At 36.3% G+C, this 57,508-nt stretch carries 55 protein-coding genes, 1 pseudogene and 1 riboswitch (1 of these 57 running past the window's edge); of the genes and pseudogenes, 34 read left to right on the plus strand and 22 right to left on the minus strand.

Annotated features, from left to right (window positions below):
- Positions 1-77: 77 nt before the first annotated feature.
- The 4 genes from gltS to A9501_RS01940 all read right to left on the minus strand — a co-directional run bounded on the left by gltS (position 78) and on the right by A9501_RS01940 (position 6,552).
- Positions 78-1,292 carry a sodium/glutamate symporter gene (gene gltS, locus A9501_RS01925; RefSeq protein ID WP_065264718.1) on the minus strand — a complete coding sequence of 405 codons (1,215 nt, stop codon included), beginning with the start codon at positions 1,290-1,292 and terminating at the stop codon, positions 78-80.
- A 29-nt stretch (positions 1,293-1,321) separates the two neighbouring features.
- A complete protein-coding gene (parC, locus tag A9501_RS01930) occupies positions 1,322-3,577 on the minus strand; it encodes a DNA topoisomerase IV subunit A (RefSeq protein ID WP_065264719.1) in 2,256 nt (751 codons plus the stop codon).
- 67 nt (positions 3,578-3,644) lie between these two features.
- Positions 3,645-5,543: a DNA topoisomerase IV subunit B gene (parE, locus tag A9501_RS01935; RefSeq protein WP_065264720.1), complete on the minus strand. Its 1,899-nt coding sequence runs from the start codon at positions 5,541-5,543 to the stop codon at positions 3,645-3,647.
- Positions 5,544-5,616: 73 nt separating this feature from the next.
- A complete protein-coding gene (locus A9501_RS01940) occupies positions 5,617-6,552 on the minus strand; it encodes a Kdo(2)-lipid IV(A) acyltransferase (protein WP_065264721.1) in 936 nt (311 codons plus the stop codon).
- 96 nt (positions 6,553-6,648) lie between these two features.
- Here A9501_RS01940 and hldE point away from each other — a divergent pair, with 96 nt between their 5' ends.
- From hldE to rpsO, 4 genes and pseudogenes are all read left to right on the plus strand, one after another.
- Positions 6,649-8,079 (plus strand): bifunctional D-glycero-beta-D-manno-heptose-7-phosphate kinase/D-glycero-beta-D-manno-heptose 1-phosphate adenylyltransferase HldE, encoded by a 1,431-nt coding sequence (gene hldE, locus A9501_RS01945; RefSeq protein WP_065264722.1) that lies wholly within the window; start codon positions 6,649-6,651, stop codon positions 8,077-8,079.
- 73 nt (positions 8,080-8,152) lie between these two features.
- Positions 8,153-10,108 (plus strand): acyltransferase family protein, encoded by a 1,956-nt coding sequence (locus A9501_RS01950; protein WP_065264723.1) that lies wholly within the window; start codon positions 8,153-8,155, stop codon positions 10,106-10,108.
- A 30-nt stretch (positions 10,109-10,138) separates the two neighbouring features.
- A pseudogene (locus tag A9501_RS01955) lies at positions 10,139-10,417 on the plus strand (ModD protein); the annotation flags it as partial.
- Between the two features lie 135 nt (positions 10,418-10,552).
- Positions 10,553-10,822, plus strand: a complete 270-nt coding sequence (rpsO, locus tag A9501_RS01960) for a 30S ribosomal protein S15 (RefSeq protein ID WP_005628925.1) — start codon at positions 10,553-10,555, stop codon at positions 10,820-10,822.
- Between the two features lie 55 nt (positions 10,823-10,877).
- On the opposite strand, the gene A9501_RS01965 is transcribed toward rpsO, so the two are convergent.
- Positions 10,878-11,540 (minus strand): NAD(P)H-dependent oxidoreductase, encoded by a 663-nt coding sequence (locus A9501_RS01965; RefSeq protein WP_065264725.1) that lies wholly within the window; start codon positions 11,538-11,540, stop codon positions 10,878-10,880.
- Positions 11,541-11,649: 109 nt separating this feature from the next.
- Here A9501_RS01965 and A9501_RS01970 point away from each other — a divergent pair, with 109 nt between their 5' ends.
- Positions 11,650-12,324 carry an acylneuraminate cytidylyltransferase family protein gene (locus A9501_RS01970; protein WP_065264726.1) on the plus strand — a complete coding sequence of 225 codons (675 nt, stop codon included), beginning with the start codon at positions 11,650-11,652 and terminating at the stop codon, positions 12,322-12,324.
- A gap of 37 nt (positions 12,325-12,361) precedes the next feature.
- Here the strand turns inward: A9501_RS01970 and A9501_RS01975 are convergent, their stop codons facing one another.
- The gene (locus tag A9501_RS01975) at positions 12,362-13,096 is read right to left on the minus strand and encodes a YdcF family protein (protein ID WP_065264727.1); all 735 of its coding nucleotides are present in this window, start codon (positions 13,094-13,096) and stop codon (positions 12,362-12,364) included.
- Between the two features lie 133 nt (positions 13,097-13,229).
- Between A9501_RS01975 and lsgA the strand changes: the two genes are divergently transcribed.
- From lsgA to A9501_RS02010, 7 genes are read left to right on the plus strand one after another with little or no spacing between them, the layout of a single operon-like run.
- Positions 13,230-14,435 (plus strand): lipooligosaccharide flippase LsgA, encoded by a 1,206-nt coding sequence (lsgA, locus tag A9501_RS01980; protein WP_065264728.1) that lies wholly within the window; start codon positions 13,230-13,232, stop codon positions 14,433-14,435.
- Complete coding sequence (gene lsgB / locus A9501_RS01985) at positions 14,432-15,346, plus strand: lipooligosaccharide biosynthesis sialyltransferase LsgB (RefSeq protein WP_065264729.1); 915 nt, start codon at positions 14,432-14,434, stop codon at positions 15,344-15,346. The genes lsgA and lsgB overlap by 4 nt, the downstream gene beginning before the upstream one ends.
- 1 nt (position 15,347) lies before the next feature.
- Positions 15,348-16,409, plus strand: coding sequence for a lipooligosaccharide biosynthesis family 4 glycosyltransferase LsgC (lsgC, locus tag A9501_RS01990; protein ID WP_065264730.1), 1,062 nt, complete (start codon positions 15,348-15,350; stop codon positions 16,407-16,409).
- An 11-nt stretch (positions 16,410-16,420) separates the two neighbouring features.
- Positions 16,421-17,194, plus strand: a complete 774-nt coding sequence (gene lsgD, locus A9501_RS01995) for a lipooligosaccharide biosynthesis galactosyltransferase LsgD (RefSeq protein WP_065264731.1) — start codon at positions 16,421-16,423, stop codon at positions 17,192-17,194.
- 11 nt (positions 17,195-17,205) lie between these two features.
- Positions 17,206-18,087, plus strand: coding sequence for a lipooligosaccharide biosynthesis N-acetyl-glucosamine transferase LsgE (gene lsgE, locus A9501_RS02000; protein WP_065264732.1), 882 nt, complete (start codon positions 17,206-17,208; stop codon positions 18,085-18,087).
- Between the two features lie 9 nt (positions 18,088-18,096).
- Complete coding sequence (gene lsgF, locus A9501_RS02005) at positions 18,097-18,900, plus strand: lipooligosaccharide biosynthesis galactosyltransferase LsgF (protein WP_065264733.1); 804 nt, start codon at positions 18,097-18,099, stop codon at positions 18,898-18,900.
- A gap of 8 nt (positions 18,901-18,908) precedes the next feature.
- On the plus strand, positions 18,909-20,003 hold the full coding sequence (locus tag A9501_RS02010; RefSeq protein WP_065264734.1) for a lytic murein transglycosylase: 1,095 nt from the start codon (positions 18,909-18,911) through the stop codon (positions 20,001-20,003).
- A gap of 40 nt (positions 20,004-20,043) precedes the next feature.
- Here A9501_RS02010 and aroA read toward each other — a convergent pair whose 3' ends face one another.
- From aroA to A9501_RS02025, 3 genes are all read right to left on the minus strand, one after another.
- Complete coding sequence (aroA, locus tag A9501_RS02015) at positions 20,044-21,342, minus strand: 3-phosphoshikimate 1-carboxyvinyltransferase (RefSeq protein ID WP_065264735.1); 1,299 nt, start codon at positions 21,340-21,342, stop codon at positions 20,044-20,046.
- Complete coding sequence (gene purU, locus A9501_RS02020) at positions 21,342-22,178, minus strand: formyltetrahydrofolate deformylase (protein WP_065264736.1); 837 nt, start codon at positions 22,176-22,178, stop codon at positions 21,342-21,344. Before purU ends, aroA begins: the two co-directional genes overlap by 1 nt.
- 70 nt (positions 22,179-22,248) lie before the next feature.
- Positions 22,249-22,653, minus strand: coding sequence for an H-NS histone family protein (locus A9501_RS02025; RefSeq protein WP_065264737.1), 405 nt, complete (start codon positions 22,651-22,653; stop codon positions 22,249-22,251).
- Between the two features lie 224 nt (positions 22,654-22,877).
- Positions 22,878-23,054, plus strand: a riboswitch (Lysine riboswitch).
- Positions 23,055-23,111: 57 nt separating this feature from the next.
- Between A9501_RS02025 and A9501_RS02030 the strand changes: the two genes are divergently transcribed.
- The 3 genes from A9501_RS02030 (at position 23,112) to ilvN (ending at position 27,112) form a co-directional block, all read left to right on the plus strand.
- Complete coding sequence (locus A9501_RS02030) at positions 23,112-24,632, plus strand: Na+/H+ antiporter NhaC family protein (protein ID WP_065264738.1); 1,521 nt, start codon at positions 23,112-23,114, stop codon at positions 24,630-24,632.
- Positions 24,633-24,899: 267 nt separating this feature from the next.
- A complete protein-coding gene (locus A9501_RS02035; protein ID WP_065264739.1) occupies positions 24,900-26,621 on the plus strand; it encodes an acetolactate synthase 3 large subunit in 1,722 nt (573 codons plus the stop codon).
- On the plus strand, positions 26,621-27,112 hold the full coding sequence (ilvN, locus tag A9501_RS02040; protein WP_065264740.1) for an acetolactate synthase small subunit: 492 nt from the start codon (positions 26,621-26,623) through the stop codon (positions 27,110-27,112). Before A9501_RS02035 ends, ilvN begins: the two co-directional genes overlap by 1 nt.
- 51 nt (positions 27,113-27,163) lie before the next feature.
- On the opposite strand, the gene cmoB is transcribed toward ilvN, so the two are convergent.
- Positions 27,164-28,129 (minus strand): tRNA 5-methoxyuridine(34)/uridine 5-oxyacetic acid(34) synthase CmoB, encoded by a 966-nt coding sequence (gene cmoB / locus A9501_RS02045; RefSeq protein WP_065264741.1) that lies wholly within the window; start codon positions 28,127-28,129, stop codon positions 27,164-27,166.
- Positions 28,126-29,640, minus strand: a complete 1,515-nt coding sequence (gene putP, locus A9501_RS02050) for a sodium/proline symporter PutP (protein ID WP_065264742.1) — start codon at positions 29,638-29,640, stop codon at positions 28,126-28,128. Before putP ends, cmoB begins: the two co-directional genes overlap by 4 nt.
- Positions 29,641-29,755: 115 nt before the next feature.
- Here putP and rng point away from each other — a divergent pair, with 115 nt between their 5' ends.
- The gene (gene rng / locus A9501_RS02055) at positions 29,756-31,231 is read left to right on the plus strand and encodes a ribonuclease G (RefSeq protein ID WP_046950290.1); all 1,476 of its coding nucleotides are present in this window, start codon (positions 29,756-29,758) and stop codon (positions 31,229-31,231) included.
- A 67-nt stretch (positions 31,232-31,298) separates the two neighbouring features.
- Here rng and A9501_RS02060 read toward each other — a convergent pair whose 3' ends face one another.
- Entirely contained in the window at positions 31,299-31,580 is a 282-nt protein-coding gene (locus A9501_RS02060) for a hypothetical protein (protein ID WP_048952591.1), read from the minus strand.
- Between the two features lie 110 nt (positions 31,581-31,690).
- Here A9501_RS02060 and A9501_RS02065 point away from each other — a divergent pair, with 110 nt between their 5' ends.
- Positions 31,691-32,236: a sigma-70 family RNA polymerase sigma factor gene (locus tag A9501_RS02065; protein WP_065264743.1), complete on the plus strand. Its 546-nt coding sequence runs from the start codon at positions 31,691-31,693 to the stop codon at positions 32,234-32,236.
- 9 nt (positions 32,237-32,245) lie between these two features.
- Entirely contained in the window at positions 32,246-32,419 is a 174-nt protein-coding gene (locus A9501_RS02070) for a zf-HC2 domain-containing protein (protein WP_065264744.1), read from the plus strand.
- 100 nt (positions 32,420-32,519) lie between these two features.
- On the opposite strand, the gene A9501_RS02075 is transcribed toward A9501_RS02070, so the two are convergent.
- Positions 32,520-33,383, minus strand: coding sequence for a DMT family transporter (locus A9501_RS02075; RefSeq protein ID WP_065264745.1), 864 nt, complete (start codon positions 33,381-33,383; stop codon positions 32,520-32,522).
- A gap of 178 nt (positions 33,384-33,561) precedes the next feature.
- Here A9501_RS02075 and msrAB point away from each other — a divergent pair, with 178 nt between their 5' ends.
- From msrAB to A9501_RS09650, 4 genes are all read left to right on the plus strand, one after another.
- Positions 33,562-34,623 carry a bifunctional peptide-methionine (S)-S-oxide reductase MsrA/peptide-methionine (R)-S-oxide reductase MsrB gene (gene msrAB, locus A9501_RS02080; protein ID WP_065264746.1) on the plus strand — a complete coding sequence of 354 codons (1,062 nt, stop codon included), beginning with the start codon at positions 33,562-33,564 and terminating at the stop codon, positions 34,621-34,623.
- Positions 34,624-34,634: 11 nt separating this feature from the next.
- Positions 34,635-35,276: a cytochrome c biogenesis protein CcdA gene (locus A9501_RS02085; protein WP_005628783.1), complete on the plus strand. Its 642-nt coding sequence runs from the start codon at positions 34,635-34,637 to the stop codon at positions 35,274-35,276.
- A 41-nt stretch (positions 35,277-35,317) separates the two neighbouring features.
- Positions 35,318-35,788, plus strand: a complete 471-nt coding sequence (locus A9501_RS02090; protein ID WP_065264747.1) for a redoxin family protein — start codon at positions 35,318-35,320, stop codon at positions 35,786-35,788.
- 180 nt (positions 35,789-35,968) lie between these two features.
- Positions 35,969-36,886: a lysine exporter LysO family protein gene (locus A9501_RS09650; RefSeq protein ID WP_065264748.1), complete on the plus strand. Its 918-nt coding sequence runs from the start codon at positions 35,969-35,971 to the stop codon at positions 36,884-36,886.
- 235 nt (positions 36,887-37,121) lie between these two features.
- Here A9501_RS09650 and argS read toward each other — a convergent pair whose 3' ends face one another.
- Positions 37,122-38,855, minus strand: a complete 1,734-nt coding sequence (gene argS / locus A9501_RS02100) for an arginine--tRNA ligase (RefSeq protein ID WP_065264749.1) — start codon at positions 38,853-38,855, stop codon at positions 37,122-37,124.
- Positions 38,856-38,934: 79 nt separating this feature from the next.
- Here argS and A9501_RS02105 point away from each other — a divergent pair, with 79 nt between their 5' ends.
- Genes A9501_RS02105 through A9501_RS02115 form a run of 3 tightly spaced genes read left to right on the plus strand, consistent with a single transcriptional unit; the run spans position 38,935 to position 40,308 of the window.
- Complete coding sequence (locus A9501_RS02105; protein ID WP_048952583.1) at positions 38,935-39,504, plus strand: VOC family protein; 570 nt, start codon at positions 38,935-38,937, stop codon at positions 39,502-39,504.
- A 3-nt stretch (positions 39,505-39,507) separates the two neighbouring features.
- Positions 39,508-39,810 (plus strand): hypothetical protein, encoded by a 303-nt coding sequence (locus A9501_RS02110; RefSeq protein WP_048952582.1) that lies wholly within the window; start codon positions 39,508-39,510, stop codon positions 39,808-39,810.
- 33 nt (positions 39,811-39,843) lie between these two features.
- Positions 39,844-40,308 (plus strand): glycine zipper 2TM domain-containing protein, encoded by a 465-nt coding sequence (locus A9501_RS02115; RefSeq protein ID WP_048952581.1) that lies wholly within the window; start codon positions 39,844-39,846, stop codon positions 40,306-40,308.
- A 69-nt stretch (positions 40,309-40,377) separates the two neighbouring features.
- On the opposite strand, the gene A9501_RS02120 is transcribed toward A9501_RS02115, so the two are convergent.
- Together A9501_RS02120 and A9501_RS02125 are read right to left on the minus strand one after the other, a co-directional pair.
- Positions 40,378-42,144, minus strand: a complete 1,767-nt coding sequence (locus A9501_RS02120) for an ABC transporter ATP-binding protein/permease (protein ID WP_065264750.1) — start codon at positions 42,142-42,144, stop codon at positions 40,378-40,380.
- Positions 42,145-42,208: 64 nt separating this feature from the next.
- Positions 42,209-44,410: a TonB-dependent siderophore receptor gene (locus tag A9501_RS02125; protein ID WP_065264751.1), complete on the minus strand. Its 2,202-nt coding sequence runs from the start codon at positions 44,408-44,410 to the stop codon at positions 42,209-42,211.
- 182 nt (positions 44,411-44,592) lie between these two features.
- On the opposite strand from A9501_RS02125, the gene truA reads away from it, so the two are divergent.
- On the plus strand, positions 44,593-45,390 hold the full coding sequence (gene truA / locus A9501_RS02130; protein ID WP_065264752.1) for a tRNA pseudouridine(38-40) synthase TruA: 798 nt from the start codon (positions 44,593-44,595) through the stop codon (positions 45,388-45,390).
- 55 nt (positions 45,391-45,445) lie between these two features.
- Here the strand turns inward: truA and dacB are convergent, their stop codons facing one another.
- A complete protein-coding gene (gene dacB, locus A9501_RS02135) occupies positions 45,446-46,885 on the minus strand; it encodes a serine-type D-Ala-D-Ala carboxypeptidase (RefSeq protein ID WP_065264753.1) in 1,440 nt (479 codons plus the stop codon).
- A 163-nt stretch (positions 46,886-47,048) separates the two neighbouring features.
- On the opposite strand from dacB, the gene greA reads away from it, so the two are divergent.
- The gene (gene greA, locus A9501_RS02140) at positions 47,049-47,525 is read left to right on the plus strand and encodes a transcription elongation factor GreA (RefSeq protein ID WP_005637913.1); all 477 of its coding nucleotides are present in this window, start codon (positions 47,049-47,051) and stop codon (positions 47,523-47,525) included.
- 38 nt (positions 47,526-47,563) lie between these two features.
- On the opposite strand, the gene yhbY is transcribed toward greA, so the two are convergent.
- Positions 47,564-47,863 carry a ribosome assembly RNA-binding protein YhbY gene (yhbY, locus tag A9501_RS02145; protein WP_005628915.1) on the minus strand — a complete coding sequence of 100 codons (300 nt, stop codon included), beginning with the start codon at positions 47,861-47,863 and terminating at the stop codon, positions 47,564-47,566.
- Between the two features lie 126 nt (positions 47,864-47,989).
- Here yhbY and rlmE point away from each other — a divergent pair, with 126 nt between their 5' ends.
- The 6 genes from rlmE to A9501_RS02175 all read left to right on the plus strand — a co-directional run bounded on the left by rlmE (position 47,990) and on the right by A9501_RS02175 (position 54,118).
- On the plus strand, positions 47,990-48,619 hold the full coding sequence (rlmE, locus tag A9501_RS02150; protein WP_005637911.1) for a 23S rRNA (uridine(2552)-2'-O)-methyltransferase RlmE: 630 nt from the start codon (positions 47,990-47,992) through the stop codon (positions 48,617-48,619).
- 89 nt (positions 48,620-48,708) lie between these two features.
- Positions 48,709-50,601 (plus strand): ATP-dependent zinc metalloprotease FtsH, encoded by a 1,893-nt coding sequence (ftsH, locus tag A9501_RS02155; protein ID WP_065264754.1) that lies wholly within the window; start codon positions 48,709-48,711, stop codon positions 50,599-50,601.
- Between the two features lie 123 nt (positions 50,602-50,724).
- Positions 50,725-51,552, plus strand: a complete 828-nt coding sequence (gene folP / locus A9501_RS02160; RefSeq protein WP_065264755.1) for a dihydropteroate synthase — start codon at positions 50,725-50,727, stop codon at positions 51,550-51,552.
- A 32-nt stretch (positions 51,553-51,584) separates the two neighbouring features.
- Positions 51,585-52,919, plus strand: a complete 1,335-nt coding sequence (glmM, locus tag A9501_RS02165; RefSeq protein WP_065264756.1) for a phosphoglucosamine mutase — start codon at positions 51,585-51,587, stop codon at positions 52,917-52,919.
- Between the two features lie 58 nt (positions 52,920-52,977).
- Positions 52,978-53,457: a phosphohistidine phosphatase SixA gene (gene sixA, locus A9501_RS02170; protein WP_065264757.1), complete on the plus strand. Its 480-nt coding sequence runs from the start codon at positions 52,978-52,980 to the stop codon at positions 53,455-53,457.
- 235 nt (positions 53,458-53,692) lie between these two features.
- Positions 53,693-54,118: a hypothetical protein gene (locus A9501_RS02175; RefSeq protein WP_065264758.1), complete on the plus strand. Its 426-nt coding sequence runs from the start codon at positions 53,693-53,695 to the stop codon at positions 54,116-54,118.
- Positions 54,119-54,186: 68 nt separating this feature from the next.
- On the opposite strand, the gene A9501_RS02180 is transcribed toward A9501_RS02175, so the two are convergent.
- The 3 genes from A9501_RS02180 to moeA are packed head-to-tail and all read right to left on the minus strand — an operon-like array spanning position 54,187 to position 56,477.
- Positions 54,187-54,507, minus strand: a complete 321-nt coding sequence (locus A9501_RS02180) for an HI1450 family dsDNA-mimic protein (RefSeq protein ID WP_179222760.1) — start codon at positions 54,505-54,507, stop codon at positions 54,187-54,189.
- Positions 54,508-54,527: 20 nt separating this feature from the next.
- Positions 54,528-55,259 (minus strand): molybdopterin-synthase adenylyltransferase MoeB, encoded by a 732-nt coding sequence (gene moeB, locus A9501_RS02185; protein WP_065264759.1) that lies wholly within the window; start codon positions 55,257-55,259, stop codon positions 54,528-54,530.
- Positions 55,260-55,262: 3 nt separating this feature from the next.
- Positions 55,263-56,477 (minus strand): molybdopterin molybdotransferase MoeA, encoded by a 1,215-nt coding sequence (moeA, locus tag A9501_RS02190; protein WP_065264760.1) that lies wholly within the window; start codon positions 56,475-56,477, stop codon positions 55,263-55,265.
- Positions 56,478-56,627: 150 nt separating this feature from the next.
- Here moeA and folE point away from each other — a divergent pair, with 150 nt between their 5' ends.
- Entirely contained in the window at positions 56,628-57,284 is a 657-nt protein-coding gene (gene folE, locus A9501_RS02195; protein ID WP_065264761.1) for a GTP cyclohydrolase I FolE, read from the plus strand.
- Positions 57,285-57,332: 48 nt separating this feature from the next.
- Here the strand turns inward: folE and A9501_RS02200 are convergent, their stop codons facing one another.
- Positions 57,333-57,508, minus strand: the 3' end of a protein-coding gene (locus tag A9501_RS02200; RefSeq protein WP_048952566.1) for a chalcone isomerase family protein. Its footprint extends 433 nt past the window's final position; only the last 176 of its 609 coding nucleotides appear in the window; its start codon lies off the right edge, out of view; it ends in the stop codon at positions 57,333-57,335.

A 57,508-nucleotide genomic window follows, 5' to 3' on the forward strand; every position in this document is an offset into this window, starting at 1 on the left:
TTCTTCCTTAAAACAAATGCCTTTACCAATTCAAAATAAAGGCATTTCTCTAAAACATTGTCAATTTCAACCGCACTTTACACGAGCATATTTACAACTGCAAATGAAACTTTTAATAGCGCAGCGTTGATTAAGTCGATAAAGAATGCACCGACCATTGGAACGATTAAAAATGCTTTGTGTGATGGCCCAAAACGGCTGGTAATGGCTTGCATATTTGCAACGGCTGTTGGGGTTGCTCCTAAACCGAAACCACAGTGACCAGAGCTTAATACAACCGCATCATAATCTTTACCCATTGCGCGATAAGTAACATAGATTGCAAATACCGCCATAAAGACAACTTGTACTGCAAGGATGATTAATACATCTACCGCTAAGCCTGCAAGTTCCCAAAGTTTTAATGACATTAGGGCGATAGCTAAGAAGATAGATAAACCCACGCTACCTAATACATCAATAGCCGAATCAGCCACTTGGAAACGGAAGATATTGGTTAAAATATTACGGATAATTACACCGGTAAATAAACACCATACGAATGTTGGTAATTGGAATGCGGTACCTTTTGTTTGAGCATCTAAATATTGGCCGATAAGCAAACAGATAGACATCATTGCAATGGTTTCAATTAACGAACGTGAAGTAATTTTACGTTTGTAAGTTGGATGTTCAAAAGCCTCTTGAATATCATCTACTTCATCATTTTCAGGATTTTCACCTTGTTTTTGACGATTTAATAAGAAACGTGCAACAGGGCCACCGATGATACCACCAAAGACTAAACCAAAGGTTGCACATGCCATCGCAATTTCAGTTGCACCTTGTAAATTGAATTGGTGAGTAAATGTATCAGCCCATGCAGCACCAGTACCATGACCGCCAGTTAATGTGACAGAACCCGCTAATAAGCCGTATGCTGGGTGGATACCTAATGCTAATGAACCTATGACACCGATAACATTTTGGCAAATAATTAGCAAACCAGCGACGAATAAAAATACGATAAGTGGTTTTCCGCCTTTAATTAAACGGGAAAAGTTTGCACTTAAACCAATGGAAGTGAAGAACACTAACATCATGGTAGTTTGCAAATTCTTATCGAAGTTAAAGGATGTACCGTCTACTTTATTCCAAATTAAAAGAGCAATAGCAACAATAAATCCACCAACAACTGGCTCAGGAATGTTGAATGTTTTTAAGATGCTAATTCGTTTAACGAGAAAATAACCCAAGAGCAAGACTAAGCTTGCTAGTGCAAGGGTTTCATACGTGCTAAATGTATGACTCATAAATTGGATCTCCCTATGTTGTGTTTAAGTTATGTGTTGTGTTGCGGTTCGATTACCACTATTTCAACATTGGTATGTAATCCGCGTGGTAATGTCGAACCTTTTCTGCCTCGTTCAGCACGGAACTTCTGCAGATCTTCCGGTTTTAATACAATTTTTCGTTTTCCGGAATGAAATTCAAGACTTGCTTGATCTGAAATAAGCAATAATTTCACTAACAATTCACTGCGCTCCTTTGCATTTGCGGCAGGAATTGTCACAATTTTATTGCCTTTGCCTTTTGATAATGCCGGTAAATCTTTTACCGGGAAAATCAACATTCTGCCAGCGGATGTCATAGCGACAACAAGTGAGGTGGCATTCGCCAGCGTTTTAGGCTCCATCACTTTGGCATTTTCCGGTAAAGAAATCAAGGCTTTTCCTGCTTTATTGCGTGCAATTAAATCTTCAAATTTACAAATAAAACCATAACCCGCATCAGAAGCCATCAATAATTCTTGCTGTTCGCTGGCCATTACGACATATTCAATGGTCGCACCAGCGGGTAAATTTAGTTTACCTGTGAGGGGTTCACCTTGCGAACGCGCGGAAGGTAATGAAAGCGGATCGAGTGCATAACTTCGCCCCGTACTATCAATGAATACAACAGCTTGATTACTCTTGCCACAAGCGTGAGCTCGATAATTATCACCAGCTTTGTAGCTTAATGATTTAGGATCAATATCGTGTCCTTTAGCACAACGAACCCAGCCCATTTCGGATAAGATGACAGTGACAGGCTCTGCTGGTGTCATGTCACTTTCAGAGATCATTTTGGCTTCTTCTCGTTCGACCAGTTGAGACATTCGTGGACTAGCATATTTTTTCGCATCTTCTTGAATTTCTTTTTTGATAAGCGTATTCAAACGGCGTTCCGATCCTAAAATTGCTTCTAAATTTAACCGCTCTTTTTCAAGTTCATTTTGTTCAGCTTTGAGTTGGTTTTCTTCTAATTTCGCTAAATGACGTAAGCGTAAATTTAAAATTGCATCGGCTTGTTCATCGCTTAAATTAAAGCGTGCTATAAGCTCTGCTTTTGGATCATCTTCATGGCGTATAATTTCGATAACCTCATCAATATTTAAAAAGGCTATCATCAAACCTTCTAAAATATGCAAGCGAGAGAGCACTTTATCCAAACGATATTGAAGACGACGAGTCACGGTTATTCGGCGGAAAGTAAGCCATTCATTTAAGATTTCTAATAAGCCTTTTACCGCAGGTTTATGATCAAGCCCGATCATATTCATATTTACACGGTAGCTTTTTTCAAGATCTGTAGTCGCAAATAAGTGTGCCATTAATGCATCGGTATCGACGCGATTTGAGCGAGGAACTAGCACAATACGAATTGGATTTTCGTGATCCGCTTCATCACGAATATCTTCTAGCATTGGCAGTTTTTTTGCCGTCATTTGTTCGGCTATTTGGGCAATAATTTTGGATGGCGAAGATTGATGCGGAAGTGCTGAGATAATAATTTCACCGTCTTCTTTTTTCCAAGTTGCACGCATTTTTATTGAGCCACGACCTTGCTCATAAATTTTACGAATTTCTGATTTGGGCGAAATAATTTCCGCTTCTGTTGGAAAATCTGGACCTTGAACAATTTTAAGTACATCATCTAATCCCGCTTTCGGATTATCTAGCAACATTACTGCCGCATCAGCAATTTCGTTAATATTGTGTGGTGGAATATCTGTCGCCATACCCACTGCAATACCTGTTGTGCCGTTCAATAAAATATGAGGTAAACGAGCAGGTAAATATTGTGGTTCAGTCAAGGTTCCATCAAAGTTTGGTTGATAATCTACCGTTCCTTGTCCGAGTTCACTCAGCAATATTTCAGAGATTTTAGAGAGGCGTGATTCCGTATAACGCATGGCAGCGAAAGATTTTGGATCATCTGGCGCCCCCCAGTTACCTTGACCATCTACGAGCGGATAACGATAAGAGAACGGCTGTGCCATTAACACCATCGCTTCATAACAAGCACTGTCACCATGAGGATGGAATTTACCGAGTACATCACCAACGGTACGGGCAGATTTTTTGTATTTTGCCGTGGCATTTAAGCCAAGTTCAGACATTGCATATACAATGCGGCGTTGAACGGGTTTTAAACCATCTCCGATAAAAGGCAGCGCACGATCCATGATGACATACATGGAATAGTTGAGATAAGCCCTTTCAGTGAAGGTACGAAGAGGCATTTGCTCAATGCCTTCATAATTGATATTTGTCATTTTGGTTTCTGTTAATTGAATATATTCTTAATTTATTAAAATTCGGATTTGCTGAGATTAATTTAGTCTAAACAGATAAATCAACCTGATCGCCTTTCGCTTGTAACCAATTTTTACGGTCTTCGGAACGTTTTTTCGCTAATAACATATCCATGAGTTCTAATGTATTCGAGCCTTGGTCTTCCTCTAAATCATAAGTTAATTGAACAAGGCGACGAGTATTAGGATCCATAGTTGTTTCACGTAATTGTGATGGGTTCATTTCACCTAAACCTTTAAAGCGTTGAACATTCGGTTTGCCTTTTTTATTTTTCAACCGATCTAAAATTGCCTCTTTTTCACTTTCATCTAATGCGTAGAAGACTTCTTTATTCAAGTCAATGCGATAAAGTGGTGGCATTGCTACGTAAACGTGACCGTCTTGTACCAATTTCGGAAAATGACGTAAGAACAGGGCGCAGAGTAGGGTGGCAATATGCAGACCATCGGAGTCAGCATCCGCGAGAATGCATACTTTACCATAGCGAAGTTGTGATAAATCATTGCTATCAGGATCGATGCCTAGGGCCACGGCTATATCGTGAATTTCTGTTGAACCTAATACTTGATCAGGTGAAACTTCCCATGTATTTAAGATTTTTCCACGTAACGGCAAAATCGCTTGATATTCGCGATCACGCGCTTGTTTTGCCGAACCGCCAGCAGAGTCGCCCTCCACTAAAAATAATTCCGTTTTTTCTAAATCCTGTGAGCCACAATCTGCTAATTTTCCTGGTAATGCTGGCCCACTAACAAGTTTTTTACGTACGACTTTTTTGGCTGCTCGTAATCGGCGTTGTGCGGAACTAATGGCAATTTCTGCTAATTTTTCAGCGTCTTGTACGTTTTGGTTGAGCCATAGACTGAACGCATCTTTTAAAACACCGCTGACAAAGACCGCACTTTGGCGTGATGATAAGCGTTCTTTAGTCTGTCCCGCGAATTGCGCATCCTGCATTTTAAGGGAAAGAATGTAAGAACAACGATCCCAAATATCATCAGCGGTAAGTTTTACACCGCGTGGTAATAGATTTCTAAATTCGCAAAATTCTCGAATGGCATCTAATAAACCTTGGCGTAGGCCATTAACATGTGTTCCGCCTTGAATTGTTGGAATTAGGTTTACATAGCTTTCGCCAATCATTTCGCCACCTTCTGGTAACCAAAGTAATGCCCAGCTAACGGCTTCATTTGTTCCTTTAAATTCACCAACGAATGGTTTTTCCGGAAGCGTTTCAAAGCCGTCAACTGCTTCGATAAGGTAATCGGAAAGACCATCTTCATATAACCAAATATCTTGAGTATTGTTTACTTTATCAATGAATTTGATTTCAAGCCCTGAGCAGAGTACCGCTTTCGCTCTTAATAAATGGCGTAGGCGGCTAACGGAAAATTTCGCGCTGTCAAAGTATTTTGGATTCGGTTTGAAGTGAACGGTTGTTCCAGTAGTGCGTCTGCCACAAGTCCCAATAACTTCCAATTCTTCTACTTTATTGCCGTTTTCAAAGGCAATTTTATACACTTCACCATTACGTTTGACTTGAATATCCACACGTTCAGAAAGCGCATTCACCACAGAAATCCCCACACCGTGTAAACCACCCGCAAATTCATAATTTTTATTGGAGAATTTACCACCAGCATGTAATTTAGTCAGAATTACCTCTACGCCGGAAACGCCTTCTGTAGGATGAATATCCACAGGCATACCACGACCATTATCTGTGACTTCAATGGATTGATCTGGATGCAAAATTACTTCAATTTTTGTGGCAAAACCCGCAAGGGCTTCATCCACGCTGTTATCAATAACTTCTTGTGCAAGATGATTCGGACGAGTGGTGTCAGTATACATACCGGGGCGAATTTGTACCGGTTCGAGATCTTTAAGAACGGTAATTTCTTCAGCTGAATAATTGGTTGTCATGGTTAGATGAGTCGTTAATTTTTTAAATTTGAGAAAATTCTATCAAAAAGTGCGGTGATATTCGACCGCACTTTTAATCGTATAAACTAGGCGTATTTTCATCTGGACGCGTTTTAAAACGACGATGTAGCCACATATATTGTGATATGCCCTTCATGATTTCCTTTTCAACGATTTGATTCATTCGTGCAGCAATCGCCGTTTCATCTTGTAAATCCGTAAAATCAACAGGCGCTGAAATACTCACGGTATAGCCTGAACCATCTTTATTGCGCAATGGCGAAAATGGAATTACTTTGCTATTTGATGAGGATTTCAATAAATAATAACTACCCGTGGTTGTGCAAGCATCGGGCACCGCAAAAAATGGTACAAAAACGGCATTTTTTCTGCCGTAATCGTGATCAGGCGCATACCAAATAGTTTCTTCATTGCGTAAAGCTTTGATCATTCCGCGTAAATCTTTACGATTTAGTAAATTTTTATTTGATTTTAAACGTCCTTGAATTTGTAGCCAATCAAATGCTGGATCGTCATTTGGGCGGTAAACCCCAATGCCAGGATGATGCAAACCAAGAATGCGTGCGCCAAGTTCTAGTGTTAAGAAATGAACACCGACGAGAACAATTCCATCTTTTTGATTTTCTTTTAGATAATGTAAGCCTTCAACTTTCGACCATTTTTTGATACGTGAATCCGACCAAAACCAAGCCATGCCAGTTTCGATGATTGCCATTCCTACTGAGCGGAGATTTTCTTGCAAAATCGCTTCACGGTCGTTTTCCGGCATATCAGGGAAACAAAGTTCAAGATTACGGCGTGCAATGGTAGCGCGACGTTTACCTACTTTTAAATGTGAAAACAGCCAACCTAGACCATGACCAATATGGCGCAAAATAGGATAGGGAAGACATAAAATACTTCGCCAAATTGCCACGCCTAACCAAAACAGCCAGTATTTTGGGGCTAAAAAGTGCGGTTGAAATTGAGGGAGTTTTTCGTTTTTCATTGTTCTTTCCACATAAGTTAGGGGCGTAGTTTATCGTAAATTTGAGTTGTGGTAAAATCGCCACAATTTTGGTTATTCAAATAGAGAGATTTTAAAATGGCTCAATATTCAGCAGAATTTAAGCAAGCAAAAGTACTCGTATTAGGCGATGTGATGCTTGATCGTTATTGGTTTGGCGCAACCAACCGTATTTCACCAGAGGCACCGGTACCAGTGGTTCGTGTACAGGAAAATGAAGAGCGCGCGGGGGGGGCGGCAAATGTGGCGATGAATATTGCTTCACTTAATGTACCCGTTCAATTAATGGGATTGATTGGACAAGATGAAACAGGTTCTGCGCTTTCTCATTTATTAGAAAAACAAAAAATCGATTGTAATTTTGTTGCATTAGAGACCCATCCAACCATTACTAAATTACGTATTTTATCTCGTCACCAACAGTTACTTCGCCTTGATTTTGAAGAAGATTTCAATAATGTAGATTGCAAGGATTTATTAGCGAAATTAGAAAGTGCGGTAAAAAATTACGGTGCTTTGATTCTTTCTGATTATGGTAAAGGCACGCTTAAAGATGTTCAAAAAATGATTCAAATTGCACGCAAAACGAATGTTCCTGTGTTGATTGACCCAAAGGGAATTGATTTTGAACGCTATCGTGGTGCGACATTATTGACACCTAATATGTCTGAATTTGAAGCCGTTGTGGGCAAATGTAATACAGAAGAAGAGATTATTGAGAAAGGTTTAAAATTAATTTCTGATATTGAATTAACCGCACTTTTGGTGACGCGTTCTGAAAAAGGGATGACATTATTACGCCCAAATCAAGAACCCTATCATTTGCCAACCGTTGCAAAAGAAGTATTTGATGTGACGGGAGCCGGTGATACTGTCATTAGCGTATTAGCAACCGCATTAGCAGATGGACGTTCTTTCGAAGAATCTTGTTATTTAGCCAATGTTGCCGCAGGAATTGTGGTAGGTAAATTAGGGACTTCAACGGTTTCGACCGTGGAACTTGAAAATGCGATTCATGCTCGCCCTGAAACGGGATTTGGCATTATGAGTGAAGCAGAATTAAAAGATGCTGTCGCACAAGCTAAAGCGCGCGGTGAAAAAATTGTGATGACTAATGGTTGCTTCGATATTTTGCATCCAGGCCATGTTTCTTATTTAGAAAATGCACGCAAATTGGGCGATCGTTTAATTGTCGCGGTAAACAGCGATGATTCCGTTAAACGCTTAAAAGGTGAAAGTCGCCCAATTAACAATCTTGAAACTCGAATGGCTGTGCTTGCTGGTTTGGCATCAGTGGACTGGTTGGTGCCATTTACTGAAGATACACCACAGCGTTTAATCGGTGAAATTCTACCAGATCTTTTAGTCAAAGGCGGAGATTACAAACCCGAAGAGATTGCTGGCGCAAAAGAAGTTTGGGCAAATGGCGGCGATGTTAAAGTGCTAAACTTTGAAAATGGTTGTTCAACAACAAACGTGATTGAAAAAATTAAATTATTGAAAGATTAGAATATCTTTTGATATTAGGATGATTAGATTTTTTTATTTAATCATCCTTTATTTTTACTAATAAGGATACTTAATGAGTAAAAAATTATCTTTTCGTAAAGATATCAATGGATTAAGAGCTTGGGCTGCTTTAGCTGTATTGTTATTTCATTTTCAGTTATTACATTTTTCAGGCGGATTTGCCGGAGTTGATGTATTTTTTGTAATTTCTGGTTATTTAATGGCTGCAATTTTATATCCGCAAGTTTATCAAAATAATTTGAATTTATTTGCATTTTATAATAGCCGTATTCGTCGAGTCGCTCCTGCATTAATTGCATTGGTCTTCATTTTATTTGTATTTGGTTGTTTCTTTCTAATTCGACTGGATTTTAATGAGCTTTTAACAGAATCTAGATATGCTGCAACATTTAGATATAACCTAAAGTATTCTGACTTTGATTATTTTGGTCGTTCAGTAAATGAGCATTGGTTGATGCATACTTGGACATTAGGTATTGAGTTTCAATTTTATATCTTATTCCCAGTTATTTTGTTTGCTATTAATAAAATAACAAAAATAAAGAAACAGGTAGTTAATATTTTACTTGCTATTTCCATTGTTTCCTTTTTAGCAATGCTTTATAAATTATCAGTTTCTCCACAAAAAGCATTTTTCCTTTTACAATATCGTATTTGGGAATTTTTAGCTGGTTCAATATTATTTATTTATCAATATAAATTAGAAGAAAATAATTATAACTTGTTAATTAATAGATTTCTAAAAATTATACTATCTTTCTTTGGGTGGGGGATCCTTATCTTTTTTTTCTTATTTGTAAAGGAGAATAATTCATGGCCAGACTATCGATCTATTTTTCCTGTTTTGGCAACATTATTAATTATTGCTCCAGGTAAAGATACTTTTCTTACAAAAAATATTATTGCTCAGAAAATAGGCAAGGCATCCTATTCTATTTATTTATGGCATTGGCCTGTTTATGTAGGTTTTATTTTATTTGGGTTAGATAACATTTATCAATTATGTTGTGCAGCAATTCTATCTATCTTATTAGGTTTTTTTAGTTATTATTTTTTTGAAAGACCTAATTTTATTGGACGGTTATCTATAATAAAACAATTATTCCTAATGGTTCTGTTAATAATTTCAGTAGATAAGTTTTTACAGTTGGTTTCAAATGAAAAAATTAAACTTCCGATTGAAAATCAATCTATTCATATGGAAAAATATTTTGAATATTCTACCGAGAAAGGAAGGATGTGCTTGGATAATGCTGAACTTTGTTTATTTGGGGTGGATAATGAAAAACCTAGTTTCATTTTATTAGGAGATAGTCACGCAGGTAGTATAGTTTCTGGCTTAGAAAAAATAGCTTTTGATAAGAAAAAATCTTTTTTATTATTTGCTAGTCACGGTTGTGCTATTATTACTGGTATTAAATCAGATAATAAAAATTATGAAAAATGCTTAAGGTTAAATGAAAGTATTAATAAGATTATATCTAGTAATCCTAATGTTAAGATTGTGATTTTAAATAGATACAATGAATATCTTCTTAGACATAATGAAAAAGACGATTTTATTATATCTCCTTTGTATATAAATAAAAAACCAGATATTAATAACGCTGAATTAGTTAACCTGGTAAGAAGTGAGTTAGCTCAAGGTTTTTTTACTACAACTTGTAGATTATCTGAAAATAATTCAGTCTATTGGGTTAAGCCAATACCAGAAATGGGGGTTAATGTCCCGAATGAATTGATAAGAGCTAAGTTTTATCATAATTCAGATATATCGATTAGAGTTTCTAAAAAAGATTATCTTGATAGAAACAATAAGATTTTACAATTACAAGAAAAAAGTGAGAAAAATTGTAAGGTGAAACTTATCGATCCTACTACAATACTTTGTGATCAAGATTGGTGCTATAGTTCAGACAAAGATAATATTTTATACAAAGATGATGATCATTTAAATCCTTGGGGAGCAGCTAAAATAGCACCTTTGTTTGAAGAATTATTTAATTAATAACATATGATTATAAAAACATTACTTTATAATAAAATTAATTTAGAAGCAGATAATTATGCTCAATTTGAGCAAATGTATATGGCTGAACCAGACATTATTCAACTTGATAAATGGTCTTTGGAGGATGTGAAAAAGGCTTTAGATCTACTGCAATTAAAACAGAAAGATATTCTGCTTTCTGTCGCTGGAGGGGTAAATAAAGATAATGTATCAGATTATGCCAAATTGGGTATTCGTTTATTTATCACTTCTGCACCTTATTATGCACCGCCAGAGGATATAAAGGTGGTGATTGAAAAGATATAATGTTTTTCAATTTTATTTTTTAGCTTTAAACCTTGCATTTAAGCCGATTCATCGCTAGAATGCAAGCTCCTTGTCATCGCTGAGTTAGAGATCGGCGAATGATGTATTAACAACACTACCTTTTAGGAGTAAAAAATGTCTCTAAGTACTGAAAAAAAAGCAGCAATCGTTGCTGAATTTGGTCGTGATGCGAAAGATACTGGTTCTTCTGAAGTTCAAATCGCATTATTAACTGCACAAATCAACCACTTACAAGCTCACTTCGCTGAGCACAAAAAAGACCATCATGGTCGTCGTGGTTTATTACGTATGGTTTCTCGTCGTCGTAAACTTTTAGACTACTTAAAACGTACTGATCTTGCTTTATACCAAAGCACTATCGCTCGTTTAGGTTTACGTCGCTAATTTTAAATGCTAAAAATAAAGCTCCCAAGTTGGGAGCTTTTTACTTTATACAGGATTATTCTACCCAGCGTATGATTTCATCAAATTCCTTTCGAGATTTTTTAGTAATATCACGTGAGCGATAACCAAATGTTGCTGCAACAGAAACGCCGTATTCATTAGGATCCAATAGACCTTCTTGAGCTAAGCATTCATTCATTTTATCATAATTGAATCCTTCAATAGGGCAGGAATCAATACCAAGTGCGGTTGCCCCAGTTAACATATTGGCAAGGGCAATATAGGTTTGTTTGCTACACCAATCAAATAAAGCACGTTCATTTTTAAGTAATTTCATGTCTTCTTCTTGAAAGCTCTTATATTTTTCTAGTGCCGCATGTTGTTGTTCTATATTTAGACCTTTACGTGTCATCACATCGGTAAAAAACTCACTATCATAACGTGCATTTTTCTTTGCTAGGATGATCACTAGATGGCTACAGTTATCTAATTGATTGCTCATTCCCCAGCTGAATGGTTTCACTTTTTCGCGTAAGGTTTTATTTTGGATGACTAAAAATTTCCAAGGCTCGGAACCAACAGAACTTGGTGATAATCTTGCGCATTCTAAAATAGCTTGAAAATCTTCGTTGCTAATTTTTTTGTTTGGATCGTAATAGCGTGTAGAGCTACGTTTATTGAATAGTTCAATAAGTTGTTCGCGAGTAAGTTGAATCATTTGTTTTCCTTTTATTAGCAAATAGATGAGGATATGTTAAAGATTAATTTTTGCTAAAACAAGAGAAACATTCTAGAATGAAAGACACTTTGTCATGTGGAGCGAAAAAATGAAAAGAATTGCAATTATACCTGCTAGGGCTGGTTCAAAAGGAATTAAAGATAAAAATTTGCAGCTTGTTGGAGGTGTGTCTTTAGTTGGTCGTGCCATTTTAGCTGCACAAGAATCAGGAATGTTTGATCAGGTTGTTGTAACCTCTGATGGGGAGAAGATTCTGAAAGAAGCAGAAAAATATGGTGCAATTTCGGTGGCTCGCCCTGAGAGTTTAGCACAAAGCGATACTCGCACAATTGATGCTATTTTACATTGCTTAGAAAGCCTAAATATTTCTGAGGGAGTAGCTGTTTTGTTACAGCCAACAAGTCCATTACGCAATGCTTTAGATATTCGTAATGCGATGGAAATTTTCCTAGGAGGAAAATATAAGTCGGTCATATCAGCTTGTGAATGCGAACATCATCCTTATAAATCATTTACTTTAGAAAATGAAGATGTAAAACCTATTCATGAGATAAGTGATTTTGAAGCACCGCGTCAAAAATTACCTAAATCTTACCGTGCAAATGGAGCTATTTATATTAATGATATTGAGCGTTTATTTGTAGAAAAACGTTTTTTTATTGAGCCTATGCGTTTTTATTTAATGCCTACTTATCGCTCGATTGATATTGATTCAACTCTGGATTTACAATTAGCTGAAAGTTTAATCTCAAAAGAATTTTAGAAGATTGGTCGCATTTTGCGACCTCTTTTATATCAGATTAATGAACTTTCCAATAACCAATCCATTCTTTTAATAAAACCATATTGCTATTCAACGCACCTAAGTCAGGAACAAAAGATTTTGCAGATAGATTTCCTTTGCTGCCATAGCTTGCCGCTGCAGCAGGAAGAACATCAAATCCTTGTTTTTCAAAAAGATATTTGGCTCGTTTCATATGCCATTGATTTGTTACTAAAATGATTTTTTGAATATTATCTTTCACTAAAATATTTTTAGTGAAACTGGCATTTTCTTCTGTATTACGGGCTTTATTTTCGATCCATTGCGTTGGCACATTAAAGAATTGGTTAAGTTCTTTTGCCATTAAATCGCCTTCAGAAATGCCTATCAAAGAATAGCCCGTGGTTAAAACAGGTAAGCCTGTTTCTTTTTGTAAAAATGCCGCATAACGTAAACGTTCTAGTTGCGGTGCGCCAGAAGTCGTTTCTGCATACAGTTCTTTGGTTGGGTAAGATCCACCTCCTAATATGACGATGGCTTGAGCTTGTTTATAGTCATCTAGGGTAATGGCTGGAGTGTCATCATTATCTGTTAGCAATAAACCAGTAAAAGGCGCACTCATGACATAAAGCCAAGTGAAACTGATAAGCGCAATAAATTTGGCTAATTTTTTAAAATGAACACGATAAAGAATCGCTGCAATAATCAGTAATACAAAGGTATTGAGAGGTGGTGCGATAAGTGCGGTAAGAAGTTTTCCTAGTTCTAACATAGATAAGATCCTTGATATAGAGCGGTTTCATTATAATGATTAGTCATAGCTTGTCTATGTTGATTTTGTTAAAATAAGCCCCTTATTTTTTGATAAACAAACGCTCGAATTCATCAAAAGTGCGGTTATATTTATGAAAGTTTTTAAAGACAGTGTCATTTACCTTGTTGGGGAATTATCGTCAAAGTTAGTTCCTTTTTTACTTTTGCCTTATTTATCGCGTAAATTGGGCGTAGAAGGATATGGCTCACTTTCTTATTATCAAACTTTTTTAAGTTTATTTTTGATTGTGGTTTCTTTAACTCAAGAGGGCGCAATTTCCCGTTATTTTTATTTTTACGGAAAACGTTCATTAAATTTAGTGGTAAATACTGGCTATGCTTATACCACGATAATTGGAAGCATTATTTTAATGGGGTGTTGGATTGCTAAGTCTGAAATATTATTTTATGCCGCACTTTCTTCAATTTTTCAATCTTTCTTAAATGTTCAGCTAAGTGTAAGACAATGCCAGAAAAAGGCTTGGTCTTATGCTTTTATTCAATTTTCACTCACTGTTACTGGTGCGGTATTTACTATCGCATTGCTTGAGTATTATCAAAATGATCTTGTTGAAAAAAGAATTTTGGCCATTTTATTGAGCAATTTAGTCGTTTGGTTTTTTTCTTATTTTCTTTACAGAAAGAGTGCAACATCTAAAAAATATCACTTTAAACATTATCAATCTGCATTATTTTATATTTTAGGATTTGGATTGCCGCTTATTTTGCATCATGCGAGCTTTTTCTTAAAAGGGCAGTTAGACCGTATTTTTATTTATCACAAATTCAGTGAAACAGATTTAGGGCTTTATGCCATGGGCGCTCAACTTGCTTTGGTGGTTTCTATTGCTATTCAAGCTCTTAATAAAGCGATTATTCCTTATTTTTATGAAGCTTTAAAACAAAAAAAATTAGTGATTCAACAGTTACATAAATGGGCGCTATTTTCCTTTTTGCTGATCCCTATTCCCGCTTTAGTTATGTGGATTATTCCTGAAGATGTGCTCGTTTGGATTTTAGGAAGTCAATTTGTGGGAACGAAATATTATTTTATTTTATTTTTAATTTCGACCACATTAAGTATTCCTTATTTGATTTTAGTTAATTATCTTTTCTATTATGGAAAAAATAAACTTATTTCCCAATGTTCCGTTTTATCTACAATCATTTATGTAGCGAGCCTTGTGGCTTTAACTTTTACAGAAATTAAATATATCCCTTATGCTGGAATTATTGGTTCTCTTTCCATTATTCCTATTCTTTATTTTATGACATCTAAAGTGAGTAAAACCCTATGAATCTCATTCTTTGTTGCACACCATTGCAAGTATTAATTGCGAGAAAAATCATTGAATTACATCCTAACGAGCAATTCTTTGGCGTCATGTTTGGTGGTGTGTGGGATAAAAAAAGAACCTTGTACGCGAGTAAATTAGCGGAAGTTTGTAGTGATTCGGTGAACATTGATACGGGAAAAGATCTAAAAGGTTTCGATTCTCTCAAGTTAATGCGCCAGCTTAAGAATAAAATTACGCATAAAAGTTTTGATAAGGTTTTTCTCGCCAATCTTAATTCATTATGGCTACAAACTTATCTTAGCCATGTTTCATTTAAAGAGCTTTACACCTTTGATGATGGCTCAGATAATATTTTCCCTCACCCCAATTTATTGAGAGAGCCTGATACATTTAAATATAAACTGATTAAAGCCTTTATTGGCGATAAATATAATGTGCATAAATTATTTAAAAAAATAAAAAAACATTATACGGTTTATCCTAATTACAAAAATATTGTTTCCAATATTGAACCTATTTCCTTATGGGATAATAAAGTAGATTGCGATATAGATGGAGAGGTCTCATTTTTTATTGGGCAGCCCTTGTTAAATACAAAAGAGGAAAACATCTCATTAATAAAAAAATTAAAAGATCAGATTCCTTTCGACTATTATTTCCCTCATCCAGCAGAAGATTACCGAGTGGATGGGGTAAATTATGTTGAATCAGAACTCATTTTTGAAGATTACGTATTTAAGAATTTATCGAATAAAAAGGTGATTATTTACACGTTTTTCAGTTCTGTTGCTTTTAATTTATTAAGTCATCCTAATGTAGAAATTCGTTTTATTAGAACCAGTATTCCAAGATGGCAGTTCTGTTACGATTCATTCTCAGAGCTTGGATTAACGATTTATAAGGAAATTTAAGATGAAAAAAATTGGTTTCTTTATTATGAATATCGAAAGTGCGGGTGGAACGGAGCGCGTTTCTATTAATGTTGCCAATGCTCTCGCTAAACAGGGATATGATGTTTCTTTTATTAGCATTGGCGGTAATAAGCCTTTTTTCCAAGTCGATGAAAAAATTAATATTTACGCAATGAATAAATTGCCCTATTCATTGAAAAAAGATTATTTTTCTATTACAAAAAAATTAAGAAAATTAGTTAAAGAATTGCAGCTGGATACCTTAATTGTGGTTGATGGTGCGATTATGCTCTTTTCTGCTTTGGCGTTAGTCAATGTACATGTAAAGCATATTTTATGGGAGCATTATTCTTTTAACTTTACTGGCAATCGTCTAGTTCGCACGCTCGGTAAATATTTAGCTTCAACAAGATGCGATAAAGTCGTCACATTAACCGAGCCAGAAAAAACGCTGTGGCAAGAAAAATTTAAAACGAACAATATAATCAGTATTGCTAATCCAAATACGCTTTTGCCAAAGAATAAATTAGCAAAATGGGAAAATAAAACTATTTTATCTGTAGGGCATTTATTTTCTTATAAAGGTTTTGATTATTTATTAAAAGCCTGGCAAGTTTTAGCAAAAAATCATCCAGATTGGAATTTAAAAATAGTGGGATCTGGTGAGGAAGAAGAGAATTTAAAAAATCTTGCTAAAGCCTTGAATATTGAAGATTCAGTTAATTTTATTCCTCGTACCAATGATGTCGCTTTTTATTATGAAAGCAGTTCAATTTATTGTTTACCTTCACAAACAGAAGGCTTGCCTTTAGTCGTTATTGAAGCGATGGCATTTGGCTTACCTATTGTTGCCTTTAATTGTTCTCCTGGCGTCAAGCAATTAGTGGAGCATAAAGAAAATGGTTTTCTTTGTGAAAAAAATAATGTTGAAGAAATGGTTAATGGTTTAGATTCATTAATGAATAATTCTGAGCTTTATCAACAAATGTCAGACAAATCTCGTTCAATGAGTGAAGATTATGGCATTGAGAAAATTATTGAAGAATGGAAAGCGATTTTATAAGGAATAATTGTATGTTAAAAAAATATTTGATCTCTTTAGACAAAGATATTCAGCGTCGGGAATTATTCTTTTCTCAAAAAAATACTGAGGATTTCCAAATTTTTTCTGCTATTAATACCATGCAAAAAGATTGGGATGAATTAGTCTCTATTTTTAATATTGAACAATTTAAAGCACATTATGGCCGTAATGTCACTAAGGGCGAAATCGGCTGTACATTAAGTCATCTTTCTGTGTACCAAAAAATTGTTGAAGACAATGGCATCGCTGAAGATAGTTATGCGTTAGTCTGTGAAGACGATGCTTTATTTCACTCAGATTTTCAGCAAAATTTAACCGCACTTTTATCAGAAAAACTTGAGTCTGAAATTATATTGGTTGGACAGTCCAAAATTAATGATTTCAATGATTTTGATTTAGAAATTAATTATCCGACAACTTTTTCTTTTCTATGCAAAAAAACAGGCAATGTAAATTACGCTTTCCCTTATAAAAGTTATTTTGCTGGCACGGTGAGTTATCTTATTAAAAAATCTGCTGCAAGAAGATTTATCCAGCAAATTTCTCAAAATAAACCATTTTGGTTGGCGGATGATTTTTTACTTTTTGAACAGGATTTTAATATAAGAAATAAAGTGGTTCGCCCTCTCATGGTAATTGAAAATCCTGTATTGATAAGCAATTTAGAAAGTATCCGTGGATCTTTATCCAATAATTTGTTTAAAAAATTAATGAAATATCCATTAAAAAAAATCTTTGCGATTAAGAAAAATTTGGCTAATTAAAGGAAGGAATTATGTTAAGCATTATTGTGCCTTCTTATAATCGAAAAGCAGAAGTGCCAACTTTATTAGAAAGTTTAACTCAACAAACATCGACTCATTTTGAAGTGATTATTGTGGATGATTGCTCAAAAGAAAAAGTCGTCGTTGAGCAACGCTATTCTTTTCCAGTTACGGTGATTCGTAATGAAACGAATCAAGGTGCAGCAGAAAGTCGTAATATTGGTGCGCGTGCATCAAAGGGAGATTGGTTGCTTTTTCTCGATGATGATGATCGTTTTATGCCGGAAAAATGTGAAAAAGTACTACAAGTGATTGAGCAAAATCCGGACGTTAATTTTATTTATCATCCAGCTAAGTGTGAAATGGTCAATGAAGGGTTTACTTATGTGACTCAACCGATTGAACCCCAAGAAATCTCGACAGAACGTATTTTGTTAGCCAATAAGATTGGTGGCATGCCAATGGTTGCGATTAAAAAAGAGACGTTTTTAAAAATAGGTGGATTATCCACCGCACTTCGTTCTTTGGAAGACTATGATTTCTTGTTAAAACTGCTACAAGAGCCGAGTTTTACCCCTTATAAAATTAATGAGCCACTGACTTATTGTACTTTTCATACTAAACGTTCAAGTGTGTCTACGGATACTACTAATACGCAGAAAGCCATTGATTATATTCGCGAGCATTATGTAAAAACGGTAGAGCAAGCTCATAATTTTGATATTAACGCGAGCTATATTTTGGCTTATCCCCATATCATGAATTTATCGCGTAAAGCGGCAAAATATTATTTTGATATTTTTAAGAAAACAAAAAGCATTAAGCAATTCATTATTACGTTGGTTATTTTAATTTCGCCAAAATTAGCCATTAATTTAAAACGGTTTATGTAGGAAAATAAAATGAAATTTTCAGTCCTAATGTCCTTATATATTAAGGAAAATCCTCAATTCTTGCGGGAGTGTTTTGAAAGTCTTGTGGCACAAACTCGTCAAGCAGATGAAATTGTATTAGTTTTTGATGGCGCAGTAACGCCAGAATTAGAATCCGTTGTGACAGAATTTGAAACAAAATTGCCATTAAAATTAGTTAAATTGCCGCAAAATCGAGGCTTAGGCAAAGCCTTAAACGAGGGTTTATTACATTGTGCTTATGACTGGGTTTTCCGTATGGATACCGATGATATTTGTGTGCCTGATCGTTTTGAAAAACAAGTGGCGTTTATTGAACAGCATCCTGAAACCATCATTTTTGGCGGACAAATTGCTGAATTTGGTGAAAATGTAAATGATATTGTGGCATATCGTAATGTGCCAACGTCAGCTCAAGAAATTATCAAATTCACGCAAAAACGTTGTCCGTTTAATCATATGACGGTGGCATATCAAAAAAGTGCGGTCATTAATTGTGCTGGATATGAAGATCTTCAAGAAGATTATTATTTGTGGATCAAACTTGTCGCAAAAGGTTTATATGTGGCGAATTTGCCTGATATTTTAGTTTATGCGCGAGTAGGAAATGGTATGGTGAGTCGCCGCCGTGGAGTCAATCAAGCCAAAGCAGAATGGCGTTTGTTCAAATTGAAATACCGCTTGGGAATTCAAGGATTGTTATCTGGATTATTTACTTTTGCATTGCGCTTTGGTTCTCGTTTATTGCCAACCTCGTTATTGAAAAGCCTTTATCAAACTTTTTTACGTAAATAGGAAATACGATGAAATTAAATATTTTATTTAAAATTTCTGCATTATCCACCGCACTTTTTTTAGTTGGCTGTTCTAGTTCGCCTGATATTAAGCCAGTGGTCAATAGCACCAGTTATACTAAGCAAAGAACGCCAGAAAATTTTAATGATTATGTTCAATTTTTAAAAGGTAAAGCCGCCGCTGAAGGTGTGTCATTATCGGTATTGAATGCTCAAAATAATATTCTCTATATGCAAAAGGCAGTAGATTTAGATCGTGAACAAGCCGGTAAAATTCGTAAAAGAGATCCGAATTCACCTCCAGTGGCTAATCCTAATGGAACGAGCAATTATCTCAATAGAGTGCTAACGCAAAATAAAGTGAATGTCGCGGGTGAGCGTTATTCGGAAGTGCAAGCCCCATTGCAAAAAGCAAGCCAAAAATATGGTGTTCAGCAGGAATATTTGCTTGCGTTATGGGGAATGGAAAGTAGTTTCGGGCATTATCAAGGCAAATATGATGTACTTTCTGCAGTGGCAACGTTGGCTTTTGAAGGTCGGAGAGAAAAATTATTTACGAAAGAATTTATCTCAGCCATGAAAATGCTTGAAAAAGATCATATTCAACGTGAACGTATGTTAGGTTCATGGGCGGGCGCGATGGGACAAACTCAGTTTATGCCAAGCACTTTCTTACGTTATGCGGCTGATGGAAATAATGATGGCGTAAAAGATATTTGGAAAAACCAGTTTGATACTTTTGCTTCTATTGCAAATTATTTGCATACAGTAGGCTGGGATAATAGTTTGCCCTGGGGCGTAGAGGTGATGCTCACGCAACCTATTGATTTGAGTTATTCTGGTACAGAAAGCAATAAAGCTCGCTCTTTAAAAGATTGGCAAGCGATGGGGCTAATATTAAAAAGCGCCAATCCACAGGAGCAAGCCAAGTTAAGTACACTTGAAAATGCTGAGCTTTGGTTAGTTCGCCCTGATCGTGAAGCAGGCAGAGCATTTTTAGTTTCGAATAATTTCCGTACTATTTTAGATTGGAATAAATCTAATTATTTTGCATTGAGCATCGGCATGTTTGCTGAACGGATTAAAGATAATGTAGGATTATAATGTACGAAAAGTGCGGTCATATTTTTGACCGCACTTTAAGTTATTTTCTTATACAAATTTTCTCAAATTCATAGAAGAATTTCGGAAATGTTTTGCTTGTACACTTAGGATCAAGTATTGAGACTGATGTATTTGAAAGTGCAATTAACGAAAAGCACATTGCCATGCGGTGATCGTTATAAGTCTCAATATCAGCATGTTTAAACTGATTGAATGCAAGCGGTTGAATACGAATAAAATCTTCACCTTCTTCGACTTCTGCACCAATTTTACGTAGCTCAGTTGCCATTGCTGTTAATCGATCAGTTTCTTTTACGCGCCAGTTATAAATATTTCTAATGACGGTTTCGCTGTTGGCAAAAAGAGCAGTGGTTGCTATCGTCATTGCAGCATCAGGAATATGGTTCATATCCATATCAATACCGTGTAATTCATTATGTTCGGCTTGAATAAAATCCTCTCCCCAAGTGATTTTTGCACCCATTTTTTCTAATACATCAGCAAATAAACGATCGCCTTGAATTGAGTTTTTGCCAATTCCTGTTACTTTTACTTTTCCTTTAATAGCGCCAGCTGCGAGAAAGTAAGAGGCTGATGAGGCATCACCTTCTACTAAATATTTACCAGGTGAAATATAGGACTGATTGCATTTTACGTAGAACTTTTGATAATCATGATTTTCAACATGAACACCAAAATCTTTCATCATTGAAAGGGTGATGTCAATATAAGGTTTAGAGACTAATTCACCGATAATTTCAATTTCTGTATCATTTTCTGCAAGTGGAGCAGACATTAAAAGTGCGGTCAAAAATTGGGATGAAATAGAACCATCGATTTTGAGTTTTCCCCCTTTTATCCCACTGTTACGAATTGCGAGCGGAGGATAACCTTCATTTTCTAAGTAGCGAATCTCTGCACCCGCTTGGTGTAATGCATCTACTAAATGTAGAATTGGCCGTTCTTTCATACGAGGTTCACCTGTTAAGATGATTTCCCCCGTTTTTTGCCCCTTTAAACAAAGCGCGGCTGTTAAGGGACGCATTGCGGTTCCTGCATTGCCAAGGAAAAGAGAAAGTCCATCTTGAATATTAAACGAACCTCCTAAGCCTTCAATTTCGCAAATTGTTTTATCATCAGAAAGTTGATATTTCACGCCTAAGGAGCTGAATGCATTAAGCATATGGTGAATATCATCGCTATCTAATAAATTGGCTACTTTTGTTGTGCCTTTAGCTAAGGCGGCTAAAAGTAATGCTCGGTTTGATAAACTTTTAGAACCCGGTAAATTAATTGTTCCTTCAACCGCACTTATTGGAGAAAGGGTGATTTTTTCCATTACAGCACCACCGTTTTATTTTTATAAACAAAAATTTTATCGTGTAAAGCAAGATCAAGTGCGCGACTTAACACGGTTTTTTCCACATCACGTCCAGCACGCATCATCGCTTCTGCGCTATAAGTATGATCCACATTAATGACATTTTGCATAATGATTGGGCCTTGATCCAATTCATTATTAATGAAATGTGCTGTTGCGCCGATAATTTTTACACCTCGTTCATAGGCTTGTTGATAAGGTTTTGCGCCAATGAAAGCAGGTAAAAATGAATGGTGGATATTAATCACTCGATTTGGATAACGAGCAACAAATTCGGGATTTAGTACACGCATATATTTAGCGAGAACAATATAATCTGGTGTGTATTCATCAATTTTTTCAGCTAATAATTTGTCGTGCTCAATACGAGTTAAGCCTTCATGACTAACTAAATGAAATGGAATATTGAAGCGCTCAACGAGCTCGCGTAAATTATCATGGTTGCCGATTACGGCTGCAATTTCTACATCAAGCGCACCATAATAATTTTTCATTAAAATATCGCCGAGACAGTGAGCTTCCTTTGTGACTAAAATAACAATTCGTTTACGTTTTGCACCAATTAATCGACAATGTGTTCCTTCGGGTAAGCTATATTTTAGATCTTCTAATAAAGTAGCTTCGTTAAAAATACCTTCCAATTCTGTGCGCATAAAGAAATGTTTGGTTTCAAAATCTACAAATTCATTATTATGCAGAATATTTAGTTGATGTTTGTAACAAATGTTAGTTATTTTAGCTATTAGGCCTTTATCATCAGGACAATCGGTGAGTAATATTTTTTTTTCGATCATAATGTTGCGTGCTAGGTTTAGATAAAAAAATAGAACCCATAAAAATGGGTTCTAGTTTCAAATAGAAAAATTAAATTTCGAAGTCAGATAATGATTTACCTGAATTTAATGCATTTTGAATAGGACGAGGTGTTCGGCCTTGGCCTGTCCATGTTTTATGCTCGCCATTTTCATCAATAAAGGCATATTTTGCAGGGCGAGGTGCTCGTTTAGCTCTAGGAGCAACTGATGACACATTAAAAATAGCTTGGAATTCTTCAGCCGTTATACCATCTTGTTCCATTAATTCTTTATATTTTGCAATACGCTCTTTACGTTCTGCTTCAGACTTAATCAATTCCTCTTCAGCAATACGTTTTTCTTCAATTACAGTTTGTAGCTTTTCAAGCGCGCTTTCTGCTTGTTCTAAAGTGAGTTCACGTACAGCAACACGCAAACTACGTAGATTCATTAATCCTTTTGTTAATTCATTCATTATAAACCTCATAGTAAAAATCAATGTTTGTTAATTTAAAATTGGCGTTATTAATAATAGAGAAAGTTAAAAAATTTGTAAATACTGAATTTATATAAATATATTAAAATTAAATTATGTTAATATTTTGTTTTAAAATTAAGGTGTATTTATCTAAATTTATTATAAAAATAATATTATTTTTGTTGGCAATGCAAGATTTTTAAGGTAATCTTGTTAGACACTACAAAAGTAGAGGTGCAATTATTATAAGTATTTTTTCTGAGTGGATAACGATGAAGAAAAAAGAAAGGAATGATTGCCGAAATTAGTTGAAAGTCATTTCAGCTAGTTGGTGGCGTACTTGAAAGGGGCGTCACTGTCATAGTTTTTTTGATTAACTATGGAGCGCTACGGTTGTTCTGGTCTTATTCTGTCCTTTGCTTTCCGTTCTCTCCATTAATTGTAGGTATCTCTTAATGGAACTTATCGATTTTTCATCCTCAGTTTGGTCAATCATCCCAGCTTTACTGGCGATTGTCTTGGCGATTGCAACTCGTCGTGTATTGGTGTCTCTCAGTGCAGGGATTATTGTTGGTGCGTTAATGTTAGGTGGCTGGAATATTGGCCCCTCTTTCAGTTATCTATCAAGCAACGTGATTTCACTTGTTTATGCTGATGGTGCAATTAACTCTAATATGAACATTGTCTTGTTCTTATTATTGCTTGGTGTTTTAACCGCACTTTTAACTGTATCAGGTAGTAATCGTGCGTTTGCTGAATGGGCACAAAGCCGTATTAAAGGTCGTCGTGGTGCTAAATTATTAGCTGCATCATTAGTTTTTGTTACTTTTATTGACGATTATTTCCACAGTCTTGCTGTAGGCGCAATTGCTCGTCCTGTGACAGATCGTTTTAAAGTTTCTCGTGCTAAGCTTGCTTATATTTTGGATTCAACGGCAGCACCTATGTGTGTAATGATGCCTGTTTCAAGTTGGGGCGCATACATTATTACTTTAGTAGGCGGTTTATTAGCGACTTATTCGATCACGGAGTACACACCAATTGGCGCATTCGTGGCAATGAGTTCAATGAACTTCTATGCAATTTTCTCAATTATTATGGTGTTCTTTGTAGCATATTTTTCTTTCGATATTGCTTCAATGGCACGCCATGAAAAATTAGCTTTGGAAAATTCTGAAGATGAATTAGAAGAAGAAACGGGTGCAAAAGGTCACGTACGTAATCTCGTATTACCTATCTTAGTTTTAATTTTTTCAACGGTTACAATGATGATTTACACTGGTGCATCAGCATTAGCAGCGGATGGTAAAGAATTTAGCATTTTAGGTGCATTTGAAAATACGGTTGTTGGAACTTCTTTAGTTGTGGGTGGTACTTGCTCAATTCTAGTTTCTACTTTATTAATTATTATTGATCGTCAAGTAAGTGTTCCAGAATATGCACGTTCTTGGATCGTAGGTATTAAATCAATGTCTGGTGCAATTGCGATTTTATTCTTTGCGTGGACAATTAATAAAGTCGTTGGGGATATGCAAACTGGTAAATATTTATCTTCTCTTGTTTCTGGTAATATCCCAATGCAATTCTTACCTGTAATTTTATTTATTCTTAGTTCTGCAATGGCATTCTCAACTGGTACGAGCTGGGGGACATTTGGTATTATGTTACCAATTGCAGCGGCTATGGCTGCAAATGCTGCGCCAGAATTATTACTCCCTTGTTTATCAGCGGTAATGGCGGGAGCGGTATGTGGTGACCACTGTTCGCCAGTATCGGATACAACGATTTTGTCTTCAACCGGTGCAAAATGTAACCATATGGATCATGTGACTACCCAGCTTCCTTATGCCGCGACAGTTGCAACTGCCACGGCTATCGGTTATATCGTGGTCGGTTTTACTTATTCAGGTTTAGCTGGTTTTGTTGCGACAGCGGTTTCATTATTTTTAATCGTATTTGCAGTGAAAAAACGTTAAAAATGTGATCTAGTTCAAAAAACTGAATAAAAAATTAAATTTTGCTTAATTTATAAAATGCGACATATAGTCGCATTTTTTTATTTAAAATTATTGTTTTTTTTATAATAATCTGAATTTTTGTTATTATTTAATTTTTTATTCTGTTTAAATGCTGTTTTTAGCTGTTGTGTGCACTAGACAAAAACTTTTTGCTTAGTATGATGTAAATCATTGATACAAAGCATGAGCACTTTTAAAAAGTGCGGTTCGTTTTAGGAGTAAAAGATGAAGAAGTTATCTGGCGCAGAGATGGTCGTTCAGTCTTTACGCGATGAAGGCGTAGAGTATTTATTTGGTTATCCTGGTGGAGCGGTATTAGATATTTATGATGCAATCCATACACTAGGTGGTATTGAACATATTTTAGTTCGCCATGAACAAGCGGCTGTTCACATGGCGGATGGTTATGCACGTTCAACAGGTAAGGTGGGATGTGTGTTAGTAACATCTGGCCCTGGAGCTACAAATGCAATCACTGGTATTTTAACGGCTTATACAGATTCTGTTCCTATGGTCATTATTTCTGGTCAGGTCATGAGTAATTTAATTGGCCGAGATGCATTCCAAGAATGTGATATGGTAGGGATTTCTCGCCCGGTTGTAAAACATAGTTTTATTGTGAAAAAAGCAGAAGATATTCCGGCGATACTAAAAAAAGCCTTTTATATTGCCTCAACTGGTCGTCCTGGTCCTGTTGTGGTGGATATTCCAAAGGATACAGTAAATCCTAATTTTAAATATCCGTATGAATATCCAAAATCTGTCGAGTTACGCTCTTATAATCCCACAGTAAATGGACATAAAGGCCAAATTAAAAAAGCATTAAAAGCACTTTTAGTGGCGAAAAAACCTGTGCTTTTTGTGGGTGGCGGGGCAATTTCAGCGGAGTGTAGTGAAGAATTAACAATTTTAGCACATCGTTTAAATTTACCTGTAACAGCCTCTCTAATGGGATTAGGCGCGTATCCAAGCACAGATAAACAATTCCTAGGAATGTTAGGGATGCACGGTACTTTCGAAGCCAATACGGCAATGCACGAAAGTGATCTTATTTTAGGGGTTGGTGTTCGTTTTGATGATCGTACAACAAATAACTTAGAAAAATATTGCCCAAATGCCAAAGTAATTCATATTGATATTGATCCAACCTCGATTTCTAAAAATGTTCCAGCGGCGATTCCAATTGTCGGAAATGCGAAAAATGTATTGGAAGAATTTTTGAGTTTATTGAATGAAGAGGGATTAAAATCTCAAACAGATCTTGAAAGTTGGTGGCAAGAAATCAACCAATGGAAAGCAAAAAAATGTTTGGAATTTGACCGCACTTCTGGCGTGATTAAACCGCAACAAGTCATGGAAGCGGTATATCGTCTTACTAAAGGACAGGCATATGTGGCTTCTGATGTAGGGCAACATCAAATGTTTGCAGCGTTACATTATCCATTTGATGAGCCTCGTCATTGGATTAACTCTGGTGGCGCGGGCACCATGGGATTTGGTTTGCCTGCTGCATTAGGCGTAAAATTGGCTCATCCGGAAGCAACGGTTGTTTGCGTTACTGGCGATGGAAGTATTCAAATGAATATTCAAGAGCTTTCTACTGCAACTCAGTATGGCATCCCTGTTGTTATTATTTGTTTGAACAATCATTTCTTAGGAATGGTAAAACAATGGCAAGATTTGATTTATTCTGGCCGCCATTCGCAAACCTATATGAATTCCTTGCCTGATTTTGTGAAATTGGCTGAATCCTATGGTCATGTCGGTATAAAAATTGCGACACCAGATGAACTTGAAAGTAAATTGCAAGAAGCATTCAGCATTAAAAATAAATTAGTATTTGTAGATATTAATGTAGATGAATCTGAGCATGTGTATCCAATGCAAATTCGTGGTGGCGCAATGAATGAAATGATTTTAAGTAAACCTCAAGAGGAGACAAACTAATGCGTAGAATTTTATCTGTTTTACTCGAAAATGAGTCTGGTGCTTTATCGCGTGTTGTTGGTTTATTCTCCCAACGTGCATTTAATATTGAAAGTTTGACAGTTGCACCAACGGACGATCCTACATTGTCTCGTATGACGATAGAAGCTGTGGGAGATGAGCAGGTTTTAGAGCAAATCGAAAAGCAACTTCATAAATTAGTTGATGTATTTAAAGTGATTAATTTGAGTGAGCAAGAGCATGTAGAACGTGAAATAGTTTTGGTTAAAGTAAGAGCTGTTGGTTCATCTCGTGATGAGATCAAACGTTTATCGGATATTTTCCGTGGACAGATTGTAGATGTGACGCCAAAATCTTATACCGTTCAGCTTAGCGGTACGAAAGATAAAATTGATGCTTTTATTAATGCATTAAAAGAGGAGGCAACATTGCTTGAAATAGTTCGTTCAGGATTAATTAGTTTATCCCGTGGTGAAAAGAATATTTTATAGTAGTAGGTAAAAATAAGGGGGAGAATATCCCCCCTTTTTTTGATTGAAAGCTTATTTATTCGCTAAAATGACCGCTCTTTTCGGAGCTTGATAACCTTCAATGGTTTTACTGTGGTTATTTGGATCCAAGAAATCAATCAGGCTTTCATTTTCCAACCAATCAGTTTTACGCTGTTCTTCTAATGTGGTTGTTGCAACATCCACACAACGTACATTGGTAAAGCCAACTTTTTCTAGCCAGTTAATTAGTGCAGCGACAGAGGGGATAAAATAAACATTTTTCATTTTCGCATAGCGATCTGCCGGTACGAGTACAGTATTTACATCGCCATCCACCACTAACGTTTCTAATACCAATTCACCCCCTTTTACCAATTGATTTTTCAACTGGCTTAAGTGATCTAATGGGGATTTACGATGATAGAGTACGCCCATTGAAAATACAGTGTCAAATGCCGCTAATGGTTGCATTTGTTCAATACCAAGCGGGATAAGATTTGCTCGACGATCATTATTAAGCAGCTTGCGTATGGCTTCAAATTGGCAAAGGAAAAGCTCGGTAGGATCAATCCCGATGACCATTTTTGCGCCTTCTCCTACCATTCTCCACATATGATAACCGCTGCCACAACCTACATCTAAAATAGTGCGACCTTGCAGCGGTGCTAAATGAGGAAGAACACGCTCCCATTTAAAATCTGAACGCCACTCACAATCTACATGAATGCCGAAAAGATGATAAGGCCCCTTTCGCCATGGCATTAATTGTTTTAAATGATGGATAATTCGTTGTTTTTCACCTTCTGAAAGGGGAGAAGAGCGGTCAGATTTCACCGCACTTTTGAGATTGATTTCATCAGCATGTAAATCAGGTAGGAAATCAACAATTTTGCTCCATTTTGTATAATCGCCATGAGTTTGAGTTTCCCATTCTTTTAATTGGAGTGGTAAGGTTTCTAACCAGTCTGATAAATTTGTGGTCGCAATTTGTTGATAAAAAGGGCGAAAGTCGATCATTTTGCTTCCTTATAGGCCTTTTCTGCTTTGTCAAAGGTATCGAGAACATTTTGTTCCGGTTTGCTGGAAAGCAATGAGACAACAATAATTGCAAGGCTACCGAAAGCAAATCCAGGAATCATTTCATATACTTTGAACCAATCGGTATCAGCTGGAACAACTTCTTTCCAAGCAAATACTGTCACTGTGCCTACAAGCATACCTGCCATCGCGCCCGATGAGGTCATTCGTTTCCAGAAAAGAGAGAAAAGCACCACAGGGCCAAATGCACTACCAAAACCAGCCCAAGCGAATTCGACAAGTTTTAATACTTTGCTGTTTTCATCTTGTGCGATCCAGATCGCAAGTGCGGCAATAACTAATACCATAATTCTTCCAAGCCATACTAGCTCTTTTTCAGATGCGTTAGGGCGAATAAAACCTTTGTAGAAATCTTCTGTGATAGAGCTAGATGAAATTAACAACTGCGCACTTAATGTACTCATTACTGCAGCTAAAATAGCAGAAAGTAATATGCCCGCGATCCAAGGATTAAACAAAAGTTTAGCGAGTTCAATAAACACTTGCTCAGGTTCGTTATTGACTGTGCCTGCAATGTTTGGATTGGCAAAGAAATAAGGTATCGCGAAGAAACCAATACCAATTGCACCACCTAAGCAAAGCACCATCCATGTCATACTAATGCGACGAGCTTTGATAAGTGATTTAACAGAATAAGCCGCCATAAAACGTGCCAAAATATGTGGTTGCCCAAAATATCCCAATCCCCAAGCGGCAAGGCTTAATAGACCAAGTGGGGTAGTGGCAGTAAATAAATCGGTAAAATCTTTATTGGCGGCTGCTTCAGCTTGAGCTAATACCGCGGAAAATTGAGTGGTATCACCAATGTTTAATAACACAAAAATAGGCGTTAAGAGCAACGCAAAAATCATAAGGGTTGCTTGAATGGTATCTGTCCAACTTACTGCTAAAAAACCACCAATAAAAGTGTAAAGAATGGTGGCTAATGCGCCATACCAAAGTGCGGTGGAATATTCGACTGAAAATAAATTTTGGAATAATTTTGCACCTGCCACTACACCCGAAGCACAATAAATAGTGAAGAATACTAAAATAATCGTAGCAGAAACAATTTTTAATAATTTATGTGATGTAGCAAAGCGATTGTGGAAATATTCTGGAAGAGTGAGGGCATTATTATTTAATTCAGTATAAACACGTAAACGACCAGCCACCAGAAGCCAGTTAAAATAAGCGCCAAGCGTTAAGCCGATAGCAATCCAGCCTTCAACTAAGCCTGATAAATATACTGCACCAGGTAAGCCCATTAAAAGCCAACCAGACATATCTGAAGCACCAGCAGACATTGCCGTGACAAAGCTGCCTAAACGACGTCCGCCGAGAATGTAATCTGATAAATTATTCGTGTAATAATAGGCGAGTACGCCAATCAGCAACATCCCGAAAATATAAATAGTAAAAGTAACAAGAGTTGGGTCGAATCCAAACATTTGAAAAGTCCAAAATGGGTTAAAAATTTCAGAAAGGGTGCATTTTACCTTATTTCGGGCTATTATTCTATTTAGACTGAATATTTGATGAAATTTAAGAAATTAGGAATATAAAATGGATGCTGTAGAGTTATTGATGAACGTAACTCCTAACGAAACACGCATTGCGCTAGTAGAAACAGGAATGTTGCGCGAAGTGCATATTGAACGCCAAGCCAAACGAGGAATTGTCGGAAATATTTATAAAGGTCGGGTGACTCGAGTGCTACCTGGAATGCAGTCTGCTTTTGTTGATATTGGTTTGGAAAAAGCGGCTTTTTTACACGCTGCTGACATTGTATCCCACACAGAATGTGTAGATGAAAATGAACAAAAGCAATTTAAAGTTAAGAGCATTTCAGAATTAGTACGCGAAGGGCAGGATATTGTTGTACAAGTAGTGAAAGATCCGCTTGGTACAAAAGGCGCACGTTTAACAACAGACATCACATTGCCATCGCGTCATCTTGTTTTTATGCCAGAAAATAGCCACGTGGGCGTATCACAACGCATTGAAAGCGAAGAAGAACGTGCCCGTTTAAAAGCATTGGTTGAACCTTTTTGTGATGAACTTGGCGGGTTCATTATTCGCACCGCCACAGAAGGAGCAAGCGAAGAAGAATTACGTCAAGATGCTGAATTTTTAAAGCGCTTATGGCGTAAAGTCTTAGAGCGTAAATCTAAATATCCAACTAAATCAAAAATTTACGGCGAGCCAGCGCTTCCACAACGTATTTTGCGTGATTTTATCGGCACAAACTTAGAAAAAATTCGTATCGACTCTAAACTTTGCTTTGGCGAAGTGAAAGAATTTACCGATGAATTTATGCCTGAATTAAGCGATAAACTTGTTCTTTATTCTGGCAATCAACCTATATTTGATGTGTATGGGGTTGAAAATGCGATCCAAACAGCCTTAGATAAACGTGTTAATCTCAAATCAGGTGGCTATTTAATTATTGAGCAAACAGAGGCCATGACCACCATTGATATTAATACCGGTGCATTTGTGGGGCATCGTAATCTAGAAGAAACCATCTTCAATACCAATATTGAAGCAACTAAAGCTATTGCTCAGCAACTCCAACTACGTAATCTTGGTGGCATAATCATTATTGATTTTATTGATATGCAAACAGATGAACACCGCAATCGAGTATTAGAATCTTTATGTGATGCGCTTTCTAAAGATCGTGTGAAAACCAATGTGAATGGCTTTACGCAATTAGGCCTTGTGGAAATGACTCGTAAGAGAACTCGTGAAAGCCTTGAGCATGTACTATGCGATGAATGCCCAACTTGCCATGGACGCGGTCGGGTGAAAACCGTTGAGACAGTTTGTTACGAAATTATGCGTGAAATTATTCGGGTGTATCATTTATTCAGTAGTGAACAATTTGTTGTTTATGCCTCACCAGCGGTTTCCGAATATCTTATTAATGAAGAATCTCACGGTTTGCTGCCAGAAGTAGAAATGTTTATTGGCAAACGAGTAAAGGTAAAAACAGAACAGTTTTATAACCAAGAACAGTTTGATGTGGTGGTGATGTAAACTCTGTTTCAATAAAGTGCGGTGAAAAATTTTTGAGATTTTTTACCGCACTTTTACAGACTGTTCTTTACATTTTTTCTTTTGCCATTTTCATTTTTTTATTTGATTTCATCTTTTTATCAGATTTCATTTTCATATCAGATTTCATTCCCATTTCATCAGACTTCATCATGTGGTCAGAGTGCATTTGCATGTCATCTGATTTCATCATTTTTTTCATTGGGGTATTCATCATCGGTTCTGATTTCATTGGCATGGCATCAGATTTCATTTCTTCTGCATAAACGGTTGTTACACCAAATAACATAGCCATACCTAAGATTGCACTTTTGAATGTAATATTTTTCATTTTAAATTTCCTTGTTTAAGTGGTAAAAATAGTATTGAAAGAAATAGTTTCTTTCATGTTATTAGACGAAACACTTTTTCATTTCTTACAAAAATTTTAAAGGAATTAAAATGAATGCCATTTCTGATACGGAACTCCAACAAATTCGTACGCAGATGCTGAAATTTGCAATGTTACAGTTGCACCATACCGATCTTGCTGAGGATTTAGTACAAGAAGCATTTTTAAGTGCATTTAACAATCTCGCGAATTTTAAACATCAAGCCGCTTTTAAAACTTGGGTTTTTGCCATTCTAAAAAATAAAATTATTGATTATCTTCGTCAGAAAGGACGCTTTGTATTAGAAAGTGAAATTGAAGATGAACAGTCAACTAATACATTTTTTGATGATACAGGGCATTGGAAAATAGAATATTATCCGAGCGAATTACAGGGCGAAGAGGAAACAGTGTATTCTGATGAGTTTTGGTTGATTTTTGAAACCTGTCTTACTTGTTTACCCGCTAAACATGCCAAAATTTTCATGATGAGAGAGTTTTTAGAATTGTCATCGGATGAAATTTGTCAAGAAACTCAGCTTACTACCTCCAACTTACATACCACACTTTATCGGGCCCGTTTGCAGTTGCAAAATTGTTTATCAAAAAAACTTTAGGAGAAAATTATGCGTTGTATTCAAGCCACTCGAATAATTTCTGATTCTCATGAGCGATCATTAGAACTGCAAGAAAAAATAGGTTTAAAAATGCATTTGTTAACTTGCCCTCATTGCCGTCGTTTTCAACGAAATTGCAAAACTTTAAGTATGATGATGAAGAAATTTAAAGATTCACATTAGGAATTTTGACAGAGTAAAAAAACACCGTTACTTTTCACCGCACTTTATTGAGCCAGCTAACCTAATTGTACTGAATTTAATATTCTTATAAATAAAGTGTTTATTTCTTCATTTTTGCCAATAAACTTACCGCTCCCACAATTACAACTGCGCCGAACCAAAAATAGAGGTTAGGCGTATGATGCCAAAAGAGCCAGTCGAAAACGCTAGAGAAAATGACGCCAGTGAAAGCAAAAGGGGTAATAACGTTGGCTGGCGCATATCTGAAAGCGCGAGTGAGCAATAATTGGAAAATCAATCCAAATCCGCCCACCAATAGCAATAAACCAAGCTCGTATAAATTAGGGATTTTCCATTGATGAATAAAGAAGATTGGTAGCATGAGTGTACCAATCAGATGAAAATAAAATACGATATTTTTTGGTGTGTTGTATTTGTTTAATTCTTGTAAGCCAATAAATGCCATTCCTGCCAATACAGCACCAGATAATCCAATCAGCACATAAATAGGATCAACATTGCCATTGTGATTAGTGAGTAAAATAATGGAAACGCCAAGAAAACCGATTAAGCTACACAAAAGTACATTAAGCGGTGTTTTTTGATGGAAAAAGAGCAATAAAATCGGGATAAATAGGGCAGAGGTATTCATCAATAAGACAGCGATGGAAAGCGGTAAGAACTTCACGACATAAAAGTTAATCAACATGCTCGATACACCCGCGGCATTCCGCAGGATTAAAAATTTCCATTGACGGGTATCTACTTTAAAGTCGAGATCTTTAATTACAAAAGGTAGTAAGAAAAGCAAGCCGATTAAAAAGCGTGAAAATAAGGTTTCACTTGCAGGGATTGTTTGAGAAGCGGTTTTGACAAATACATTCATCAAGGTAATGGAAAAGTACGCTGATACCATAAAACTAATCGCTTTGTGATAAAGCGAAGGAGTGGAATATGATTGCATATAGATCCTTTTTTACCTTAGAAAAGAGGGCGAAACAGTGTTTTTTAGCTCTTTATTATTGGTTATAACAATGGATTTTCATAAATTTCTTAAAAAATTTTACAAAAATCTGTAAGAAATCAGATTGTCCGCCGTCTAACCTTATGTAACGTTAATTTTCACATCATAAGGAAAAACAATGAAACTATCAAAAACATTTCTATTCATTACCGCACTTTGCTGTGCTACACCAACTTTAGCGATACAGAGTTCAACATCATCATCTGGAGAACAAAAAATGGCAATGGAAAATACACAAAACATTCGAGAAATTTATCTTGCTGGCGGCTGTTTCTGGGGTATGGAAGCATATATGGAGCGTATTCACGGTGTGAAAGATGCGATTTCTGGCTATGCCAATGGTAATACGGAGAAAACTAGTTATCAGATGATTGGGGTAACCGATCATGCAGAAACCGTAAAAGTTACTTACGATGCAAATCAAATTTCACTCGATAAATTATTACAATATTATTTTAAAGTGATTGATCCAACCAGCGTAAATAAACAAGGCAACGATCGTGGCAGACAATATCGCACAGGGATTTATTATCAAGATGGGGCAGATAAAGCGGTGATCGAACAAGCACTCGCCCAGCTTCAAACCAAATATAAAAAACCAGTACAAATTGAGGTTCAACCGCTTAAAAATTACATCGTAGCGGAAGAATATCATCAAGATTATTTGAAGAAAAACCCAAATGGTTATTGCCATATTGATATTACCAAAGCAGATGAACCTGTGATTGACGAGAAAGATTATCCGAAACCGAGTGATGCAGAACTCAAAGCGAAATTGACACCGTTGCAATATTCCGTCACTCAAAATAAACATACTGAACGCTCTTTTAGTAATGAATATTGGGATAATTTCCAACCGGGTATTTATGTTGATGTCACCACAGGCGAGCCTGTTTTTTCTTCAAATGATAAATTTGAATCGGGTTGTGGCTGGCCGAGTTTTACGAAACCAATAGCAAAAGAGGTAGTGCATTATCAAACGGATAATAGTTTTAATATGCAACGTACTGAAGTGTTAAGCCGTGCGGGCAATGCCCATTTGGGTCACGTTTTTGACGACGGTCCGAAAGATAAAGGCGGTTTGCGTTATTGCATTAATAGTGCATCAATTAAATTTATTCCGTTAGCTGAAATGGAAAAGGCAGGATACGGATATTTGATTCAATCCATTAAAAAATAAGGAGATGCAAGATGTTAGATCAACAACTCCTTATTGGAACTGTATTTTTAGCGGGACTTGCTTCTTTTCTTTCGCCTTGTATTTTCCCGATTATTCCAATTTATTTTGGTATTTTGAGTAAAGGTGGTAAAAAAGTCCTAAATACTTTTTTATTTATTTTAGGGCTTTCCCTTACGTTTGTAAGTTTAGGCTTTAGTTTTGGTTTTTTAGGGAATATTTTATTTAGTAACACCACCCGCATTATCGCTGGCGTTATTGTGATTATTTTGGGTATTCATCAACTTGGCATTTTCAAAATTGGCTTGTTGGAACGCACGAAATTGGTGGAAATAAAAACATCAGGAAAATCAACCGCACTTGAGGCATTTGTGCTTGGTTTAACGTTTAGTCTTGGTTGGACACCTTGTATTGGCCCGATTCTGGCTTCCGTGTTAGCCTTATCAGGCGATGAAGGCTCTGCACTTTACGGTGCATCGATGATGTTTGTTTATGTTTTAGGCTTGGCAACGCCTTTTGTACTGTTTTCGTTCTTTTCTGACAGCTTACTAAAACGTGCTAAAGGGTTAAATAAACACTTAGACAAATTTAAAATCGGTGGCGGAATTTTAATTATCGTGATGGGCATTTTATTGATTACGAATAATTTTTCGTAAAACATAACCTCAACAAAATAAATCTATAAAAGGAAAAAACAATGAAAAAACTACTATCAATATTTCTAATGGCATTCAGCCTAAACGCTTTTGCACAAACTAATTTAGCGGATGTGCAACTCAAAGATTTAAACAATCAGCCAGTTACTTTAAGCCAATATAAAGGCAAACCTGTGTATGTAAAAATGTGGGCATCTTGGTGTCCGATCTGTTTGGCAGGATTAGCTGAAATTGATGATTTAAGTGCGGAAAAAGATCGCAATTTTGAAGTAATTACCATTGTTTCGCCCGATCACAAAGGCGAAAAAGGCACTGCTGATTTTATTGAATGGTACAACGGGCTAGAATATAAAAATATTAAAGTCTTGCTAGATGAAAATGGTGAAATTATTGATCGTGTTCATGTTCGAGGTTATCCGTTTAATCTATTTTTAGATGCTGATTTAAATGTGAAGAAAACTGTGCCAGGACATTTAGGACGGGAGCAAATAATTAAGTTTATTGAGAAATAAAATCAAGCGGCCGGTAATTAAAATTTAACCAGCCGCTTTTTTATTTCTGGCATAACGTAGATATTCTTTCATTGGGAATTTGGTAGATTGATAAAAAGTATATATTATAAATAGTGCTTAGATATTGAAATGGTCTTTACTTTTACAGATGAGATAAAAGTAATAGTGGTGAAGGAAACAATGGAAGAAATAATTAACGGACTACTCATTGTGCTTGTGCCGATGGTGTTGGGTTACTTAGTCAAAATACAGAATCAAAATGCGTTAGCATTCATTAATAAAATTGTGATGTTATTGCTTTACATCATTTTATTTATGATGGGGTTTATGCTTGGGCAGCTAGAGCATTTAGAACAAAAATTGCCAATTATTGGTATGACCGCTTTAGGGCTATCGGCTATTATTTTGACTTGTAATATCGTAGGTTTGGCTATTTATGACCGCACTTTGTCTAAGCCTGTTAATTATTTACAGGGGGAATTACCATCTCGTTGGCATTCGTTAATAGACTCAATTAAATTATTAAGTGCGGTAATTATTGGCATCGTTTTAGGTTGGTTGTGCAATGATTGGTTGCATTTCCCACATGGTTCCAATCTTTACGTGCTTATTGCGTTGATCTTTTTTGTCGGGATTCAGCTTCGTAATAACGGCATTTCCTTGAAAGAAGTCTTATTAAATAAGCAAGGTTTAATAATGGGGGCAATTTTTACCCTAAGTTCTTTAATTGGTGGTGTTATTTCAGCATTTTTTCTAAGTATGCCAATTACTCAAGGTTTAGCTTTTTCATCAGGATTTGGTTGGTATTCTTTATCAAGCGTCGTGCTGACAAATGCTTGGGGACCAATGCAGGGGAGTATTGCCTTTTTCAATGATTTATCGCGTGAAATATTGAGCTTATTTTTGATTCCATTGTTTATGCAACATTATCGCTCTACAGCTATTGGGATTACAGGCGCAACCGCATTAGATTGTACATTGCCTATTATTCAAAAATCAGGCGGAATTGAAGTAACGCCTATCGCCATTTCTTTTGGTATGGTGACAAATTTATTACCACCGTTGTTATTAGTCTTTTTCTCGAGTTTTCCTATTTAAAAGCTTAAAAAACTTGATTTTGATAAAAAAACCGTGACCAACTTCACAAATCTGAAAATATGTATTTGCATAACTGATCGGATTTCTTTATTCTGAAACCACTAAAAACAAGTGCTATCTTAAATAGCCGACATCTATTTTGCTTTCCGAGTAGTGCCCCATTGGGGCACTTTTTTTATTCTGTAAATAAGCATAAAAAATCCCCTTCGTAAGAAAGGGATTTTAAGTATCTAAATTACATTTTTTCTACGGTTTTGATACCGAGCAACTCCAAACCTTGTTTTAAGGTTTTTTCTGTTAATAATGCCAATTTCAAACGACTTAATTTTACGGACTCATCTTCAGCATTTAAAATTGGGCAATGTTCATAGAATGACGAGAATATGCCTGCTAGTTCGTATAAATAAGCACAAAGTACATGCGGTGTGCCTTCTTTTCCAACAGTTTGTACCGCTTCTTCAAATTGTAGAAGTTTAATTGCAAGCGCTCTTTCCTTATCATCTTCAAGCGTTAAAGGTGCTGCTAAAAGTGCGGTCGAATTTATATCTGTTTTATTAAAGATCGAACGAATTCGGGTATAAGCATATTGCATATAAGGTGCAGTGTTACCTTCAAAGCTTAACATGTTATCCCAATCAAAAACGTAATCAGTAGTACGGTTTTTGGAGAGATCCGCATATTTCACCGCACCAATACCGACAGCCTCAATCACTGCTTCTTTTTCATCATTAGATAAATTTGTATTTTTTTCATTAATTAATACAGTGGCACGCTCAATCGCCTCATCTAATAGATCGGCTAATTTTACCGTGCCACCGGTACGGGTTTTAAATGGCTTTCCATCTTTACCAAGCATCATCCCAAAGTTTTTATGCTCTAAAGAGAAACTGTCAGGTACATAACCTGCTTTACGAGTAATTAACCAAGCTTGTTGCATATGTTGGCTTTGGCGAGTATCTGAAAAAACAAGTGCGCGATCAGCTTTTAATGTTTCATAACGATATTTTGCTGCAGCAATATCGGTTGTAGTGTAAAGGAAACCACCGTCTTTTTTCTGAACGATTACGCCCATTGGGTCGCCTTCTTTATTTTTGAATTCATCTAAATAAACAACCAATGCGCCATCATCTTCTACAGCTAAGCCTTGTTTTTTAAGATCTTTTACGATGCTTGGTAACATAGGATTATAAAGACTTTCGCCCATCACATCTTTTTCGGTTAAAGTCACATTTAAGCGATCATAGTTGTGTTGATTTTGTTGCATCGTGATGTCAACTAAACGTTTCCACATCGCTCGGCAATATTCATCACCGCCTTGTAATTTCACAACATAATTACGCGCTTTTTCAGCGAAAACTTCATCTTCATCGTAGTGTTTTTTGGCTTCGCGATAAAAGGCCTCAAGATCTTGCAATTCCATTTCACTCGCATGCTCGTTTTGCATTTTTTCAAGATAAGCAATAAGCATTCCGAATTGCGTTCCCCAGTCACCAACATGGTTTGCGCGGATGACATTGTGACCTAAAAATTCTAGAGTTCTCACAACTGCATCACCGATGATAGTAGAACGTAAGTGACCTACGTGCATTTCTTTTGCTACGTTTGGAGATGAATAATCAATCACAACAGTTTGCTTATCCGTAGCTTGAATGCCTAAATTCTTTTGAGAAAGCGCAGCTGAAACTTCAGTTGTTAGCCAAGTTGGATTTAAGAAAATATTAATAAAGCCTGGTCCTGCGATTTCTAATTTTTCTGCAATATCAGATAGTTGAGCATTATCTAAAACTTTTTGAGCAAATTCTCGTGGATTTAAACCTAATTTTTTTGCCGCAGCCATAATGCCATTGGCTTGATAATCGCCAAATTGTGGTTTTCCTGATTGACGAACAAGCGCATCACAAGATTGATCTGCTCCAGCAAGAATCATAGCTTGTTTGATTTTGTCGGATAAAATAGATTGAATATTCACGTTTTTTCCTATGTTCAAATTGAATAATGAAAATAATCGGCTATGATACCGTTCTTTATGAGTTTCTCAAAGGGACAAAATGACAAATTTACAGGAAAAATCACCCGCACTTTTTTCTGATTTGACGGAATTTGAAAAAAAAATTCAACAATTAGCTCAAATGATGTCAATCGATTTTTCAAATTATGAAATCGATCACCTTGCCGTGCGTGTAAATAATGAACAAAATGCAAAAAACTGGCTGACACTTTTATTGAAATACGGTAGAATTTTATCTGATAACATTGTCAACGGACGTAAGATTTATCTAATTCAGTTAGAAAAAGCAGTGAAGTTCGCTAATCAGTTCGTTGATGTTATTGAACTACCGTTCCCTAAAAATAAGCAGTATCCTGTAGAAGGTTGGGAGCATATTGAGGTCGTAATGCCATTTTTACCGAATGAATCGATAAATGAATGGGTACAGCGTATTAATATGCGTTTTTTATGGAGCGAATTAACTCAATTAACCATTAAAGTGAGCGAGCCTAAAGTGGATGGCGAGAGATTGCCTAATCCATCTATTGCAGTAAGTTTTGTTGATAAGACATCAAATCATACTTGTATTAAGGTTCATCCTTATTCTATTAAGAAAATACTCGAGGTTTAGCAAATGAAAAAATTCTCTTTAGCATTAGTTGTATTAGCTGGTTTAGGTTTATCTGCGTGTTCATCTCAAACTGCGCCAGTTGGTGAAAATGCCTATAAAGGTAATATTGTATTTAGTCAACCACAAGGTGAAAACTTACAGTTAACTATTCGTAAAAATGATTGTTCAGGTAATCAACAAGAAGGTGAACAGGTAGTTATTACTCGTAAGTATGATTCTTCTTTAGTTGTTGGTGCATGTGTTATTGTTTCTGGTGATGAAAAAGCAACAAATGTTTCAACATTATCACCTAGAAACCCACTTTAATTTCTTTTAACCCTTTAATAAGGTATATAGCATATGAAAAAAATGACAGCAACATTAGCACTTTTAGTTGCTTTCTCTGTGACTGGCTGTGCTAATACAGATGTTTTCAGTGGTGATGTTTATACAGCATCTCAAGCAAAAGAAGCGCGTTCAATTACTTATGGAACAATTGTTTCTGTCAGACCAGTTAAAATCCAGGCCGAAAACCAAGGTATTGTTGGTGGTATCGGTGGAGGTGCTTTAGGTGGTATAGCAGGTAATGCAATTGGTGGAGGCCGTGGACAGGCTATTGCAACAGTAATTGGAGCGTTAGCTGGTGCTGTAGGTGGCAGTAAAATTGAAGAAAAAATGAGCCAAGTAAATGGTGCTGAATTAGTGATTAAGAAAGACGATGGTCAAGAGATTGTCGTTGTTCAAAAGGCTGATTCGAGTTTTGTTGCTGGAAAACGGGTTAGAATTGTCGGTGGCGGTTCTGATCTTAACGTTTCAGTGCTATAAATTAAATTTTAATAAAAAGCGAACGTTTGGTTCGCTTTTTTATTATCTAAAATATGTTAAAACAAACGATTATTCACATAATAAACATATATCTAATTTCAATTGTTTATTGTGGAATTGTTGAAGTGTACTTCTATGGCCTATACTTAAAATAATCATTTCAGGTAAATGATATCGAATTTTTCGATAGAGCAAATACTCAGTTGTTTCATCTAATGCAGATGTTGTTTCATCTAAAAATACAACATCGGGTTTAGTGAGTAAAATACGAATAAAGGCAACACGTTGTAATTCTCCGGGAGATAAAATAACTTGCCAGTCATTTATATGATCAAGGGCGTGGATATATTTACCTAAGGCACAATCTTCCATTGTTTGAATTAGATCTGGATGGTTGGGATTGATATTAGGATAACAAATTGCTTCCCGTAAAGTGCCTTGTGGCATGTAAGGACGTTGTGGTAAGAATAAACTTCCAGAGCAAGGATGTTCTGCAATACCAATCGTTTCAAAAGGATAAATTCCCGCAATTGCTTTTAATAATGAAGTTTTCCCTGTGCCTGATGCGCCCTGAATTAATAGTGCATCTCCATTAACTAAATTAATATTTAAATTATTAAGTAATACACGACCTTTTTCATCTTTAATCCCAAAGTCTTTTAATGCGACACGATGAGAACATAGAAATGGTTGATAAAACTCTTGATTATCTAAATCATCCATTTTTTTCATAAAACCATATAAACGGTTTAAACGAGCCTGATAGAGTGTAAATTGCTCATAAAATAATCTAAAAAATGAAAGGGCTGTCATCAACCGGTTAAAAGCCTGTACAGTTTGATGCATATCACCAAGTTTAATTTGTCCAGCAAAGAAACGTGGTGCTTGTAACATTAATGGTAAGAGTTTTGCTACTCGAGTAACTCCAGAATTAAATCCATCCAATCCAAGCATTTTTAATACAATAGACCAACGATTATGAATTATTTGAGTAAATTTATGTTGTAAGAATAGTTGTTCCTTTTTTTCACCATGATAAAAAGCAATGCTTTCTGCATTATCACGTACACGGATTAAAGAGTAACGATAATCCCCATTGAGTTTTTCTTTATTAAAATTTAGTTTAATTAGCGGTTTACCTATCCAGACTGACATTAAAGTTGCAAAGATAATAAAGGAATAAATAAAGAATACGACACCTTTCTCAATATTTAAACTAAATAGACTTAATACACCAGATAGTGACCATAGGATAATAGTAAATTCTATCGTTGTAAGAATAGAATTAATCATTCCACGCACAATTTGTACGGTACTAGTAATAAATTCACGAGCATCTTGTTCAATACGTTGATCAATATTATCGGGTAAATCTTGTTCGTATTTTAAACGATAGTATTTTTTATTATTTAGCCAACGTTGAATCAATGATGAGTTTAAACTTTCAAGCCATCGAATTTCAAATACCTGACGGAAGAAGTAATCACTAATCGAGTGAATGACTTGAACAAGTACAAGAAGAGCATTAAGTTTAGCAAAGAACCAGAATTTTTCTATATTTATTTCTTGCATTGAGCTATATAATCCATTGTAAAAAAATGAATTAAGCACGCTAAATCTTACTTCTAGCAATATCATTATAAAGAGCACTAACAACATTAAAATAAGTTTAATGCTGGTTTTTTTACTAATCGATGGTGACACGATACACCAGAATTTTTTGCCGAAAGTAGTTTGTTTTAAGGCTAAGATTGTTGCGCTAAAGCATAATATCACCCAAAAAAGTGCGGTTAAAATCCAGTTTAAACTATTATTAAGTTCGGTTTGCCAGTTCATTGATTTCCTATAAAAAATGAAAATCCCCTATTCCTATATAGAGATAGGGGATATATTTTATGAATTAAAAGCTGAATTTTGCGCTTAATACAACTTCACGCGGTGAACCTATAGATAAGTGTTCCATTGTGGCTGTGGTATGAGAGACAAAATAACGTTTATTAGTAAGGTTTTTGCCTGTTAAACGTAAATTAAGATCTTGCTTGCCAAGTTTTACGTCATAAGAAATAAAGGCATTATAAAGCGTAGCAGATGGTATTTTGAACCAAGTCGCTTGACCATTATTGATATAGTTAAATCCCCAACTTCCTTGATATTCAGCACCAGCACCCGTACGCCAATGACCACCTAAGAAGTGACCCCAATCGTAGATTAATGTTAATCCTGCAAGATGTCTTGGTGTACTATCAAAATCAGTACCTATATTTTGTGGTTCAGCATCATCACGCAATACTTTTGTTTTAGTATAAGTATAATTGGCTGAAATTGTTAGTTTGTCAGTTAGCTTGCCATTAATATCAATTTCGATACCTTGAGAACGATCTTTGCCTGCAATTTTAATAACATTTTCATTTGTAGCAGGATCTTTATAGCGTTTTGCGGTGTTATCTTTAATTATATGGAATAAAGCTAGGTTAGCACTTAACCATTCATTATTGTATTTGGTTCCAATTTCAAATTGACGACTTGTTTCAAGTTTGATTTTTTCACCTTTGTAATCCCAGCTACGAGAGGGATTAGGTTTAGCTGACGTACCTACATTTCCATAAATAGACCAGTCAGGTGTAATTAAGTGAACTAAACCTAATTGTGGTAAAAGGGCAAAACCACTGTCATTATTACGGAATTTTTGATTTTCGCGTCCTTGTCCTGATTTTATTTGATGCCATTGTGCCCGAACACCACCAGAAACAATCCATTTGTCACCCAAATAGATTGCATCCTGCACGACTAAACCAAGAGTTTTATATTGTTCTAACATATCGCTAGTTCGTACATCTGTTTTTGACGATGCCTGCCCATTAATCACCTGTGTTGAATTATATTCTGGGGTATCAATAGACATTGTATGTGTTCCGCTACGGCGTAAATCGCCAATCGTTAACTGATATTTTTGTAGTTCAACAGCTGTACGTAATTGGTGAGTAACGGAAGGGGATTGTTCTATAATCCCAATAGCAGATAAATTCAAACTATTATTTACTGCATCGGACGGATTTGTACTGTCAATTCGTCGTGTTACCTTTCTGGTTTTGGCATCATATTTTGTAATACGAGCTTGCCAATCAGAATAATGATTTTTTGCATATCCATAATCTGTTTTCAGAGTCCAATTCGGGTTTAATTTATGTTCAGCATTAAATTGAATGGTATGAGAGTAACCTGTTGTTACATTGATTGGATCATCTAATCTTCTTTCTAATGGAATATCAACAGGTTTGCCATAATTTGGGTTATGGTTAAGCCCAACTTTTTTATTTGTATCAATGAAAATACCGCGATCAAAATCACCTTTATAATCTTGATATTCATAAGACAAGGTTAATTTTGTTGAATCATTTTTCCAGGATAGAGATGGTGCAATGATTGTTTCTTTATTTTCCCCAAAATTACGCCAAGAATGTTTTTTCTTGTGATCAGCAACGATGCGATAAGCGAATCCAGTACCAGTAATGGGGCCAGTAACATCAATGCCAAAATTACGGCTATAATTTGAACCGTAACTTGTATCTAACGTTGTTTTATGCCCTTCATTGGAAGGCTTTTTAGTTACAACGTTAATTACGCCGCCGGGATTTTGCATGCCATATAATACTGAAGCGGGGCCTTTTAGTACTTCAACTCGTTCTACGTTAGCATTAAAGTTACGTGCTAGTGGACTTGCAAGCCCGTTACGCATAATAGAACCATCACGATTTCCACCGTAGCCACGGCGTTTTACTGTATCAAGTGTACCTGCTAAATTATTACCTTGACTTAAACCACTAATTCCTTTTACTGCGTCTTCTAAAGTACTTGGTTGTTTATCTTGTAATTGTTCTTGTGTCACAATATCAATACTATAAGGTGTATCAATAATTGATGAATTTACGCCTGTAATTTCAGTGCGTTCAGCCTTATAGCCTTTTTCATTAACAAGTTTTGTAATGACTTCAATACCTTCTAATGTGTGTTCATTAGTTGAATATTCTTTTGCATTTACATTAGCTACAAACGAAACTCCGGCAAAAAGTGCGGTGTAAATTAGGCTTAATTTAAATTTCATAAAATGCTTCCGTAGATTAGATATAGGTAAAAAGAGGCGCGAGTATATCTAAAAGGTTAATTTATATCAATGGTAATTATTATCATTTAATGAAAAAATATGTTCATTCTTACATAATGAAATTTGCGTACCTTATAAAGTTGCGTTACCATAATTTCACTCTATCAAAAATAAGGCATAAGATGAAAATCGCATTAGGTATTGAATATCAAGGCACAAATTATTATGGCTGGCAACGTCAAGAAAATGTGCGTAGCATACAAGAACAACTTGAAAACGCGCTTTCCATTATTGCTAATGAAAAAATTGAAATTTTTTGTGCCGGGAGAACTGACTCAGGGGTGAGCGGAACAGGGCAAGTCGTACATTTTGAAACTAGTGCGGTACGCCCTGATAAAGCATGGACATTCGGGACAAATGCGAATTTACCTGATGATATTGCGGTTACTTGGGCAAAAAAAGTTGATGATGAATTTCATGCGCGTTTTTCAGCAATGGCTCGTCGATATCGCTATATTCTTTATTGTAATAAATTACGGTCTGCTATTTTACACGGAGGAATTACTCACTGTTATTTAGATCTTGATGCAGAAAAAATGCATCAAGCTGGTCAGTATTTATTAGGCGAGCATGATTTTTCCTCTTTTCGTGCCGCACAATGTCAATCAAACACGCCGTGGCGTAATGTTCATCACTTATCAGTTACTCGGATTGGGCAATATATTATTGTGGATATTCAAGCCAATGCTTTTGTGCATCATATGGTCCGTAATATTGTTGGGAGTTTGATTGAAGTTGGTGCAGGTAAAGAATCAATTGAATGGATGAAATGGTTACTAGAGCAAAAAAATCGTCAGCTTGCGGCACCAACTGCAAAACCTGATGGACTATATTTAGTCGATGTAATTTATCCTGAAAAATTTGGTCTTCCTAAAAGCCATTTAGGGCCATTATTTTTAGGTAATGAGTATGTTAAGTAATTAAAAAAACACCGCACTTTGGATGGTAAAGTACGGTGTTTTTTAGAAGGTTTTATCAATATTTATAGATTTCGTTGTATAAGCCACTCTCAAATTGAACTAATGGTGCTCGTTTGGTTTTGCTTTCCAAATCGCCTGTTGAGTAGCCATTAATAAATTGTACAAAGGCTACTTTTTCCCCTCGAGCATTTGTCATAAAGCCGGCTAGGTTATAAACCCCTTTCAAAGAACCGGTTTTAGCAATAACATTTTTTACTAATGGTGGGCTAATTAATCCACCTCGCCCACTGATCGTGCCATCTACACCTGCGATTGGAAAAGTTTCCATTAAATGCAATTTATCTTCGTTTTTAGCGATGTACTCTAAAACGGATAGCATCGTTTTAGGTGCTACAAGATTATGGCGAGACAGACCAGATCCATCGGCTAAGATACTGTTACCAAAACGAATTCCCTGTTTTTGCAAGATGGATTTAATCGCTAATGTGCCTAATTGAAAGGATGCAGGGCGTTTATAGTAATTGAATGCCACCGCTCGGAATAATGAATCGGCAATTTGGTTATCCGATTTTTTCATCATTTTTTTCAATAAATCTGGTAATGGTTTGGATAAATGTTTCGCTAATAGCTGACCTTGTTGTGGTTTTTGTGGCAGCATGACTTTGCCATTAAACTCAATACCTAATTGTCTTAATTGGCGTTGAATAATCGCGGCAGCATAAGCATCCGTATCTTGCACAGCAAAGCTTAAGCCAAAAGGTTTAGATTGACGGGCTAAACATCCTTTTACTTGATAGCGATTATTGTCATGTACAACAACATCAAGCTGACAATAAGGCGCTTCATTGCTATCCGCTACATAGACTTGTCCGAACACTTGAATTGGAAATTGTGCAGGCACATTGATTTTTACTGTTTCACCGGGATTTTGATTGGCATCTAGTTCCGCATAGAAACAGTTGTTATCAATATTCGCAGCAGATGGGGGAGAGTTGAAACACATGGTCAGATCGTTCCAAATCCAACCTAATCCTCGGTCGTGACTCGAAAAAACAGATGTATCTAATACTAAATCGCCATTAATTTTTTTGATACCTTGTTTTTTTAATTCTGCAAGTAAGGTATAAAGTTGGCCACTTGTGAGATCTGGATCGCCTGTGAAACGCACGATTAAGTCACCCTCTAAATTCCCATTTTGAATTTTCCCATTACTCAAAAGCGCGGTCTCAAATTGGAATTGATCACCTAATGCAAGTTTAGCGGCAACAGCTGTAAAAACTTTTTGTGTACTTGCAGGAAGCATAAAGGTTGAGCCATTATAATCCGAGATAATTTGGTTTTGATTTATATTTTTTGCGATAAAACCTACGCTAGAGCCTTCAGGCAATTGTTGTGTCAAGTCTGAAACATTAATATTTGCGAAGGTTGGAAGGCTAAAGCTTATGGAAAGTAAAAAGGATCCAAGTGCGGTGGAAATTGAAGATAATTTTTTCATATTAGGTTTGTTATGGTTGCTATTTTTTTTTAGACGAACAATAATAAGCCCCGAATGAAATTGAGTAAATCATTTTCTCATTTCAAGTTTATTTTTAATAATACTGCGGCAAGATTTTAGGGTTTTGCCGTGGTTTTTGTTTTATTTAGTAAAAGGAAAAACAATGCAACAAATTCCAATGACTGTGCGTGGCGCAGAACAATTACGTGAAGAATTGGATTTCTTAAAAAATGTACGTCGTCCTGAAATTATTAAAGCGATAGCAGAAGCACGCGAGCACGGTGATTTAAAAGAAAATGCAGAATATCATGCAGCTCGTGAGCAACAAGGTTTTTGTGAAGGTCGTATTCAAGAGATTGAAGGTAAACTTGGTAATGCTCAAATTATTGATGTAACAAAAATGCCAAATAACGGTAAAGTCATTTTTGGTGCAACGGTTGTGCTTGTAAATACTGATACAGACGAAGAAGTCACTTATCGCATTGTGGGCGATGATGAGGCTGACATTAAATCGGGTTTGATTTCGGTTAATTCTCCCATTGCGCGAGGTTTAATTGGTAAAGAATTAGATGATACCGTTAATATTACAACGCCTGGCGGTGTCGTTGAGTTTGATATTATTGAAGTGAATTATATTTAAATAAAAAAGTGCGGTTAAAAATGACCGCACTTTTGTTGTTATTTGCGTGGAAGCTGAATTTTTGCTTCTTCGCTTGGGCGATAAAGTACCAAAATATGCCCGATAGTTTGTACTTGTGCTGCTTTAGTTTCACGCACAATCGCATCGATAATAAGTTGTTTTGTTTCGCGATCTGCACCAGCAACTTTTACTTTAATGAGTTCGTGATGATTAAGTGCATTTTCAATTTCAGCAAGTACGCCTTCGGTTAAGCCATTTCCACCAAGCATAACGACTGGGTTAAGATGGTGCGCAAGACCTTTTAAAAATTGTTTTTGTTTGGTTGATAAGGTTGTCATAAGGATTCCTAATTAAAAAGAGCGGTTGATTTTCTCAATGTTTTTCACTGATTTCAATCAGCCTCGGCTTGAATTCGGCAGATTGTAACCAAATATAAGCAAAACTACTACCAAAAATAGAAGATTATGGGAAAGAAAAAACGTTCAGCAAGTTCTTCTCGCTGGCTAAATGAACATTTTAGTGATCAATTTGTGCAAAAAGCGCATAAGCAAAAGTTACGTTCACGCGCGTATTTTAAGATTGATGAAATTCAGCAAACGGATAAATTATTTAAACAAGGAATGACTGTGGTCGATCTTGGCGCTGCACCTGGCGGTTGGTCGCAATATGTGGTGGGACAAATTGGTGGCAAAGGTCGAGTGATTGCTTGTGATATTTTGGAAATGGATCCCATTGTAGGCGTTGATTTTCTGCAAGGCGATTTCCGTGATGAAAATGTTTTGAATGCTTTATTAGCGCGTGTAGGCGAAGATAAAGTTGATGTTGTGATGTCTGATATGGCACCTAATTTTAGTGGAATGCCATCAGTGGATATTCCGCGCGCAATGTATTTGGTCGAGCTTGCTTTAGATATGTGTAAACAGGTCTTGGCAACCAAAGGAAGCTTTGTTGTTAAAGTTTTCCAAGGTGAAGGCTTTGATGAATATTTAAGAGAAATTCGTTCTTTATTTAATGTGGTGAAAGTGCGTAAGCCTGAAGCATCACGCGGACGCTCTCGTGAAGTATATATTGTGGCGACAGGCTATAAAGGCTAATTGCTTTGATAGCTTTTCATTGCTAATGATGTGTAGTATCTTGTAAAAAATTTTTTAACTTAGGAAAGGTAGGTTAGACTTTGAACGATATGGTCAAAAATCTGGTGCTTTGGGTGGTAGTAGCGGTCATTATGATGACAGCATACCAGAGTTTTAATTCCTCTTCGGTAGATAATTCTACTGATTATACAACCTTTGTTTACGATGTAAGCAATGGACAAGTGACAGAAGCGCGTTTTGATGCCAATGAAATTACGGTAACGAAAACGGATGGTTCTAAATATTCAACCGTAATGCCCCCACTTGAAGATAAAAAATTGCTTGATGATTTGTTAAGCAAAAAAGTGAAAGTGGAAGGTACGCCATTTGAAAAACGTGGTTTCTTATCCCAAATTTTAATTTCTTGGTTCCCAATGTTATTCCTTGTTGGCGTCTGGGTATTCTTTATGCGTCAAATGCAAGGCGGTGGCGGCAAGGCGATGAGCTTTGGTAAAAGTCGCGCCAAAATGTTGAACCAAGATCAGATTAAGGTTACTTTTGCGGATGTCGCTGGTTGCGATGAAGCAAAAGAAGAAGTGGGCGAAATCGTTGATTTCTTGCGTGATCCGAATAAATTCCAAAACTTGGGCGGTAAAATTCCAAAAGGTATCCTGATGGTAGGGCCTCCTGGTACTGGTAAAACCTTACTTGCTCGTGCTATCGCAGGGGAGGCAAAAGTTCCATTCTTCACTATTTCTGGTTCTGATTTCGTAGAAATGTTTGTGGGGGTTGGTGCATCTCGTGTACGTGATATGTTTGAACAGGCTAAGAAAAATGCACCTTGCTTAATCTTTATTGATGAAATCGATGCTGTGGGGCGCCAACGCGGTGCGGGTTTAGGCGGTGGACATGATGAGCGTGAACAAACCTTAAACCAAATGCTAGTTGAAATGGATGGATTTAGCGGTAATGATGGGGTAATTGTTATTGCAGCAACTAACCGTCCAGATGTGCTTGATCCAGCCTTAACTCGTCCAGGCCGTTTTGACCGACAAGTTGTTGTTGGTTTGCCTGATGTGAAAGGTCGTGAGCAAATCTTAAAAGTGCATATGCGCAAAGTGCCTGTAGCACAAGATGTTGATGCAATGACATTGGCGCGTGGTACGCCTGGCTATTCTGGTGCAGATTTAGCAAATTTAGTGAATGAGGCCGCTTTGTTTGCTGCTCGAGTGAATAAACGTATGGTCACCATGCTTGAGTTTGAAAAAGCGAAAGATAAGATCAATATGGGGCCAGAGCGTCGTACCATGATTATGACGGATAAACAAAAAGAGTCGACTGCTTATCATGAAGCAGGTCATGCGATTGTGGGTTATTTAGTCCCTGAACATGATCCTGTGCACAAAGTGACTATTATTCCTCGTGGTCGTGCGTTGGGGGTGACATTCTTTTTACCTGAAGGTGATCAAATTAGCATTAGCCAAAAACAATTAGAAAGCAAGCTTTCCACCTTGTATGCAGGGCGTTTAGCAGAAGATTTGATTTATGGTGAAGAAAATATCTCAACGGGTGCATCAAATGATATTAAAGTAGCGACTAATATCGCGCGTAATATGGTGACGCAATGGGGATTCTCTGACAAATTAGGGCCGATTCTTTATACGGAAGATGAGGGCGAGGTTTTCTTAGGTCGTTCAATGGCGAAGGCAAAACATATGTCAGATGAAACGGCTCATGCAATTGATGAAGAAGTTCGTGCAATTGTAAATCGTAACTATGCGAGAGCAAGACAGATTTTGACTGATAATATGGATATTCTTCATGCGATGAAAGATGCATTGGTCAAATATGAAACCATTGAAGAAGAACAAATCAAACAATTGATGAATCGTGAACCAGTCACACCACCATCTGGATGGGAAGAGCACACAGGGCAAGCTGCTTATGCAAATAGCAATAATGCTCAAAGTGCGGGTGAAAATTCGGTAGATTCTAATTCCTAATCAATTCTCTAATCAACAAAGCCTTTCTTCGGAAAGGCTTTATTTTTCTCTAATGATTTTTTTCTTGGGCGTATTCCGCTATAATCGCGCGATTAAAATCAATCTAAAAATCCACCGCACTTTATGAAACTTTACGCGAACAATAAATGTCTTGATTTAAGCGTTCCTCAAATTATGGGGATCCTTAATTTTACGCCTGATTCCTTTTCTGATAGCGGACAGTTTTTTAGTTTGGATAAAGCGCTTTTCCAAGTTGAAAAAATGTTGGAAGAAGGTGCGACAATTATTGATATTGGTGGTGAATCTACGCGTCCTAATGCAGATGAAGTCTCTGAACAAGAAGAATTGCATCGTGTTGTGCCAGTAGTGGAGGCAGTGCGAAGCCGTTTTGATTGCTGGATTTCTGTCGATTCTTCAAAAGCAGTTGTGATGCGTGAAGCGGCAAGTGTTGGAATGGATTTGATTAATGATATTCGTGCTTTGCAAGAGCCAAATGCATTAGAAACGGCGGTGAAACTTGCTTTACCTGTTTGCATTATGCATATGCAAGGTCAACCTAGAACGATGCAGACAAATCCTCATTATGAAAATGTCGTGCAAGATGTATTGGCTTTTTTACAGAAACGTACTAATGAATGTCTTTCTGCTGGTGTTAAAAAAGAAAACTTAATTTGGGACATGGGATTTGGTTTTGGTAAGTCTGTACAGCATAATTATCAATTATTACAAAATCTGAATGAATTTTGTCATAGCGGATATCCAGTGTTAGCGGGATTATCTCGCAAATCAATGATTGGTGCGGTGCTTGATAAACCCGTCGATCAGAGAGTGATAGGTAGTGCGGCAGGTGCGCTTATTGCAGCGCAAAAAGGTGCAAAAATTTTACGCGTACATGATGTTGCTGCAACATCAGATATGCTCAAAGTTTGGCAGGCAACAGAAAATGCCTGATGGTTTTATAAAAAAATTAAAGGAATTGTATTATGGCAAATCGTAAATATTTTGGAACAGATGGTGTACGTGGAAAAGTAGGTAGTTATCCAATTACACCAGATTTCGCATTAAAATTAGGCTGGGCTGCAGGAAAAGTATTAGCTTCTCAAGGTTCTAAAATGGTTTTAATCGGTAAAGACACCCGAATTTCTGGATATATGTTGGAATCAGCCCTTGAAGCAGGTTTGGCTGCTGCGGGTTTATCTGCTGCATTTACTGGCCCTATGCCTACACCTGCTATTGCTTATTTGACCAGAACTTTTCGTGCTGAAGCGGGTATCGTGATCTCAGCCTCTCATAATCCTTATTATGATAATGGCATTAAATTCTTTTCAGCAAAAGGCACTAAATTGCCTGATGAAATTGAAGAAGCCATTGAAGCGATGTTAGAGCAACCGATGGATTGTGTGGAATCTGCCGAATTAGGTAAAGCAAGTCGTATTAATGATGCAGCAGGACGCTATATTGAGTTTTGTAAAGGCACATTCCCCGCTCATTTAGGCTTGGAAGGTTATAAGATCGTGGTAGATTGTGCAAATGGGGCGACTTATCATATTGCACCTAACGTGTTGAGAGAGCTTGGTGCGGAAGTCATTGAAATTGGTACAGATCCAAATGGTTTGAATATTAATGAAAAATGTGGTGCAACTGATGTGACAGCATTGCAAGCTAAAGTTGTTGAAACTAAAGCGGATGTTGGTTTGGCTTATGATGGCGATGGTGACCGCATCATGATGGTCGATCATTTAGGAAATAAAGTCGATGGTGACCAAATTCTCTTTATTATTGCGCGTGAAGCATTGCGCTCAGGTCAATTAAAAGGCGGTGTCGTTGGCACATTAATGAGTAATATGAGCTTAGAGATTGCGTTGAAAATGCTTGGCGTTCCTTTCTTACGTGCAAATGTGGGCGACCGTTACGTATTGGAAAAAATGGTTGAAAACGATTGGACGCTTGGTGGTGAGAATTCTGGACATATTATCATTGCTGATAAGAATACAACGGGTGATGGCATTGTTGCGTCATTGGCTGTATTGGCAGCGATGGCTCAGCATAAATTATCATTAAATGAATTAGCGAGTGCGGTTAAATTATTCCCTCAAGTGTTAATCAATGTACGTTTTGCAGGTGGGGATAATCCACTTGAAAGTGACGCTGTAAAATCTGTTGCCGCAGATGTTGAAAAACGTTTAGAAGGCAAAGGTCGTATTTTATTACGTAAATCGGGTACGGAACCACTTATTCGCGTTATGGTGGAATGCCAAGATGCGGAACTTGCACAACAATGTGCAGAAGAAATTGCAGAAGCAGTGAAATCTCATTAATTTTTTAACCGCACTTTATTTAGTGCGGTTTATTTTTATCAAATACTTAGGAAAGTAAATGAATATTTTTATTATGCGTCATGGCGAGGCTGAAGTAATAGCTAATAGTGATAAATCTCGTCGCTTAACTGCTTATGGTATTAAACAAGCCTTTACTCAGGGGCAATGGTTAAGAAAACAGTTAGAGTTAGCCACGCCAGATCGTATTATTATTAGTCCTTATGTGCGAGCACAAGAAACTTTCGAGCAGGTAAATCAGGCTTTTAATGGTGAACTATCATCAAAAATAGAAATTTGGGACGGTGTTACACCTTATAGCCATGCAGAAATGGTGACGGATTATTTTTCCGTATTGCGTAATGAAGGTATAAAATCTATATTTATTATTTCTCATTTACCTTTAGTCGGTGAAATTGTAGCGGAGCTCTATGGAAAGCGAAATCCAATCAGTTTTTACCCTGCGACTATTGCATATTTAAATTGGTCTGGACAATATGCAAAAATTCTCATGTATAAAAATGCAGATGCATTGATCTAATTGTGTTATTAATAATCAAATTAATGGTTATTTATCTTTACAAAAAATAAATATTTTTTATGAAACTTTATAAATATATTTTATTTATCAATTGGTTAGTTCTATTTTTGTTTGTAAAGATTTTTAAAGAAAGGTAAATTTTTATTTTACCTATTTTCTTTTTAAGAAATATGCGTAAACTACGCCACACAAAGCAATAGGGCTTTGCAAAATGAATACTAAATGGAGATTTATTATGAAAAAATTAGCATTAGCTGCATTGGTGTTGGGTTCAACGGTCGCTTTAACCGGTTGTTTTGATAAAGATGAGGCTGTACAAAAAGTTGCAGAGGCAAAACAAGCGGCAACTTCAGCTGTTACGGATGTGAAAGAAGCTGCAACTAATGCTGCAGCAGATGTAAAAACTACTGCACAACAAGCTGTATCTGATGTGAAGGATATGACGAGCAACGCTGTAGATTCTGCAAAATTAGCGGCAGCAGAAAAAATAGCTGAAACTAAAGATGCAGCTATGGCTAAAGTTGAAGATGCGAAGAATGTGGCAATGGAAAAAGTTGAACAAGCCAAAAATGCAGCGTCTTCAAAAATGGAAGAAATGAAACAATCTATAGGTGAAAAAACGAATCAGACAATTGATGCGGTGAAAGAAGCTGCTAAATAATTTTGTGATTAAATAGAAAAATCCCTATTGTGAATTCAATAGGGATTTTTTAGTTTTAGTATTTGATATTATTTTTTCCAGATAACATGAAATTCACGATTTTCTTCTCGGTGAGAAATTAAAAATTTTGCAAATATATCGTCCATTTCATCTTGATTGTTTACTAATCCAACCCAAATCTCGGCATATTCATTCGGATCGATGAGTACGCCAATTTCGTCTTCCCAGTTATCGGCAGTTTCTACAAACTCAACACCTCCTCGTTCTTCAAATTGTAGGTTGAAGAGAAGGATATCGGCTGGATCAAGATTTTCACTTGCCATTTCTAGAAAAATATCGTACGCAATATCAATTGCTGTATCAGGATCAAGTTTTTTGATTTCAGTCATCATAAAATATTCTCATAAAACTAAGGGTTATTTATTGGTAATTTTATTTCTCGAATGTTCATTGAAAAGCCATCAATAATGAGCAATCTACCACATAAATTCTTGCCAATTTTTAAACGCACTTTAATTGCTTCTAATGCTTGAATAGAACCAACAATCCCTACAATTGGGGCTATTACTCCTGCTTCTACACAACTTAATATATTCTGCCCAAATAATTTACTTAGTTCACGATAGGTTGGTGTATTTGATTCATAGGTAAAGACTGAAATCTGGCCTTCCATTCGGATTGCCGCACCAGAGATTAAGGGAATGTGAGCTTTCTCGCATTGGCGATCAAGTTGATTGCGAATATCGACGTTATCAGTACAATCTAAGACAAGATCAAAGTGCGGTATTAATTCGGCTAGTTTTTCTTCGGTTAGTTTTGCATTTATTGTTTGAATATCAATATGTGGGTTAAGCTGTTCTAGAGCTATTTTAGCAGATTCAACTTTTGGCATATTCAGTCTAGCATCACAATGAAGCACTTGACGTTGTAGATTGGAAAGTGAAACATGGTCAAAATCTAATAGGGTTAGGTGTCCTATACCTGAAGCGGCCAAATATTGACTAGCCGCACAGCCTAATCCACCTAAACCTACAATGAGAATTTTGCTCTCTTTTAGTTTTTCTTGCCCTTCAAAATCAATCGATTTAAGAATGATTTGCCGGTTATATCGTAGCTCTTCTTCGTAACTTAATTCAGTCATAGGTTACCTCAATAAATGATTGAAGAGTTCTATGGTTACACGTTCACCTGCTGATACATTGCCACGCTCTTGTTCTAATACAATAAAACAATTACTTTTTATGAATGCACTAAATAAGTGAGATCCTTGAAACCCAACAGGCTTAACCTCAATTTGTCCTTGTGAGTTGATGTGATAAAAACCTCGTTGGAAATCTAAGCGACCAGGAGCTTTTTTTAAGTTTGTTGAAGCAATTGCTGAAAAACGTGCTGGATTTTTCCATCGTTTTTGACCTTGCAATTTTGCAATGAGGGGCTGAACGAGTTGATAAAAAGTCACAAGTGCAGAGACAGGGTTACCAGGTAAGCCACAAAACCATGCATTTTCTAGTTTACTAAAAGCGAAAGGTTTACCAGGTTTAATAGCAAGTTTCCAGAAATTAATTTCACCTACTTTTTCTAATACTGTTTTAGTGAAATCGGCTTCTCCAACAGATACCCCACCACTGGTAATCACTAAATCAGCCTGCTTTTGTGCAGATATAAAGGCTTTTTCAAATTCAGCCTCATTGTCTGGTAATAATCCTAAATCAATAACTTCACAATGAAGTTTTTCTAGCAGTAATTTTACGGTGAATCGGTTTGTATCGTAAATCTGTCCAATTTGTAACGGTTTACCTACCTCGACAAGTTCGTCCCCAGTGGAAAGTATGGCTACTTTTAATCGATGATAACATTTTACTTCTGAGATACCTAAAGAAGCTAATAATGGTAAAGAAACGGCATTTAATTCATCACCTTGTGTTAATACTATATCCCCTTTTTTAACATCCTCTCCAATACGACGAATATTTTGATTGATTTTAGGTAATTCAGAGAAGGTGATTGTTCCGTCTTCATTTATGTTGACTTGTTCTTGCATTACGACAGCATCAGCGCCTTCAGGAATCATTGCTCCAGTCATAATTCTTATTGCACTCTGAGCAGGCCATGAGCCTTGAAATGGTATTCCTGCAAAGGATTTACCTGCAACAGAAAGAGTCAGTGATTTTTCTAAATCAGCTAAACGTACAGCATAGCCATCCATCGCAGAATTATCAAAAGAAGGGACATTAATAGGGGAAATAACATCTTCTGCACAAATTCTATTAGCGGCTTGTTGTAAATTAAGTGTTTCAATTTGTGTAGGAAAGGTGATTTGTTCTAGCATATTATTACGGGCTTGATCCAACGTGAGCATAGAGATTCCTTAATTAAAGTAAAATTTTAAAGTATTGTAGTCTGAAAAATCTTAAAACTAAAGATTTCATTTTACTTAGTGATTTTTCTCATTTTGCGTTCGCTTTATCCTTTGTTAGAATAACGCATTATTTTTTTAGGAAAGACTGTTATGACCGATATTTCACAAGATGCAATAAGTGTGCGTGATGCTTTAATTGCTAAGGGCATTGAAACGCCGATGATAGATCTAAACCAATGTAAAGAAGCACGTCGCTTAGGTATTGCAAAACATATGCATGAAGTGATGAAATTAATTGGATTAGATTTACGAGATGATAGTCTTGAAGAAACACCTAATCGTTTGGCAAAAATGTTTATTGATGAGATTTTTAGTGGAATGGATTATGCAAATTTCCCTAAAATGACAAAAATTAAAAACCAAATGAAAGTGAGCGAAATGGTGCAAGTTAATGATATTACATTGACGAGTACTTGTGAGCATCACTTTGTGACGATTGATGGTAAAGTTTGTGTGGCATACTATCCAAAAGATTGGGTTATTGGTCTTTCGAAGATTAATCGTATTGTGTCGTTTTTTGCACAGCGTCCACAGGTACAAGAAAGGCTAACAGAACAACTTCTCACAGCTTTTCAAACTATTTTAGAAACAGAGGATGTCGCCGTTTATATTAAGGCAACACACTTTTGTGTGAAAGCACGGGGAATTAGAGATACAAATAGTTATACTATTACCTCTGCTTATGGAGGCGTATTTTTAAAAGATCGTGATACGCGTAAAGAATTTCTTGCTACTATTCAGAAATAAAATGGAAATAAAATCGCCGCACTTTTTGATAAAAGGCGGCGTTTTTATTTATCCAAAAGATTTTCTCTCTTGATTTAACAGATAGTTTGGCGGTAGTTCAGGCGTAGAATCTTGTTCATCAAAGGATTCAATTTCAGGTTTGAGATAAAATTCAGCTGCTTCATGATTGCTTTTCGTTTTGCCTAATAATTGTGGCTGAAGTTTTACAAAAGTACTATTCGGTG

Origin of the sequence: Haemophilus sp. CCUG 66565 (genome assembly GCF_001679495.1) — a bacterium.
Classification (GTDB): domain Bacteria; phylum Pseudomonadota; class Gammaproteobacteria; order Enterobacterales; family Pasteurellaceae; genus Haemophilus; species Haemophilus haemolyticus_K.

What these genes read in the sequence shown, in the direction of transcription:
- gltS (WP_065264718.1), bottom strand. Translation starts at nt 1,292, where the DNA reads ATGAGTCATACATTTAGCACGTATGAAACCCTTGCACTAGCAAGCTTA.
- parC (WP_065264719.1), bottom strand. Translation starts at nt 3,577, where the DNA reads ATGACAAATATCAATTATGAAGGCATTGAGCAAATGCCTCTTCGTACC.
- parE (WP_065264720.1), bottom strand. Translation starts at nt 5,543, where the DNA reads ATGACAACCAATTATTCAGCTGAAGAAATTACCGTTCTTAAAGATCTC.
- A9501_RS01940 (WP_065264721.1), bottom strand. Translation starts at nt 6,552, where the DNA reads ATGAAAAACGAAAAACTCCCTCAATTTCAACCGCACTTTTTAGCCCCA.
- hldE (WP_065264722.1), top strand. Translation starts at nt 6,649, where the DNA reads ATGGCTCAATATTCAGCAGAATTTAAGCAAGCAAAAGTACTCGTATTA.
- A9501_RS01950 (WP_065264723.1), top strand. Translation starts at nt 8,153, where the DNA reads ATGAGTAAAAAATTATCTTTTCGTAAAGATATCAATGGATTAAGAGCT.
- rpsO (WP_005628925.1), top strand. Translation starts at nt 10,553, where the DNA reads ATGTCTCTAAGTACTGAAAAAAAAGCAGCAATCGTTGCTGAATTTGGT.
- A9501_RS01965 (WP_065264725.1), bottom strand. Translation starts at nt 11,540, where the DNA reads ATGATTCAACTTACTCGCGAACAACTTATTGAACTATTCAATAAACGT.
- A9501_RS01970 (WP_065264726.1), top strand. Translation starts at nt 11,650, where the DNA reads ATGAAAAGAATTGCAATTATACCTGCTAGGGCTGGTTCAAAAGGAATT.
- A9501_RS01975 (WP_065264727.1), bottom strand. Translation starts at nt 13,096, where the DNA reads ATGTTAGAACTAGGAAAACTTCTTACCGCACTTATCGCACCACCTCTC.
- lsgA (WP_065264728.1), top strand. Translation starts at nt 13,230, where the DNA reads ATGAAAGTTTTTAAAGACAGTGTCATTTACCTTGTTGGGGAATTATCG.
- lsgB (WP_065264729.1), top strand. Translation starts at nt 14,432, where the DNA reads ATGAATCTCATTCTTTGTTGCACACCATTGCAAGTATTAATTGCGAGA.
- lsgC (WP_065264730.1), top strand. Translation starts at nt 15,348, where the DNA reads ATGAAAAAAATTGGTTTCTTTATTATGAATATCGAAAGTGCGGGTGGA.
- lsgD (WP_065264731.1), top strand. Translation starts at nt 16,421, where the DNA reads ATGTTAAAAAAATATTTGATCTCTTTAGACAAAGATATTCAGCGTCGG.
- lsgE (WP_065264732.1), top strand. Translation starts at nt 17,206, where the DNA reads ATGTTAAGCATTATTGTGCCTTCTTATAATCGAAAAGCAGAAGTGCCA.
- lsgF (WP_065264733.1), top strand. Translation starts at nt 18,097, where the DNA reads ATGAAATTTTCAGTCCTAATGTCCTTATATATTAAGGAAAATCCTCAA.
- A9501_RS02010 (WP_065264734.1), top strand. Translation starts at nt 18,909, where the DNA reads ATGAAATTAAATATTTTATTTAAAATTTCTGCATTATCCACCGCACTT.
- aroA (WP_065264735.1), bottom strand. Translation starts at nt 21,342, where the DNA reads ATGGAAAAAATCACCCTTTCTCCAATAAGTGCGGTTGAAGGAACAATT.
- purU (WP_065264736.1), bottom strand. Translation starts at nt 22,178, where the DNA reads ATGATCGAAAAAAAAATATTACTCACCGATTGTCCTGATGATAAAGGC.
- A9501_RS02025 (WP_065264737.1), bottom strand. Translation starts at nt 22,653, where the DNA reads ATGAATGAATTAACAAAAGGATTAATGAATCTACGTAGTTTGCGTGTT.
- A9501_RS02030 (WP_065264738.1), top strand. Translation starts at nt 23,112, where the DNA reads ATGGAACTTATCGATTTTTCATCCTCAGTTTGGTCAATCATCCCAGCT.
- A9501_RS02035 (WP_065264739.1), top strand. Translation starts at nt 24,900, where the DNA reads ATGAAGAAGTTATCTGGCGCAGAGATGGTCGTTCAGTCTTTACGCGAT.
- ilvN (WP_065264740.1), top strand. Translation starts at nt 26,621, where the DNA reads ATGCGTAGAATTTTATCTGTTTTACTCGAAAATGAGTCTGGTGCTTTA.
- cmoB (WP_065264741.1), bottom strand. Translation starts at nt 28,129, where the DNA reads ATGATCGACTTTCGCCCTTTTTATCAACAAATTGCGACCACAAATTTA.
- putP (WP_065264742.1), bottom strand. Translation starts at nt 29,640, where the DNA reads ATGTTTGGATTCGACCCAACTCTTGTTACTTTTACTATTTATATTTTC.
- rng (WP_046950290.1), top strand. Translation starts at nt 29,756, where the DNA reads ATGGATGCTGTAGAGTTATTGATGAACGTAACTCCTAACGAAACACGC.
- A9501_RS02060 (WP_048952591.1), bottom strand. Translation starts at nt 31,580, where the DNA reads ATGAAAAATATTACATTCAAAAGTGCAATCTTAGGTATGGCTATGTTA.
- A9501_RS02065 (WP_065264743.1), top strand. Translation starts at nt 31,691, where the DNA reads ATGAATGCCATTTCTGATACGGAACTCCAACAAATTCGTACGCAGATG.
- A9501_RS02070 (WP_065264744.1), top strand. Translation starts at nt 32,246, where the DNA reads ATGCGTTGTATTCAAGCCACTCGAATAATTTCTGATTCTCATGAGCGA.
- A9501_RS02075 (WP_065264745.1), bottom strand. Translation starts at nt 33,383, where the DNA reads ATGCAATCATATTCCACTCCTTCGCTTTATCACAAAGCGATTAGTTTT.
- msrAB (WP_065264746.1), top strand. Translation starts at nt 33,562, where the DNA reads ATGAAACTATCAAAAACATTTCTATTCATTACCGCACTTTGCTGTGCT.
- A9501_RS02085 (WP_005628783.1), top strand. Translation starts at nt 34,635, where the DNA reads ATGTTAGATCAACAACTCCTTATTGGAACTGTATTTTTAGCGGGACTT.
- A9501_RS02090 (WP_065264747.1), top strand. Translation starts at nt 35,318, where the DNA reads ATGAAAAAACTACTATCAATATTTCTAATGGCATTCAGCCTAAACGCT.
- A9501_RS09650 (WP_065264748.1), top strand. Translation starts at nt 35,969, where the DNA reads ATGGAAGAAATAATTAACGGACTACTCATTGTGCTTGTGCCGATGGTG.
- A9501_RS02105 (WP_048952583.1), top strand. Translation starts at nt 38,935, where the DNA reads ATGACAAATTTACAGGAAAAATCACCCGCACTTTTTTCTGATTTGACG.
- A9501_RS02110 (WP_048952582.1), top strand. Translation starts at nt 39,508, where the DNA reads ATGAAAAAATTCTCTTTAGCATTAGTTGTATTAGCTGGTTTAGGTTTA.
- A9501_RS02115 (WP_048952581.1), top strand. Translation starts at nt 39,844, where the DNA reads ATGAAAAAAATGACAGCAACATTAGCACTTTTAGTTGCTTTCTCTGTG.
- A9501_RS02120 (WP_065264750.1), bottom strand. Translation starts at nt 42,144, where the DNA reads ATGAACTGGCAAACCGAACTTAATAATAGTTTAAACTGGATTTTAACC.
- A9501_RS02125 (WP_065264751.1), bottom strand. Translation starts at nt 44,410, where the DNA reads ATGAAATTTAAATTAAGCCTAATTTACACCGCACTTTTTGCCGGAGTT.
- truA (WP_065264752.1), top strand. Translation starts at nt 44,593, where the DNA reads ATGAAAATCGCATTAGGTATTGAATATCAAGGCACAAATTATTATGGC.
- dacB (WP_065264753.1), bottom strand. Translation starts at nt 46,885, where the DNA reads ATGAAAAAATTATCTTCAATTTCCACCGCACTTGGATCCTTTTTACTT.
- greA (WP_005637913.1), top strand. Translation starts at nt 47,049, where the DNA reads ATGCAACAAATTCCAATGACTGTGCGTGGCGCAGAACAATTACGTGAA.
- yhbY (WP_005628915.1), bottom strand. Translation starts at nt 47,863, where the DNA reads ATGACAACCTTATCAACCAAACAAAAACAATTTTTAAAAGGTCTTGCG.
- rlmE (WP_005637911.1), top strand. Translation starts at nt 47,990, where the DNA reads ATGGGAAAGAAAAAACGTTCAGCAAGTTCTTCTCGCTGGCTAAATGAA.
- ftsH (WP_065264754.1), top strand. Translation starts at nt 48,709, where the DNA reads ATGGTCAAAAATCTGGTGCTTTGGGTGGTAGTAGCGGTCATTATGATG.
- folP (WP_065264755.1), top strand. Translation starts at nt 50,725, where the DNA reads ATGAAACTTTACGCGAACAATAAATGTCTTGATTTAAGCGTTCCTCAA.
- glmM (WP_065264756.1), top strand. Translation starts at nt 51,585, where the DNA reads ATGGCAAATCGTAAATATTTTGGAACAGATGGTGTACGTGGAAAAGTA.
- sixA (WP_065264757.1), top strand. Translation starts at nt 52,978, where the DNA reads ATGAATATTTTTATTATGCGTCATGGCGAGGCTGAAGTAATAGCTAAT.
- A9501_RS02175 (WP_065264758.1), top strand. Translation starts at nt 53,693, where the DNA reads ATGAAAAAATTAGCATTAGCTGCATTGGTGTTGGGTTCAACGGTCGCT.
- A9501_RS02180 (WP_179222760.1), bottom strand. Translation starts at nt 54,507, where the DNA reads ATGACTGAAATCAAAAAACTTGATCCTGATACAGCAATTGATATTGCG.
- moeB (WP_065264759.1), bottom strand. Translation starts at nt 55,259, where the DNA reads ATGACTGAATTAAGTTACGAAGAAGAGCTACGATATAACCGGCAAATC.
- moeA (WP_065264760.1), bottom strand. Translation starts at nt 56,477, where the DNA reads ATGCTCACGTTGGATCAAGCCCGTAATAATATGCTAGAACAAATCACC.
- folE (WP_065264761.1), top strand. Translation starts at nt 56,628, where the DNA reads ATGACCGATATTTCACAAGATGCAATAAGTGTGCGTGATGCTTTAATT.